A 57671-nucleotide genomic window follows, 5' to 3' on the forward strand; every position below is an offset into this window, starting at 1 on the left:
GCGGTCATGGCGAGAGGGAAACGCCCGGTCACATTCCGAACCCGGAAGCTAAGCCTCTCAGCGCCGATGGTACTGCCCTGGAGACGGGGTGGGAGAGTAGGACACCGCCGGACATACTTTCACCGAAGGGGCCCCAGCATCCGTGCTGGGGCCCCTTCGCCATTCCCGGACAATCCCCCCGGCAGAAAGTGCACGAACTGCCCGGGCAGCCTGCGGACGCGCGCGTTACTGGTGGCTGCCCATTGGCCTCGCGTCTCGCGCCACGTGACGAAAGTGCTGTCCAGGACTGTGGTGCAGCTACTGCCGCGGGGGCCACCGGACTGATCTGCCTCGGGTGGCGTCGCCTAGGGTCCGGTAGACCTACCGCCGTTCAGCGAGGAGTGCCCGTGGCCCGTCGTGCGCTGCTCGGCTTCGTCGCCGTGCTGTCCGCGGGCTCGACCGCCTGCGGCGCGGACCGGGTGCCGGCCGACGCCGTCGCCGCCGAAGCCGCGGCCGTGCTGGCGGAGCGGACCGGCGTCCGCAGCCAGGTCAGCTGTCCGGACGAGCTCGAGGTCGTCCCCGGCACCGCGCTGCGCTGCGAGCTCACGCCGGAGGGCGCCAGCGAGCGGTACGGGGTGACCGTGACGGTCACCTCGGTCGACGGCGATGACGTCGACGTCGCGGTCGAGGTGGACGACGCGCCGGCCGCCTGAGGTCCGGAGCAAGGCCTCAGAGCGCGGCGGCGAGCGCCTCCAGGTCGTCGACGGAGGCGTCCAGGTGCGGTGACACCCGCAGCACCGGGCCGGTCATCTCCCCCGGGGCACGCTCGGGGCCGAAGGCGCTCAGCACGATGCCGTGCTCGGTGAGCAGCCGAGCACGGGTCGCGACGACGTCGATCCCCTCGGGCGGCCGCAGCGTCGTCGTCGCCGTCGGTTCGTCGTGCGGCTCGACCACCTGCCACCCGCCCACGCCGTTGAGCAGCTCCCGGGTCGCCCGGCCGAGGGCGGCCAGCCGCTCCCGCACCGCGACCGGTCCGCCGGCCAGGTGCTCCCCCACCGCCACCACCAGGCCGATGCGCCCGGCGACGTGGGCCTCGCCCGACTCGAAGGCCCGCATGGGCGGGACGCCCTCCGGCTCGGGCAGCACGGGCACCAGCTGGGCGGCCACCGCCGGGCGCGCGAACAGCATGCCGACGCCGCGCGGGCCGGCCAGCCACTTGCGGGAGGTGCCGTAGACGACGTCGGCCCCCAGGTCGACGTCCACGTGCCCGAGGGACTGCGCGGCGTCCAGGACCAGCGGCACCCCCGCCTCCCGGCACAGGGCGATCACCTCGCGGGCCGGCTGCAGCAGGCCGCGGTGGCTCCCGATGTGCGTGAAGTGCACGAAGCTCGGCGGGTAGCCCGCCAGCAGCCTCTCGATCCCCTCCAGGTCGGCGCGGCCCAGGCCGTCGACCGGCAAGGGCTCGGGACGCAGCCCGGCCGCCCGCAGCTGGGCGACGTTGGGCGCGAACTCCCCCGGCAGGCACGCGACCCGGGAGCCGGCCGGCAGCCGCCAGCCGCTGAGCAGCGCCACCAGCGCCGCCTGCGCCGACTCGACGAACGCGACGTCGGCCGCCGCCATGCCGACCAGGCCGGCCAGCACCGACCGGCCCTGCTGGAGCAGGTCCTCCGCGGTGGCCTCGGCCACGTAGCCGCCCAGTTCCGCCTCGTGGCGCGCGTGGTGCGCGGCCGCCTCCAGGGCGCGGTGGGTCTGCCGGCTGGAGGCGGCGCTGTCCAGGTGGCGGCCGGCCGGCCGCGGGCGGACCGAGCGCCAGTGCGCGCCCAGTTCCTCGTGCGGCAGGCGGTCGTCGTTCGGGGCGGTCACGACTCCACGCTAGGCGACGGCGCGGACGGCCTAGCTCTCCAGCACCCCGCGGGCCACGGAGACCCCGGAGTGCGTCGGGTCGCCGTCCAGCGGCTCGACGGAGACGTCGACGATCGGGAACTCGCCGAGGTCCAGGCCCGTCGGCAGCTCGAAGGTCTGCGTGCCCGGCCGGACGACGCCGAGCGGCACCATGTCGACGACGCCGGGCTCGATCACCCACAGCTCGTAGTACTCGTCGTCCAGATCGGGCGCGTCCAGCACCACCCGCAGGGCGCGGGTGCCGTCGCCGCGGACGACCACCTCGGCCCGGCCGGACGTCGGCTCGTCGGTGAGCGCGTCGAGTGCCACCGCCGCGACCGGTTCGACGTCGTCGCCGCCGCGCACGAGACCCACCGCGCCGGCGCCCACCACGGCACCGGCGACCGCGGCGGCGGCCACCAGCAGCAGCTTCGGCCGGCGGGAGCGGAACGGCAGGACCTGGCCGCCGGCCGGGGACCCGGGCGGAGCGGGCGGGGGAGCGACGGGGGCCGTGGGGCGGGCGGTCACCGGCGACGGCGCCGCGACGGCGTGCGTCTCCGCGCGCGGAGCCGCGGACACCCCGGTGGCCGCGGCGATGCCGGCCCACACCGACGCCGGCGGCTGCACCGGCGCCGCGGGGGTCGCGAACTCGGGCACGGCGACGACGTCGACGGCCCGCTGCAGCGACCGGACCTCGGACCGGCAGTCGGCGCACGAGGCCAGGTGGGCGGCGTCGTCGGCCGGCAGGGGCTCTTTCAGCGCGGCCAGGGCGAGCTGTTCAGGCAGGCAGTGCGGCACCGTCCACCTCCAATCGGGTCCTCAGGCGTTCGAGAGTGCGGCGGATGTGGGATTTGACGGTGCCCAGCGGGATCCCGGTGCGTTCCGCGATCTGGGCGTGGGTCAGGTCGGCGAAGAAGGCCAGCTCGATGATCCCGCGCTGCGGCTGGCCCAGGCGCTCCAGCTCGTCGAGCACGAGCATGCGGTCGGCGACGGCGGTGTCGACACCGGGGGAGGACCCGCGGGACGGCGCGGCCTCCGCCTCCGAGACGGCCGCCTCGGCCTCCCGGCGCTGGCGGTCGCGCTTGGCCCAGGTGTCGGCGATCTTGTGCCGGCAGACCCCGGTCAGCCAGGCGGGCAGCGGACCCTGGTCGGGCCGGTAGCGCGCCCGCCCGGTCCACGCGGAGATGAAGGTCTGCTGGGTGACGTCCTCGGCGTCCGGGCCCGGGCCGAAGGCGCGCACCGCCATGCCGTGGACCTGGCCGGCCCATCGCTCGTAGGCCAGGGCCAGCGCCTGCTCGTCACCCGCGGCGAACCGGCGGTCCACCTCGGCGTCGTCCGGGTCCAGGACGCCCCGTGGCGCCGGTACCGGGTCGGAGGTCACCCCGGGAACGCTACCGAGGTGGGAAGGTCTGGCAAGCAGCCCGGTCATGGCGTGGCGCCCCCGAGCGGTTCGGCGACGACGACGACGTTGTCGCGGTAGCTCCGGTACTCGGGCAGGAACGGGCCGCCGCAGGTCAGCACGACCAGTCGGGGCGGCCCCTCACGCGCGAAGATCGCGTCCAGCGGCAGCACCTGCTTCTGCACCAGCTCGCGGGAGACCACCCGCCAGCGGGTGGTCCCGCCCGCCGCGTCCGTGACCGAGACCTCGTCGCCGGGCTCGGCCTCCCGCAGCGGGAAGAGCGCGCCGGGGCCCTGCTCGGCGTCGTCGACGTGCCCGGCGAGCACGGCGTTCCCGTCGTCCCCCGGAGCGGGGCCGAAGCGGTACCAGCCGACCCGGCCGACGTCCTCGGGGAGCTCCATCTGGCCGTCACCGGCGACCCCGACCGGGTCGACCGGCGCGGTCACGCCGAGGCCCGCCAGGTCCAGCCGCACCGGAGGAGGTGTGGCCGGGGCCTCGGCCGGGGCCGCCTCGCGGACGGTCACCGGGGGAAGGACGGAGGGCCCGGACGGCGCCGGGGGACGGCGTCCGGGCCCTCCAGGACCCGCTGGACCGAGGGACCCGCCGCCGCGTCCGGCCGGGACACGGCCCAGGCGGTCGGCGCACCGATCGCGAGGGCCAGGCCCAGCACGGCGGTGGCGGCGGCGGGTCGCACGGTCAGCTCCTCGGGGTGCGGACGATCAGCGCGAGGAGCGGGCGAGCCGGACGGCGCCGGCACCGGCCAGCGCGAGACCGGCCACGGCCGCGGCACCGACCGGCAGGGGCAGGCCCGAGTCGTCGGCCAGGCCGGCGCTGCCGCCGGGGACGCCCGACGGCGCGGAGTGCTGGGCGGTGACCTGCTGGACGGCCAGCTCGTAGCCGGCGTCCTCGGAGCCCCACGCGTAGACGATGGTCGAGGTGCCCTCGGTCAGCGTCAGGTCGGCCGGGCCGATGGCGACGGTGTCGGTGCCCGCGACGACGACGTCGGCCGAGATGGTGCCGGCCGGGACGGTGAGGGTCTCCTCGTTCGGGTTGCTCAGCCCGTCGATGACGACCTGGCCGCCCGCGCGGACGTCGACGGCCGGGGCGGCGGCGGTGTGCCGCACGGTGACCCGCGCCTGGCCGGCCTGCACCGCGCTGGTGTCGTTGACGAACGGCGTCAGCGCCGGCTGCCAGGCCTCGGTCAGGTGCGCCACGACGGTGGCGTTCGCGCCGGCGGGGACGGCCACGTCCGTCGCCGAGAGCAGCGGCTGCCCCGAGCCGTCGGCGGCGTCGGCGGGGAACACGGCCAGGTCGTAGGAACCGGCCGGCACCTTCAGCGGGTCGGTGAGCGTGCCCGGCTGGAAGTCGTCGATCAGCCGCTCGCCGTTGGCGTACACGTCGACGGGCAGGTCGGGCACGGCGTGCAGGACCGAGATCGTGGCGTCGTGGTCGTCGGCCAAGGCCGGCGTGGCGACCAGCGCCATGGCTCCGGCGGCGGTCAGGACACCAGCGGTGCGGCCGAGCGTGCGGACGGTGCTCATGTCTTTCCTCTCGACGGGGGGGTGACGTAACCCCTCTTCCGCAGCCGTCCGGCATCTGGATGCACGGGTCGTACCCCCCCGCGATCGGGTGGGAGCGATCAAGCTGTCCGAGGCATCTGCCGATCCCGGTACGAGGAGGCGTGACCGGCGCCCTCCGGAGAAGGAGTCCACGGTGTCGCGTCTGTTCACCTCGTGGCGCCTACTGGCAGCTGCTCTCGGCGTCGCCATGGTGGGCGTCGGGGTCCTGGCGGTCCAGTTGCAGCAGCAGGACCGGGAGCGTGCGCTCGCGGCCGTCGTCGCCGAGGCGGCGATCATCAACGAGCTCCTGGTCGAGGTCGAGCTCCCCGTCGACGCCGCGCGCATGTCCGCGCTGCCGGCATCGACCGTGGCCCGGATCGACCAGGGGGTCTCGTACCTGCAGGAGGACGGCCGCATCGTCGGCCTGCAGCTGTTCGCCCCCGACGGGCGGCTGCTGTACAGCGACACCGAGGACGCCGACCCGCTCAGCGACGACGAGACCGCGCTGCTGGGCAAGGTGCTCGCCGGTGAGCCGCAGGTCGAGTTCGAGCACGACGCCGGCCGTGCCCTGCCCACCGCCACGGTGCTCAGCGAGCCCAGCGGCGCCGACCACCGGCCCAGCGGTCTGGTCTCGGAGATCCTGCTGCCCCAGGCCCAGGTGGCCGAGGAGCTGGCGGCGACCTCGCAGCGCCTGTTCGTCACCGCCGGCGCACTGCTGATCTCGCTGTTCGCGGCCGTGCTGGGTGGCCGGCGGCGGCTGAAGCGCCGGGAGCACGAGGCCCTGCACGACTCCCTCACCGGCCTCGGCAACCGGGCGATGCTGCTGCAGGCGGACCGGGCCCTGACCGGCCGCGGACGGTCGTCGGACGCCGGATCCGCCCTGCTGCTGCTCGACCTCGACGGTTTCAAGGACGTCAACGACACCCTCGGCCACGCGGTCGGCGACCGGCTGCTGGTCGAGGTGGCTCACGCGCTGCGCGCCTCGATGCGGTCGGGGGACCTCGCGACCCGACTGGGTGGCGACGAGTTCGCAGTCCTGCTGCGCCACGTCACCGACCCGGAGACGGCGACGCAGCGGGCCCGGGAGGTGGCGAGCCGGCTGGAACGGCCCTTCGCCGTCGACGGGGTGACCCTCGAGGTGGGCGTCAGCATCGGGGTGGCGCTCCGCCCGTGGCACGGGGACGACATCGGGACGCTCCTCCAGCGCGCCGACGTGGCCATGTACCGGGCCAAGCGGGAGGGCAGCGGCGTCCGTCTCTACGAACCGGCCGACCAGCCCGGTGATGACATCCGGCTGGAGCTGCTCGCCGAGCTGCGCGGTGCGATCGAGAGGGGTGAGCTGCGACTGCACTTCCAGCCCAAGATCGCCCTGCGCACCGGCCGCACCATCGGCTTCGAGGCGCTGGTCCGCTGGCAGCACCCCGAGCGGGGGCTGCTGCTGCCCGCGGCGTTCCTGCCCGCTGCCGAGCGCACTGCCCTCATGCGCCCCCTGACCGACTGGGTCCTGCGGGAGGCCATCCGCAGCTGCGCCGGGTGGCGGGCGGCCGGCTGGGACGTCGACGTGGCCGTCAACGTCTCGCCGTCCACCCTTCTCGACGAGGACTTCCCGACGCTGGTGACCGGGCTGCTGGCCGCCGAGGCGCTGCCCGGGCACGCGCTGGAGCTCGAGATCACCGAGACCGCCGCCATGGTGGACCCGCAGCGCACGGCCGACACGCTGCTCCGGCTGCAGGCCATGGGCGTGCGCGTCTCGATCGACGACTTCGGTGCCGGCTACACCTCGCTGTCCTACCTGAAGAACCTGCCGATCAGCGCCCTCAAGGTCGATCGCGGCTTCGTCACCAACCTCCTCACCGACCGCGCGGACGAGGCGGTGACCCGCACCGTCGTCCAGCTGGCGCACGACCTCGGGCTGCTCGTCGTGGCCGAAGGGGTGGAGACGGCGGAGGTGCAGCAGCGCCTGGTCGAGCTGGGCTGCGACGAGGCGCAGGGGTACGTCATCGCCCGCCCCATGGAGCCCTCGTCGGTCCTCGACTGGCTGGCGGACGCGAGCCGGACGACGGCGCCCGTGGTCGGCGGGAGGTCGGCGCCCGCCGCGCTGCCCGGCTGAGGTCCGGGGCAGGATGGCCGCTGTGCCGGATCGTGATCGGAACGCCGAGGGCAGGGCGCGCAACGCCCGCCCCCGGGACGCGCTCGGCCGGCCGCTCCCGCACGACGCCGTCGGTGAGGAACGCGCTCCGGAAGGCGTGCTGCGGGCGCCGGAGGTCGCCCTGTCCGAGGCGCAGGCGCTGCTGGACGCCGGCCGGCCCTTCCACGCCCACGAGGTGCTCGAGGACGCGTGGAAGACCGCGCCCGAGGAGGAGCGGCAGCTGTGGCGCGGGCTGGCCCAGCTCGCCGTCGGGCTGACCCACGCCGCGCGCGGCAACGACCGCGGGGCCGCCGCGCTGCTGGAACGTGGCGCCGGGAACGTCGAGGGGTACGCCGACCGCCGCCCGCACGGCGTGGACGTGCCGGGGCTGCTGGCCTGGGCGCGAGCCCTGGCCGTCGACCCGGGCTCCGGGCGCGACCCGGTCCGCAGCGCCCCGTCTCTGCGGGCCTGAGCGGGGTCAGCCGGCGCGCACGCGGGCGTAGCGGTCCAGCGCCACTTGGCGCTCGTGCGCGTGGTCGACGATCGGTTCCGGGTAGCCGTCGGGGATGCCGCCGGGCGCCGTCCACGGCTCGTGGACGTGGCGCGGATCGAGGTCGCGCAGCTCGGGGACCCACCGCTTCACGTAGGCGCCGTCCGGGTCGAACTTCTTGCCCTGGGTCACCGGGTTGAAGACCCGGTAGTAGGGCGAGGCGTCGGTGCCCGTGCCCGCCACCCACTGCCAGCCGTGGTTGTTGCTGGCCAGGTCGCCGTCGACCAGGTGCCGCATGAAGTGCCGGGCGCCGAGCGTCCACTCCTGGTGCAGGTCTTTGACCAGGAAGGAGGCGACGATCATGCGCACCCGGTTGTGCACGTAGGCCTCACCCAGCAGCTGGCGCATGCCGGCGTCGACGATCGGGAACCCGGTGCGGCCCTGTTCCCAGGCGCGCACCAGCTCCTCGGCGTGCGGACCGCTGTCGTAGCCCAGGGCCCGCAGCTCGGGCTTGAGGTACTCGCGGGCCGACTCCGGGCGGTGCCAGAGGACGTCGGCGTAGAAGTCCCGCCAGGCCAGCTCGTCGGTGTAGCGCCGCGCCGACTCGGTCTGCTCCCCGGCCGCGAGGTCGGCCACCAGCGTGCGCGGGTGGATGCAGCCGTACTTCAGGTAGGCCGACAGCCGGCTGGTGCCGCTGGTGCCGGGGAGGTTGCGGCCCTCGGCGTAGCCGAGCAGGCGCTCGTCGCGGAAGAGGGCCCAGGCGTCGAGCGCGGCCTGCTCGCCGGCGGGCGGGAGGTCGGCGGTGGCCTCGGGCCTCGGGGGTGGGTCGTCGGAGCGGACGCCGGTCCGCCAGCGGACGGCACCGGGCGAGTGCGCCGGCGCGCGCCAGCCGTGCTCCCGCCAGGCCCGGGCGAAGGGGGAGAACACCTGGAACGGGGTGCCGTTCCGCTTGGTGATCCGGCCGGGGGTGACCAGGTAGGGCGAGCCGGTGCGTACGAAGGGGACGTCGCCGAGCGCCTGCTCCACCGCGTCGTCGCGGCGGCGGCCGTACGGTCCGGCGTCGGCGCTGACGTGGACCGACGTCGCCCCCACCTCGCGGACCAGCTCTGGCAGCACCCGGGCGGGGTCGCCGGACCGCAGCACCAGGGCGCCGCCCAGGTCGTCGTCGAGCGCGGTGAGGCAGTCGAGCAGGAAGCGCCGGCGGGGAGCGCCGGAGGGGCCCCAGAGCCGGTCGTCGAACACGAACACCGGCAGGACGTCGCCGTCCGGCCCGGCCGCGTCGGAGGCGGCCAGCAGCGCGGGGTGGTCGCCCAGTCGCAGGTCCCGCCGGAACCAGAGCAGAGCGGTGGGCACGAGGCCGAGCGTATGGACGCCGCCCGCCGCCCGCCTCTTCTGCTTTTCCGCGGAAACCCTCACCTGCTTTTGCGCGGAAAAGCACGTCCTCCGCGCGGTGAAGCACCCGATCGGGGACGGCGCAGCGCGGGGAACCGGGTGATCATGGGTCCGTGCCCGAGTTGCCCGAGGTGGAGGCCCTGGCCGCGTTTCTGCGCGAGAACGCCGTCGGCCACGTCCTGGCGCGCGCCGACCTGGCCGCCGTCCAGGCGATCAAGACCTTCGACCCGCCGCTGTCGGCGCTCGGCGGACTGGAGATCACCGGCGCCGGCCGGCACGGCAAGTTCCTGGACCTCGACGTGTCCGGGCTGCACCTGGTCGTGCACCTGGCGCGGGCCGGCTGGCTGCACTGGCGGGAGAACCTGCCCACCGCGCCACCCAAGCCGGGCAAGGGGCCGCTGGCGCTGCGGGTGCACCTGGACGACGGCAACGGCTTCGACCTCACCGAGCAGGGCACCCGCAAGGGCCTGGCGGTCTACGTCGTCCGGTCGCCGGCGGAGGTGCCGGGCATCGCCCGGCTGGGCCCCGACGCCCTGCAGATCGACCGCGAGGACTTCGCCCGGCTGATGGCCGGCCGCAGCGGCCAGCTCAAGGGCGCGCTCACCGACCAGACCCTGGTCTCGGGGATCGGCAACGCCTACTCCGACGAGATCCTGCACGCCGCGCGGCTGTCGCCGTTCAAGATGGCCGACAAGCTGACCGAAGATGAACTGGTCCGTCTCTTCGACGCCGTGCGCGCCACCCTCACCGACGCGCTGCAGCGGCAGGCCGGGCAGCGCGCGGCCACGATGAAGGGCGAGAAGCGCTCGGGCCTGCAGGTGCACGCCCGCACGGGCCTGCCGTGCCCGGTGTGCGGCGACACCGTCCGCGAGGTGAGCTTCGCCGACACCTCGCTGCAGTACTGCCCCACCTGCCAGACCGGCGGCAAGCCGCTGGCCGACCGCCGGATGTCCAAGCTCCTGCGCTGACTGCGGCACCGGCGATGATCAGGTGAGCTGATCATGGCGCGTCCGCCCTCGTGGTGGGCGCTGAGGGAGGACGCCGCGGGGTGAGGGAGGCCCGACCGGCCCGTCTCCGCTAGTCGGGGAGCAGCGCGACCAGACGGGAGAGCGCGCGCACCAGCACGCTGCTGCCGACCCCGGCACCGTCCTGCGTCCGCGGATCGCTCGCCGAGCCCACCGCCGTCCACCAGTCGTGCAGCGGCGGTCGGTCCAGCAGGTCGATCCGCTCGCCGGGCCGCGGGACGGCGACCTCCACGCCCCGGGACGCGGCCGCCGCGAGGAGCCGTTGCACCGGCTCCGCCCAGCGGTGGAACGCCAGGTTGAACGTCGCCCAGTGGATGGGGATCAGCACCGCGCCGCCGAGGTCCCCGTGTGCGCGCACCGCTTCCTCGGGATCCATGTGGATGGCGTGCCACGCGTCGTTGTAGGCGCCGACGGGCAGCAGCGTGACGTCGAAGGGGCCCAGCCGGGCGCCGATCGCGGCGAAGGCGGGGGTGTACCCGGTGTCGCCGCCGAAGAAGACCCGGTGCTCACGCCCGGCGACCACCCACGAGGCCCACAGCGTGGTGTTCCGGTGGAAGTAGCGGCCGGAGAAGTGCCGGGCCTCGGTGCAGGTGAGCGTCAGCGCCCCGACCCGGTGCTCCCCGTCCCAGTCCAGCTCGACGATCCGCTCGTCCGGCACGCCCCACGTGCGCAGGTGCTCGCCGATGCCGAGCGGCACCACCCAGGGGGCGGTCTGGGTGCGCAGCAGCGTCCGGACCGTGGGCAGGTCGAGGTGGTCGTAGTGGTCGTGGGAGATGACGACGGCGTCGACCGGCGGCAGGTCCTCCAGTGCGATGGGGGGCTCGTGCAGCCGGGTGGGCCCGACGAGGGGGGACGGCGAGACGCGGTGGCCCCACACCGGGTCGAGCAGCACCCGCTGCCCGTCGATCTCCAGCAGCGCGCTGGCGTGCCCGAACCAGGTGACCGCGAGCTCGGCCGGATCCGCGGGGAGCTGGGCCTGCGCCAACGGGATCGGGCCACCCGGCAGGCCGACGTGCCGCTCCTCGTGCCACTGTCGGAGCAGCCCGTCACGCGCGGTCGCGGGGGTGAGCGCCGGGGTGGGCAGCGTGTTGTGGAACGTGCCGTCGGAGAAGTGCGGGGAGCCCGCGACCACGCGCTGCAGCCGGCGGCGGGAGGCGCCCAGGGCGGTCGGCAGGCCCCAGGCTGCGGCGGTCACCCACCCCACCGGGCCGACGAGGACGGCGGCGGTCAGGGCGGCGCGGCGGGACACGTGGAACGGCACGGCTCCAGCATCCCAGCCGGAACCGTGCCGTCCCTGTGAAGCGGGCGACGTCCCTGTGATGATCAGGGGACCTGATCGTCAGGGGTCCTCCCTCACGGTCGACGGTGAGGGAGGACCCGGAACGATCAGGAGACCTGGTCACGATGGGTCAGGCAGCGATCGCGGCCACCGGCGGGGTGAGCGCCGCCCGCCGGGCGGGGAGCACCGAGGCCAGCAGTCCGGCCACCGTCGCGACGACGACGATCGCGCCGATCTGCAGCCACGGGACGTCGATCACCACCGTGCCCACCTCGCCGAGCGCCGAGGCGGCCCCGATCAGTCCGTACGCCCCACCGACCAGCACGCCGAGCACGGCCGCGACGCCCGCGACGAGCACCGCCTCCCAGGCCAGCAGGGCGCGCAGCTGGCCCCGGGTCAGGCCCAGCGCCCGCAGCAGCCCGTTCTCCTGCCGGCGCTCCACCACCGACAGGGCCAGCGTGTTCCCCACGCCGATCAGCGCGATGACCACGGCCACGCCGAGCAGCCCGGTGACGACCAGCAGCAGCACGTCGACCACCTCGTCGATGGCCGCCCGCTCGCTGGCCAGGCCGGTGACGAACGCGGTGGGCACCGCGGCGCCGACCAGGTCGGTGATCTCGTCGATCGCCGCGGTCTGGTCCGCGTCGTCGGCCAGCCGCAGCCAGACGGTGTCCTCCACCGCATCCGGCACCAGCGTGCGCAGGTCGGCGGCGTCGAGCAGCGGGGAGTCGCTGTCGCCGGCCACCACGGTCAGCGGTTGCGACCGCTCCCCGGCGGTCAGCGTCACGCTGTCGCCCACCGCGACGCCCCAGCTCTCCCGCGTCCACTTCGCCAGGGCGACCTGCCCCGGCTCGGGCAGGGTCGTGCCCGCGGCGGAGCGCAGCACCGGCAGCGCGGCCGCGGGGTCGACCCCGGAGGCCCAGGTCTCCCAGCCGTCCGGGCCGACGAGAGTTCCGCCGGCGATGGTGGTCGTGACCACCACGCCGGCCACCGCGTCCACCTGGTCCTGCAGCGACGCCGGCAGCGCGGTCCCGCTGCCGGTGACGATGACGTCGGTCGGGTACGCGGCGGCCAGGCCTTCCTGGGCCGTGGCCCGGGTGGAGGAGGCACCCACCACCATCGCGCTGGTCAGCGTGACGCCGATGAGCAGCGCGGTCGCGGTGGCCGCCGTCCGGCGCGGGTTGCGGGTGGCGTTCCCCGCCGCCAGCCGGGCCGGGATGCCGCCGAAGCGCCCGGCCACCCGGCCGGCCGCCGCGACCACCGGCGGAACCGCCCGCTGGGCCAGGAACAGGACGCCCAGGGCACTCAGCACCCCGCCGGGCAGGGTGATCAGCATGTCCGCGGAGACCACGCCCAGCACCATGAGCGCCACCCCCGGAACGGCGAGCAGCAGCCCGGCGACCAGGCGCTTGACCCCGCCGCGGGAGCGCAGCGGCGCCGGGTCGGTCGGCCGCATCGCTGCCAGCGGCGCCACCCGGGTGGCTGCCCGGGCCGGCGCGAGGGCGGCCAGCAGCGTCGTCAGGGTGCCGACGGCGAGACCGGCCAGCACCGCGACGAGCGGCACCGACACCCCCGACAGCGGGATCGGCGAGTCCGTCGAGCTGACGATCGCCGACACCAGCGCCGCGAGACCGACGCCCGCGAGCACCCCGAGCGCGGAGGCGGCCAGCCCGGTGACCGCGGCCTCGCCCAGCACGCTCCGCCGGATCTGCCGCGCGGTGGCGCCCACGCAGCGCAGCAGGGCGAGCTCACGGGTCCGCTGGGCCAGCAGCACGGCGAAGGTGTTGGCGATGACCAGCCCGGCCACGAGCACGGCGACCGTGCCGAAGACCAGCAGGACCGTGGTCAGGACGTCCGCGTCGCCCGTCAGGTCGAGGGCAGCCTGCTCGGCCGCCTCCGTGCCGGTGCGCACGGTGAGGTCCTCGCCGGTGAGCCCCGACCGGATCTCGTCGGCCAGGACGGCCGGTCCGGTGCCGGCGGTGCCCGTGATGCGGAGTTCGGTGGGCTCGGTGGCGCCCCAGGCCTGCGCCTGGTCCGCGGTGACCCAGAGCTTCCCGTGCAGCCCGGCGGTGGGGTCGCCGCGCAGGTCGACGACGCCGGTGACCATCGCGTCGACGGTGGTCTCGGTGCCCCCCTCGTCGTACGTGGTGACCGGGAGGACGTCGCCGACCCCGGCGCCGACGCGCTCGCTCACGGCGATCTCGCGCGGCAGCGTCGGCAGGGCGCCCGCGGCCAGGTTCTGCCAGTCCAGGGAAGGCTCCCCGGCGACCGACTCGACGACGGCCATCTGGGCGCCAGGGCGACCCGGCGGGACGATCTGCGCGTAGGTCTGCCAGGTGGGGGCGACGGCCGCCACTCCGTCGAGGGCGGCCACCCGGTCGGCGGCCGCGGCCAGGTCCGCGCCGTCGGAGGTGACGACGACGTCGGTGCCGACGTACCGGGCGCCGACGGCCTCCAGGACGGTCGAGCGGGTGGTCTCGTTGAGCACGAGGGTGGCGACGACGAAGCCGACGGCGATGACGATCGCCAGGGTGGAGGCGATCAGCCGGCCGGCGTGCGCGCGCAGCTGGGCGAGGAGGACGGTGCGCACGAGGCTCAGGCCCCCAGCCCGCGGAGCGCGTCCAGGACCGACTCGGCGGTCGGGTCGGCCAGCTCGCCGGCGAGCCGGCCGTCGGCCAGCAGCACCACGCGGTCGGCGTAGGCGGCGGCCGCCGGGTCGTGCGTGACCATGACGACGGTCTGGCCGGTCTCCTTGACGCTGGAGCGCAGCAGCCCCAGGACCTCGGCGCCGGAGCGGGAGTCCAGGTTGCCGGTCGGCTCGTCGGCGAACACGACGTCGGGCCGGGCGAGCAGCGCGCGGGCGATCGCAACCCGCTGCTGCTGCCCGCCGGAGAGCTCGTGCGGCCGGTGGCTCAGCCGCTCGCGCAGGCCCAGGCGGGCGACGACCTCGTCGAACCAGACCGGGTCGGGTCGCTGCCCGGCCAGGTGCATGGACAGCACGATGTTGTCGCGGGCGGGCAGCACCGGGAGCAGGTTGAACGCCTGGAAGACGAACCCGATCCGCTGGCGGCGCAGCGCCGTCAGGTCGTCGTCGCGCAGCGAGGTCAGCTCGGTGTCGCCGAGCCACACCTGCCCGGCGGTGGCGGTGTCCAGGCCGGCCAGGCAGTGCATCAACGTGGACTTGCCGGAGCCGGACGGGCCCATGATCGCGGTGAACTCGCCCCGGGCGAACGCGACGTCGACCCCGGCGAGGGCGTGCACGGCGGTCTCCCCGCCGCCGTAGGTCTTGCGCAGGCCGGCGGCGCGCACGGCCGAACCGGCCCGGGCGGCCGGCGACTCGCCGGGAACGGTCATGACGGGGACGGACACGTGGACCTCCGCAGAACAGCCGATCGGGACGGTGACCACGCTGCCGGTCCACTGCGTCCCCCCGCGTCGGAGCGAGGAGCGATCTCCGGGGCGCGGTTCCTGCCCCCGGGGGTGGACCCCGCCGTCCACCCCCGGTCGGAGGCGTCGGAACCACCACGATGCTTTTCCGCGGAAAAGCACCCACGCTTTTCCGCGGAAAAGCTGGTCAGGCGTTGCGGAGCAGGTCCGCGGGGGCGACGAGGCCGGTGCGGTAGGCGAGCACGACCGCCTGGACGCGGTCGCGGGAGCCGGTCTTGGCCAGCACCCGGCCCACGTGCGTCTTCACCGTCGCCTCGCTGACGACGAACCGGTCGGCGATCTCGGTGTTGCTGGCCCCGTAGGCCATCAGCTCGAGCACCTCCCGCTCGCGAGGGGTGAGGTCGGCCAGCGCCCGGGCGTCGGTGCCCCCGGCCGCGGCCGGCGCCGAGCCCCGGAGCATCGGGGCGACGTGCTGCAGCAGGCGGCGGGTGGAGCTGGCCGCGATCACCGAGTCCCCCGCGTGCACCGTGCGGACGGCGGCCAGCATGTCCTCGGGCGAGGCGTCCTTGAGCAGGAAGCCGCTGGCCCCGGCGCCGATGGCCGCCACCACGTACTCGTCGAGGTCGAAGGTGGTCAGGACGACGACCCGCGGCGGCTGCGGCAGCGCGGTGACCTGGCGGGTGGCCTCGATCCCGTCGGTGCCGGGCATGCGGATGTCCATCAGGACGACGTCGGCCCGGGTCCGCGCCAGCAGCTCCACCGCGGCGGCGCCGTCACCGGCCTCGCCGACCACGGTGAGGCCGGGCTGGGAGTCGATGACCATGCGAAAACCCGCGCGGACCATCTGCTGGTCGTCGACCAGGACCACCCGGATCGGCTCGCTCATCGACGGGAACCGTAGGGCAGGGCCGCGTGGACGCCGAAACCGCCGCCGTGCCGCGGCCCGGCCTCCAGCCGCCCGTCATGCAGCTGGGCCCGCTCCCGCATGCCGCGCACCCCCTGCCCGTTCCCGTCGGAGTCCACCATCGCCGCCGAGGCGCCGCGGCCGTCGTCGAGCACGGACAGCTCCAGGGCGTCGGGCCGCCACTGCAGGCGCACCCAGGCGCGCGAGGCAGGGCCGGCGTGCTTGAGCACGTTGGTCAGCGACTCCTGGACGATCCGGTAGGCGGCCAGCTGCGGCCCGGCCGGCATCTGCCGCGGTTCCCCCTCGACGATGAGGTCGACGTCCAGACCGCTGCTGCGCACGTCCTCGACCAGCGCGGGGATCGCCTTCACGTCGGGCTGCGGCGCGTACTCCTCGCCGCCGCCCTCCCGCAGGACGCCGAGCAGCGAGCGCATGTCGGCGAGCGCCTGCCGGCCGGTGGTGGAGATCGCCTCGAGGGCGCCGACGGCCGCCGCCGGATCGGTCCGGCCGGCGTACCGGCCGCCGTCGGCCTGCGCGATCACCACCGATAGGGAGTGCGCGACGACGTCGTGCATCTCGCGGGCGATCCGCGCCCGCTCGGTGCTCGCGGCCAGCCGCATCTCCTGGTCGCGCTCCAGCTCCAGCAGCTGCGCCCGCTCCTCGAGCGCAACCAGCCGCTGCAGCCGGGCCCGCCGCAGGTTGCCGAGCGACCACGCCGCGACCACGGAGAACCCGATGGCCAGGGACGTCGGGGCGATCGAGGAGGCCAGGTCGTATCCGAAGAAGCGCACGGCGGCCAGGACGGCACCCAGCAGCCCGATGGTGAGGCCGGCTTGCGCCGCCCACCGGGGCCCGTAGGCGGCCAGCGCGTAGATCGTCATGAGAACGGCGACGTTCGCGACGAGAGGGTCGGGGACGACGACCAGTTCGGAGAGCCCGACGGCCACCACCACCGCGGCGGCCGGGACGGGCGCGCGCCGGCGCCAGGCCAGCGGGGCGGTGAGCAGCGTGCCGACGACCAGGGCGGTGGTCTGGTCCTGCCAGTAGGTCTCCGAGGGCAGCAGCACGGTGACGACCCAGACAGCGCCGGCCAGCGCCGCGTCGACGGCGAACGGTCGGGTGCGCGTCCGTTCCGTCAGCCGGTCGAGGGGACGGTCCACGCCGTCGACCCTAGGGAACTCCGCGGCCGCAGTCGTCCGACCGGGGGAGGAGGCGCGCCTCCTCCCCCGGTCGGATCAGTTGTCCGGGGTCGGGTCCTCCGGCGCCTCGAAGTCGCCCTGGCCGGGGGGCTCGGAGACGACCGGGGCGTCGAGCGTCACCTCGCCGGCCTGCTCGAAGACGAAGGTGACCGGGATCGACTGCGACGAGCGCAGGTCCGTGGACAGGTCCGTCAGGAGCACCGACGGCGGACCCTCGGGCTCCAGGTAGACGTTGTCGTTCTCGGGGACCTCGATCGTCCCGCCGGGGCCGTCGAGCGGGATCAGCTCCGCCCCCGCGAAGTCCTGGCCGCGGATCTCGACCAGTTGGTCGCCGGTGGTCCCGGTGTTCGCGATCGCCGCGTACAACCGGACGTCCTCACCGACCTCCCACACGCCGTCCTCCGGGTAGGCGAGCCCCACCGCGGTGATCTTGATGTCTTCGGTCACCGCCTCGTCCGGGCCGGGGTTGCCGCCGATCACCTCGTCGCCGGGCACGTCGAGCGGGTTGTCGAGGTTGTCGGCCCCCGGGCTGTCGGCGCCCTCCTCCCCACCGCAGGCCGCCAGCGGCAGCGCGGCGGCGAGGAGCAGGGCGGCGAACGGGTGCCTGCGCGTGCGGCGGGTCATGCTGGTCCTCCCGGAGTGGTGTACGACCGTCGAGGACTACCCCGGCCGGTTCGCACGACCCCCGGGTGGACGAACCGCAACAGAGTTGTCGCATGGGGGTGGACGCGTGGAGGACGAGCGCCCGTACCGGTCCGACGACGACGGCGGTGACCCCGCCTGCCTGCTGCGCCGGGTGTGCCCGGCCTGCGGCCGGGTCGCCGACGAGGACCCACCGACCCGCTGCCCCGCGTGCGGGGAGGAGCTGCCGGCGGACTGACCGTCAGGCGGCCGCGTGCTGCCGCCGTCCGGCGGCCATGAATTCGCACAGCGCCTGCCGCAGCGCGACCCCCGACCGGTCGGCGGGCACGTGCACCTCGTCCCGCGGGTCCAAGGGCAGCCCGCTGATCGCCAGCGTCTCCTGGGAGCGGACGTCCTCGGCCAGCAGTCGCCGCTGCAGCGCCACCTGCTCGGCCATCCAGGCGGGGGTCGGCAACGGCTGCCCGGGGCCGGCGGACACCAGCAGGCAGGTGTAGACGCGCGTGGAGTCCAGGTCCTCGGGCTGCAGCAGGTAGAGCAGCGTCGTCGCCGCTCCCGTGTCGAGGAACTCCTGCCGCAACCGCAGCCGGAACGGCGCACGGAAGGTGTAGGTGGTCCGCCGCCGCTGCCGGAGCGGGCGGGCGCCGGTGGCCACCTCCGGGTCCAGCGGGTTGTCCACCCACTGCTCCTGCACGCTGCTGAAGCCGCCGGGCTCGGCGATCACGCGGGGCGGGGTCATCTCGGTGCGGTCCGGCGTGCCGATCGTGGCGGCGTGCACGAACGGGCCGTGCGTCGCGTCGAGGAAGGTGTCGGCCAGCGGGCCGGCCGGGCCGGGGGACCGTACGGGTGGCAGCCAGCCGGCGACGTACCGCCGGTCGGCCGCCTCGGGGACCTCGAAGGGGACGTCGACCGGCTCGGCCGGCGCCAGCCAGATCAGCCCCAGCCGCTCCCGGACGCCGGCCGCGGCGGGTTCGACGGTCACCGTGCCGTCGTGGTCGCGGGCGAGGTTGCACGTGCAACCGAGCAGCCGCACCTGCGACCAGCCGCCCGGCCGCAGCTCGCGGCTGAGCGCGACGGGGTGCCAGGCGTGCGCCAGGGCCGGCGCCAGGTTGTCGAACACCGGACCGTCCGGTGCGGGCAGCGGCGGGGCCGGCGCGACGGCGGGCTCCGCGCCGGGCCGCGGTGGGCCGGTCGGCGTCGGCTCCGGCGCCAGCCAGACCCAGCCGTGCCGCTCCTCCACCCCCCATGGCCCGCGCGGATCGGCCCGGGGCGGCGGACAGCCGTCCGGCCCCAGCGAGGGCACCTGCGTGCAGCGGCCGTCGCCGTCGAACCGCCACCCGTGCGCCGGGCAGACCAGCCGCCCGTCCTCGACGTGCCCGGCGGCCAGCGGGACCAGCCGGTGCGGGCAGCGGGCCGGGAACGCGACGACCTCGCCGTGCGGTCGCAGCCGGACGACGACGTACGCCGAGCCGCCGGCGCCCACCGGCACCGGCGTCGTCCCCACCTCCGCCGCGCGGGCCACCGGGTACCAGTCCCTCGTCCTGCCCTCGTCCATGCCGCAGTGCACCAGCCCGCGGTTTCCCCGGAGTTACGCCGGTGGCACAGATCGCGCACCATGGGCTCGGCGGACACGGCCGGCGTTCGGGTGGTCGGTGCTGACGGGCAGGCTCTACGGTGCGCAGGCCCACCTGTGCCGCTCCGCGGCGGGCACGGCGACGTGGGGAGGACGGGACCGGTCGATGCGCGATCTCTGGCGGTGGCTGCGACCCGGCCACCTGGGCACCGAGGCCGAGCTGGCGACCTTCCGCACCCTCCACTCGGCCTCCCGCACCGCGCCCGAGCTGCGCGAGGGCCTGACCACGGAGTCCGCCGAGCGCGCGGTCCGGCACCTGCGCGACCTGCTCGGGGTGCCGGCCGTCGCGCTCACCGACACCGTGTCCATGCTGGCCTGGGACGGCCGGTTCGGGCACCACGAGCGCGACACGGCGGCGCTCGCCGCGAACGTGTGCGAGTCCGGCAACACGGTGGTCCGCGATCGGAAGGACTTCTCCTGCGCGGACGCCGGGTGCGGTCTGCGACAGGTCGTGGTCAGCCCGCTCGTGGTGGAGGACCGGGTGGTCGGCACCCTGCAGGCGTTCACCTCCTCGGCGTCCGCCGCGCTGGTGCGGGCCGCGGACGAGGTCGCGCGCTGGGTCTCGGGGAACCTGGAGCTGGCCGAGCTCGACGCGTCCCGCACCCGCTTGATGGAGGCCGAGGTCCGGGCGCTGCGGGCGCAGATCAGCCCGCACTTCATCTACAACTCCCTGACCGCGATCGCGTCGTTCGTGCGGACGGATCCCGAGCGGGCGCGCGAGCTGCTGCTGGAGTTCGCCGACTTCACCCGGTACTCCTTCAGCCGGCACGGCGAGTACACGACGCTGGCCGAGGAGCTGCGGTCGATCGAGCGGTACCTCGTCCTGGAGAAGGCGCGGTTCGGCGACCGGCTGCAGGTCACACTGAGGGTGGCGCAGGAGGTCCTGCCGGTCGCCGTCCCGTTCCTCTGCCTCCAGCCGCTGGTGGAGAACGCGGTCCGGCACGGTCTGGAGCGCAAGCCGGGGACCGGGAGGGTGACGATCATCGCGGCGGACCAGGGTGGCGAATGCCTGATCTCGGTGGAGGACGACGGCGTGGGCGAGGACCCGGAGAAGGTGCGGCGGGCGCTGGCCGGTGATGCCTCCGTCGACTCGGTCGGCCTGGGCAACGTCGACGCCCGCCTGCGCACGGCGTTCGGGGACGACTACGGCCTGGTGGTCGAGACCGGGCCCGGCGCGGGCACCAAGGTCACCGTGCGGGTGCCGAAGTTCGCTGCCGGGGTGCACCCGTGACCGAGCTCGCGAGGTCACGCACGAGCACACCACCGTCGGTCACGACGCCGACGAGTTCCAGCGAGGAGGCCCCGTGACCGCCGACCGGCTGACCGTCCTCGTGGTGGACGACGAACGGCCGGCGCTCGAGGAGCTGCGCTGGCTGCTCGAGCGGGACGGCCGCATCGAGACCGTGCTGACCAGCGACTCGGCCACCGAGGCCCTGCGGCTGCTCCAGGAGCGGGGGGTGGACGCCGTCTTCCTCGACATCCGGATGCCCGGGCTCAGCGGCGTCGACCTGGCCCGTGTGCTGCACCGGTTCAAGGTGCCGCCCGCGGTCGTCTTCGTCACCGCCCACGACGACCACGCGGTGGACGCCTTCGAGCTGGGCGCGGTCGACTACGTGCTCAAGCCGGTGCGCGACGACCGGCTGGCCGAGGCGGTCCGCCGGGTGGTCGGGGCGCGGGCCGGCGGCTCGGCGCCCGCGGACGACGACATCGCCGTCGAGCTGGGTGGGGTGACGAGGTTCGTGCCCCGCTCCAGCGTGGGCTACGTCGAGGCGCAGGGCGACTACGCCCGGCTGCACACCCCGACGGGCAGCCACCTGGTCCGGGTGCCGCTGACCACCCTGGAGGAGGCCTGGAAGGACGCCGGCTTCGTGCGCATCCACCGGTCGCTGCTGGTCGCGCTGCAGCACGTCAAGGAGGTGCGCATGGACGCCGGCCGGTGCACGGTGGTCGTCGGCGGCGTGGAGCTCGGCGTCAGCCGTCGGCACACCCGGGAGCTGCGGGACCTGCTGGTGCGCCGGGCACGCCCGGGCACCCCGGGACGGGGGTGACCGGTGTCGGAGAGCCCACCCCGGCGGGTGCGCGTCACCAGCCCGCGCACCGGCGCCACCCGCGCCCAGCGGGTCCCGGCCGCCCGCGAGATCGACGCCCAGACCCTGCTCGGCGAGGTCTTCATGTCCTCGCTCCTGCGCTCGCAGCTGCGGCTGGCGCTGCTCGCGCTCACCGCCGTCGTGGTGTTCGTCGGCGGGATCCCGCTGGTGTTCTGGCTGTTCCCGGACCTGTCCGGGGTCGAGGTGCTCGCCGTGCCGCTCCCGTGGCTGCTCCTGGCGTTCGCGGTCTACCCGTTCCTGTTCGGGATCGGCTGGCTCTACGTGCGCGCCGCGGAGCGCAACGAGCGCAACTTCACCGACGTGCTGGAACGCTCGTGACGCGCTTCGTCGGCCGACCATGACCGCCGCCGGCTACAGCGTCCTCGGCGTGACGGCCGTCTTCGTGGCCACGCTGGCGGTCGGCGCCTACGGCTGGCGGTTCTCCCGCACCACCAGCGACTTCTTCGTCGCCTCGCGCACGGTGCGGCCGGGGCTCAACGCGTCGGCCATCGGCGGGGAGTACCTGTCCGCGGCGTCCTTCCTCGGCGTCGCCGGCCTGGTGTTGGCCTTCGGCACGGAGATGCTCTGGTACCCGGTGGGCTGGACCGCCGGCTACCTGGTGCTGCTGGTGTTCGTCGCCGCGCCGCTGCGCCGCTCGGGTGCCTACACGTTGCCCGACTTCGCCGAGAGCCGGCTGGAGTCACTGGGGGTGCGCCGGCTGTCCGCGCTGCTCGTCGTGGCCATCGGCTGGCTGTACCTCATGCCGCAGTTCCAGGGTGCCGGGATCGCGCTGGCCGCCACCACGGGGACCGGGCCCTGGCTCGGCGGGGTGCTGGTCGCGACGGTGGTGCTGGTCAACGTGCTGTTCGGCGGCATGCGGAGCATCACCTTCGTCCAGGCCTTCCAGTACTGGTTGAAGCTGACCGCGCTGCTGTTCCCGCTGCTGTTCATGGTGGGCATCTGGATGGACGACGGTGCGGTCTCCCCGGCCTCCGTCGACGTGGGGTCCGTGGGCGCGCCCGGCGACTCGTGGGCGTCGCCGCTGGCCGGGGCGGGCGACCACCAGCTCTACACGACGTACTCGATCATCGTCGCCACGTTCCTCGGGACGATGGGCCTGCCGCACGTGGTGGTGCGCTTCTACACCAACCCCGACGGGGCCGCGGCCCGCCGCACGACCCTCTTCGTGCTGGCCCTGCTGGGCGTCTTCTACCTCCTGCCGCCGGTGTACGGGGGGCTCGGCCGGCTGTACGCCCCGGACCTCATCGCCAGCGGTCGCACCGACTCGGTGGTGCTGGAGCTGCCGGCCCGCATGCTGGCCGGCACGCTCGGCGACCTGCTCTCCGCGCTGACCACGGCTGGGGCGTTCGCGGCGTTCCTCTCCACGTCGTCCGGGCTGACCGTGGCGGTGGCCGGCGTGATCAGCCAGGACGCGCTGGGGCGCCGGCTCGGCGGGGTGCGGGCCTTCCAGGCCGGTGCCGTCGTCGCCGTCCTCGTCCCGCTGGGGCTGGCCCTGGCGGCCGAGGGCGTGGGGGTCGCCCAGGCGGTCGGTCTCGCGTTCGCCTTCGCTGCCTCCACCTTCTGCCCGCTGCTGGTGCTGGGCATCTGGTGGCGCCGGCTCACCGACGCCGGCGCGATCGCCGGCATGGTCGTCGGCGGCGGGTGTGCCGGCGGGGCGGTGATCGCCACGCTGCTCGGGGTGGCGCCCACCGGCTGGCCCGGTGCCCTGCTCGGCCAGCCGGCGGCCTGGACCGTGCCGCTCGCGTTCCTCGTCATGGTGGGGGTCTCCCTCGCCACGCCCCGGCGGCTGCCACCGCACGCCGCCCGCACCATGGTCCGGCTGCACACGCCGGAGGCGGTGCAGCTGGACCGCGGCACCCCGCCGCGGTGAGCCGGCGGGCGCTCCGGCCCTCGCGGGGCCCGTCCCGGCGACCGCTCGTCCCGCCGTACCTGCCGTACGGCGACGCCCGGTCACCGCTCGGCGCAGCGGAGGCGTGACCCACTCCACTCGTCAGGTTCCCGCCCTAACGTGACACCGCTCACAGCTCTGCGCCATCGCAGTGAGCGACCACCCGGACCTGACCAGGAGGACGCACCTTGACCGAGCCAACGGAACGGCGCCTGCTGAGCCCGGAGGAGTACCGCGCTGCGCAGGACTCCCCCGAGTTCGTCGAGTTGAAGAAGCGGTTCCGGAGCTTCGCCTTCCCCATGACGGTGGCGTTCCTCGTCTGGTACCTGCTCTACGTCCTGCTCTCCACCTACGCCGTGGACTTCATGTCCACGCAGGTGTTCGGCAACGTCAACGTGGGGATCCTCTTCGGCCTCCTGCAGTTCGTGACCACGTTCGTGATCACCCACCTGTACGTCGCGCACGCCAACAAGCGGACCGACCCGATCGCCGACGAGATGCGCACCCGGCTCGAGGCCCACGAGTTCGCCTCCGACACCGTCGCCGGCACCGACCACACCCAGGGGAGCACCCGTGCCTGACGTCCTCGCCGCCGAGTCCACCATCGGCAACCCCGCGATCAACATCTCGATCTTCGGGGCGTTCGTCCTGGTCACCCTGGCCATCACCTTCAAGGCCAGCCGCAACAACAAGAGCGCGGCGGACTACTACGCCGCCGGGCGCACCATCACCGGGCAGCAGAACGGGCTGGCGATCGCGGGTGACTACCTGTCCGCGGCGTCGTTCCTGGGCATCGCCGGGGCCATCGCGGTCTATGGCTACGACGGCTTCCTGTACTCCATCGGCTTCCTCGTCGCGTGGCTGGTCGCGCTCCTCCTCGTCGCCGAGCTGATGCGCAACACCGCCCGGTTCACGATGGCCGACGTCCTGGCCTTCCGGATGCGGCAGGGGCCGGTCCGGACGGCGGCGGCGATCTCCACGCTGGCGGTGTCGCTGTTCTACCTGCTGGCGCAGATGGCCGGCGCCGGCGGTCTGGTCGCGCTGCTCCTCGGCGTGGAAGGCGACCTGGCGGAGGCGCTGGTCGTCACGCTGGTGGGCGCGCTGATGATCTTCTACGTCCTCGTCGGCGGCATGCGCGGCACGACGTGGGTGCAGATCATCAAGGCCTCGCTGCTCATCGCGGGCGCCCTGGTCATGACCGTCTGGGTGCTCGGCAAGTACGGCTTCAACCTCTCCGCCCTGCTCGGCGGTGCGATCGAGTCCGGCGGGCAGGCCGTGGCCGAGCCCGGTGCCCAGTACGGGCTGAACGACACGACCAAGCTCGACTTCGTCAGCCTCGGGCTCGCCCTCGTGCTCGGCACCGCGGGCCTGCCGCACGTGCTCATGCGCTTCTACACCGTGCCGACGTCGAAGGAAGCGCGGACGTCGGTGGTCTGGGCGATCTGGCTGATCGGCATCTTCTACCTGTTCAGCCTGGTCATCGGCTACGGCGCGGGCGCACTGGTCGGCGCGGAGCGGATCCTCGCCGCACCGGGTGCGGTCAACGCCGCGGCGCCGCTGCTCGCCTTCGAGCTCGGTGGGACGGTGCTGCTCGGCATCATCGCCGGCGTCGCCTTCGCGACGATCCTCGCGGTGGTCGCGGGCCTGACGATCACCGCCTCGGCGTCCTTCGCGCACGACGTCTACGCCTCGGTGATCAAGAAGGGGAACGTGCCGCCGAACGGCGAGGTCCGGGTCGCCCGGATCACCGCCGTCGTCGTCGGCGCGATCTCCATCGGGCTGGGCATCCTGGCGCTGCAGGCCGGGCTGAACATCGCCTTCCTGGTGGCGCTGGCGTTCGCCGTGGCCGCATCGGCGAACCTGCCGACGATCCTCTACACGCTGTTCTGGAAGAAGTTCACCACCCAGGGCGCGCTGTGGTCGATCTACGGCGGGCTGATCATCTGCATCGGCCTGATCATCTTCTCGCCGGTGGTCTCGGGTGCGGAGACCGCGATGTTCCCGACCGCGGACTTCGCGTGGTTCCCGCTGCGCAACCCCGGCCTGGTCTCGATCCCGGCCTCGTTCCTCCTCGGCTACCTGGGCACCGTGCTCACGAAGGAGAAGCCGAACGAGGCGAAGTGGGCCGAGCTCGAGGTGCGCGCCTTCACCGGCATCGGTGCGGAGAAGGCCGTCAACCACTGACCTGGTCGACCCGGTTCGCCGAGGCGCGCGTCCCCTCCCGCGGGGCGCGCGCCTCGTGCGTTCGTCGGGATGCCGGGGTCCGGGTCGTCACCGCCTCAGGCGGCGGTGGCCGGCGCGGGCGCGGGTGCGACGTTCGAGGTGAGCACGACGGCGGGCGCGGCGGCGCGCTGCCGGTGGCGCAGCCCCCAGCGGGCGGTCAGCCCCGCGAGGACGACGACGCCGGCGAGGGTCGGGCGACCGGGGTGGGCCAGGGCCACGGCGATGGCGGCGGTGTAGACGAACGAGAGCAGCACCGCGGGAAGCGGCAGGTGGGGCAGGCGCAGGTGCAGGTGGGGGTGCACAGCGGGTTCCTTCCACGGCATCGGGGCCCGCCGGGCCGGCAGCCGCACCCGTGAGGGGCGGCCGCCGGCACGGCGACGGCGCAACAGGGGGCGGGTCAGGGCCTAGGTCAGCAGGTCCTTGGCCTTCTGCAGCAGGTTCTTCGTGTCCGACTGCGGGGTCCCGAACAGCCGCGGGTCCCCGGGCGGCAGGATCGGCGCGTCGGCCGTCGCCTCGATCGGGCGGGCGGAGAACGTGCCCCTGCCGTCGCCGGCCGGTCCGGATGCCCAGCGGCCGGCGGCGGCGTCGGGGCCGTCGGAGGCGTCGATGAAGGCGTAGCCGTAGTCGGCCGGCTCCTCCTCGAGCGGGAACGCCTCGGGCACCGGGATGCCCTCCAGCCCGTCGGCCTTGAGCTCTTCGATGGCGGCCAGCCACTGCATCTGGTGCATGTGGTCGCGGGCGATGAGGAACTTGAACATCTCCTTGACGCCCGGGTCGTCGGTCATGTTGTAGAGCCGGGCGACCTGGAGGCGGCCCATCATCTCGGCGGTCGCGTTGTAGTGGAAGTCGGCCATCAGGTTGCCGCTGGCGGTCACGTACCCGCCGCTCCACGGCAGGCCCATCGAGTCCCGGTAGTAGGCGCCGCCGCCGTTGACGATGGCGTGCTGCGGATTCGTGGTGCCGAACCCGGCGGCCGCCTCCTTGCTGCGGTCGGCGGCGTCCGGCTTGAGCGGCTGGTGGTCCAGCAGCCGGTCGATCATCGTCACGATCATCTCGACGTGGGCCAGCTCCTCGGTGCCGATGGCCAGGAGCATGTCCTTGTACTTGCCGGGCAACCGGCAGTTCCAGCCCTGCAGCAGGTACTGGGTGGCGACGGTCATCTCGCCCCACTGGCCGCCGAGGATCTCCTGCATCCTGCGGGCGAAGGCGGCGTCGGGACCGTCGGGCTTCGCCTCGTACTGCAGGGCGTGGGTGTGCGTGAACATCTCTGCTCCCTGGTGCGTCGTCGCGCCGCCGCTGCTGCGGTGGCACCAGCTATCTGCCCCCGCCGGCTGGCCCGCCCGTGCCGACCGCTGGCCCGCCGGTGCCAACCTGGCGCTCAGCGGTCGGGAAGCGCCACGGTCAGCGTGAACTCCGCACCGTGCGCTGCCCAGATCAGGCGGCCGCCCAGCTCGCGGGTCTGCCGCTGCACCGACCGCAGCCCCAGCCCGGTGAGGTCCATGGGCGGCTGCGTGCGGCTCAGGTGCCCGATCACCTGCCGGGCCGGGACGCCGGCCTGGCTCAGCGAGAGGTGCACCCAGCCCGGCCGGCGCTCCACCCGCAGCCGCACGGGCCGGCCCGCGCCGTGGCGGTGCGCGTTCTCCAGCAGGTTGGTGAGGATGCGGCCCACCCGCGCATCGGCGACGGTCACCTCGCCGGCCCCGTCGCCGACCTGCACGGTCAGCTGTGCACGCGGCAGGCCCGAGGAGGCGAGCGCCGCCTGCAGGACGTCGCGCAGCAGCCGGGTGCCGGGGCGGCCCGCAGCCCCCGTGCTGGCGTCGGCCGTGCGCAGCATCGAGGACAGGTGCGCCGTCTGCGCCCGTGCCAGCTCCAGCAGCTCGCGGCCCCGCTCGGGTGTGCGGTCGAGGGTGCCCAGCACCGCCTCGAGCGAGGCGAGCGGGCTGCGCATGTCGTGGCAGAGCGCCCGCAGGACGGCGTCCTCGGCGGTGGGCGCCTCGGGGTCGGTCGGCCGGCGGGGGCGTGGAAGATGCGCGCGGAGCACGCGGGCGAGATCGTTGAGCAGTCCGTGGCGGGGCTTCGACGTCGAGACGTCGGGGGCGAGGGTCACGGGCACCTCCTCACGGGGAACCGGTCAGCAGCGCCGGGGAACGACGACCGACAGGGAATCGGTGACTGGGACGGACGACGCGCTCGCTGCTGAACGCGGGGCACCGGTGGACGTGGTGGTCGTGGACGACCACCCGCTGTTCACCCGGGGGCTGACCCTGCTGCTGCCGGGGCTGAGCGGCGGCAGGGTGCGGGTGGTGGGGACGACGGACGACGCGTCGGCCGCGGCCGCGCTGGTGCGCCGGCACCACGCGGACGTGGCGATCGTCGACCTGCACATGCCGCCGCCCGGGGGCACGAGGGCGATCGCGGCCATCCGGCGGGCCGACCCGATGGTGCGGGTCGTGGCGCTGTCCGGGCTGGCCGAGGCGGACGCGGCGATCGAGGCGCTCCGCGCCGGGGCCGCGGGGTTCCTGCCGAAGACGGCCGACCCGGAGCACCTGGTGCGCCCGCTGCTCGCCGTCCTCGACGGCTGGTCGGTGGTCCCGGAGGCGCTGCTGCGGCAGCTGCTGGCCGAGGCCACGCCCACCGGCGAGCAGAGCATCGCCGACCAGCTGACCGCCGACGAGCGGCGGCTCTGGCGGCTGATCGCCGACGGCACCAGCACCGTGGACATCGCCACGACGCTGCACGTCTCGGAGCGGACGACGAAGCGGCTGGTCGCGCACCTGCTGCGCCGGCTGGACGTGGCGACTCGGGTGGAGGCGGCGGCGCTGGCCGGGCGGGTGGGTCTGGGCAAGGGCACCGGCGGCCTCGGGCGGCAGACCGGTGGCCTGGCCGGGTGAGTGGCGCGCGATGACATCGCCGGGCCCGCTACCCGCCCGGGTGATCGTCACGCACCGGTTCAGGAAAGGTTCACCTTCCTGGCTCTACCGCCCGGCCGGGTGGTCAGTCCCGGGCGCCTGCAGGGGCCAGCGCGCCGGCCCACGGGCCGGAGGCGGCGGCCGTGAAGGCGGGCACCTCCGCCGCGTCCATGTCCACGGCGTCGTAGCCGCCGCTGCCGGCGCCCACGCAGGCGGTGACCGTGGCCAGGCCGGCGCGGCGCTGGAACCAGGACTGCCGCACCTGCCAGCCGATGACGGCGCGCTGCTCGAGCACCGCCTCGGTGCGCACCAGCCAGCCGCTGCGGACGCTGAACGAACGCGGCCCCACGGCGTGCCCCAGTCCCGCGTAGAGCCCTCGGGCCAGCGGCACGCCGAGGACGGTCAGCACGACGCCGGCGACCAGCAGGTCCCAGCGGCCCGTCGTCGCCAGCAGCAGGGCACCGCCGGCGGTCACCAGCACGCCGAGGACCAGCGCGCGGACGATCCGGCGGCGCAGGGCGGCCGGCGGGTGCGCGGTCAGGGGGCCGGGGTCCTCGACCAGCCGGTGCGCCAGCGCCCACCCCTCGCCCCTCGGGCCGAGGGGGAGCAGTTGCCCGCGACGTTCGGCGTCGGCCAGACCGGTGACCAGGGCCCCGGTCCGGGCGGCCCCGACCCAGCGCATGCCGAGGCCCTGGGAGACGCTGGCCCCGCGGATCCGGTCGATCTCCAGCTCGGTGTGCCTGCGGGTGAACAGCCCGCGGACGGCGACGAGCGTGCCGCCGCGGCGGACCAGCCGGAACTTCCAGTTCACGACGGCGGCGCCGATGATCGACCCGGCGATCAGGAGCAGCAGTCCGCCGGCGACGAGCAGCGCGATCACCCAGCCACCGGGCACCTCGACGTCCGGCAGCGGGTCGAGCAGGGGGTCGGGGAGTTCGTCGCCCAGCCGGAACAGGGCGGCGACACCGGCGGCGGGCAGGGCGAGGTAGCTGCCGACCAGCGGTGCGTACAGCAGCCACCGGTTGCGCCAGCGGAAGAGCTCCTCCTCCTCGGCCGGCGTCTCGACGTCGTCGGCCGACGGTTCGCCGGCCGGTGCGCGGTGGGTGAGGACGGCGACGCGCAGCCGGTCGCCCTCGGCGCGGGGGACGCCGTCGACCAGCACCTCCTCGTCCTGCCCGGCGGTGCCGGCGGCCGCGTCGATGCGCACCCGGACCAGCCCGAACAGCCGGTGGACCACCGGTTCCTCGACCTCGACGCCGCGGATCCGGTCGTTGGGCACGGTGCGCACCGAGCGGGACAGCAGCCCCCGGGTGACGACGACCGCCGCCGGCCCGTCGGCGTAGGAGAACCGCCACCAGGACAGCGCCGCGGCCGCCAGCGAGAGCAGCGTGATCCCGATGGCGAGCAGCACGACCGTCGTCATGCCACCGCCGAAGCCGGTGGCCGCGAGGATCGGGATGAGCACGGGCACCAGCTGGCGGGCCTGCTTGAACGTGACGGTGTGCACCAGCACGACCCGCGGCGAGGTCCGGCGGGCCGCCGGCAGGGGAGGTGGCATCACGTCGCCTGGTCGCGGACCATCTCGGCCCGGCGGGCGAGGTCGTCGGCCACCCGCTGGGCCATGCCGTGCTCCAGGTGCCAGATGCGCACGGTGCCCTGGCTGGAGGCGGTCAGGACAGCGACCGTGGCCAGCCCGAACATCTGCTGCAGGACGCCGCGGGTGACGTCGACGGTCTGGATGCGCGAGATCGGCACCAGCGTCCAGGTCTGGGTGAGCCAGCCGGTGCGCGTGTAAGCGGCCTCCGCGGTGATCTCCCAGCGGTGGATCCGGTGCTTGACCCAGGGGCTGATGCCCACGCTGACGATCAGCTGCGCCAGGCCCAGGGTGGGCAGCACCCAGCGGAGCACCGGGACGGGGCCGCCCGCCGAGGCCGGGACGAACAGCAGGAACGCCCCGATGCCCAGCCAGAGGAAGACGGCGCTGATCGCGCCCTCGGTGGTCCACAGGCCGATGGCCGCCCGAGGAAGCGACCAGGCCGGCTCGCGCACGGGTGACGGAGCGGTGGTCATCGCCCCCATCCTGCCAGCGGCGGCCGGGCGAATGGATCGTCGCGCCAGAGGGGCGTCCCGACGAGGCGGATGACGGAAGCCGCCGGGCGGTCCACCGTGCGGACGATTTGTCACAAAAAGTAATTGGTCCGTTGCGGTTCGTGATAACGATCGAACAACGGATCGCCACGACGTCATTGCGTTCACTGATCAAGAACTGCCGAGTTCCTGACCAGCCCCTGGTCCGTGACGTTCGTGAGGTGCGCCGTGATCCGTCCCGCAGGTTCGTCGACTCGCTGGTTCCTGCGCGGACGGGCACGGGCTCCTCTCGGTCGCGGACTCCTCGTCGGAGTGGTCACCTCAGCGGTGGTGGCCGGTTCGGCGACGGGGGTGCTGGCTGCGCCGGCGAGCGCGCCGTCGGCGAAGGTGGCGGTGTCGGAGCTGCTGGCGCCGGTGCTGCACGGCAAGGCCACGGCCGCCGGCTCGGGTAGCCAGTCGATCCGCTTCTCCGCGCGGACCGTGGGCGCGACCACCTGGAATCTGCTCGATGGGGTCAGTGTGGCCGGTACCGAGGCCTACCGGGCGCTGCCTGAGGGGCGGCTGTCGATCGGGCAGACTTTCGAGTACCAGATCGCGCACTGTGATGGCACCGGCTGCACCGCCGCCGAGGTCAAGACAGGTGTCGTTTCGCCGGCCCTGGGTGCGGGAGTGCGGCCGGGGGCGACCCGGGTGCCGGTCACCATCGGTGACCGGATCGGCGCACAGGTCGACGTCGGTACCGGCAATCTGCTGGTGACCGCCGACCTGTTCTCCCTGCCCCGGCGTTCGGGCTCCCCGTTGGAGGTGGGAATTGCCTACAACAGCACCACCCGCGCCCGCGGGGAGTCGCACTTCCTGAACTCGGTGGGCGCCTCCAGCTCGGGCTGGCGGCTGTCGACCGCCCGGGACGTGCGCCTGCGATCGGTCCCCGGAGCGGGGACGGTGACCTACTTCGGCCCGAACGGGCTGACCGGCACCTTCACCGCCGACGGCGCCGGCGGGTACAACTCCCCGGCAGGGTTCAAGATGACCTTGAGTGCGCTTTCGGGAGGGGGCTGGACGCTCAATGACCACGGCAGCGGTGACACCCGCCATTTCGCCGGGAACGGGCTGATGACCGAGCTGGTCGACCGCAACGGCAACGCCACCACCTTCAGCTACAACACCGACGGTGGGCTGACCTCGATCCGCTCGGACCAGGGCAGTGCGGGGGCCAGCAGGCTGGCGGTGACTCTCGGCGGGACCACCCCGCGGCAGATCGCCGCGTTGAGCCAGACCGCGGACGGTGCCGGTGGGGGGACCCGCTCGGTGACGTTCACCTACGACCCTGACCGCAACTACCTGACCGGGTTCACCGATGCCGAAGGTCGCACGACGGCGTTCTTCCACGGCTCCAGTGGCAACCTCAACCGGATCACCGCCCCCGGCGGAGCGGTCACCTCGTTCTCCTACGACGCCTACGGTCGGGTGGAGTCGATCACCCAGCCGACCGCCGGCGACCCGGCCGGGGCGGTCACCCGGCTGCTGTACCACGACGGGACGTTCACCGACGTCGCGGACCCCAACAGCGACCAGACCACGGCCGTGGACCACACCGCGCACACCCGGTACCACCTCACCGGCGACGGCTGGCAGCTGGTGCAGCGCGCGATCGACCCGGCCGGCCACCAGCGCTCGGCCACCTACACCCCGTTCCTGGACGTCGCCTCTGCGACCGACCCGGCCGGCACCGGAACCTTCGGCTACGACCCGGCGGTCAACGGCGGGCAGTCGCTGACCGCCACCACCGCACCGACCGGCGCCGGCTCCTCCTTCGCCTACGGCAACACCGCCCAGGCCACCCGCTTCCAGCCGACCTCGGGCACCGACGCCCAGGGCCGCGCCTCCACCTACACCTACAACGGTGCCGGCAACCGGCTCAGCGCCGCCAACGCCTCCTCCGCGCAGGCGTCGGTGACCTACAACGCCGATGGCACGGTCGCCACCGCCACCAGCCCGTCGGGTGGAGTCACCACCTACGGCTATGACACCGTCGGCCAGCTGACCTCGATCACCCCGCCGGCCGACTCCACCTTGGGAACGCGGTCCTACACCTACGACGGGTACGGCCGGGTGGCGACCTACACCTCCGGGCGGGGGATCACCGAGACCTACACCTACGACGCCCTGGACCGCGTCACCGCGGTCGACTACTCCGATCCCACCCCGACCGTCTCCTACACCTATGACACCGCCGGGCGCACCGATCTACGAACCGACGCCTCCGGCACCACCGACTACGGCTACGACCCGCTGGGCCGGCTCACGTCCCGCACCCACACCGCCACACCTGGCATCGCGGTCACCTACAGCTACGACAAGGCCGGCAACCTCGCCTCGGCGACCAACGCCGCCGGCACCACCACCTACGCCTACGACGCCCGTAACCTGGTCACCCGCGCAGTGAGCCCCGCGGGGCGGCCGATCGAGTTCACCCACGACGCCTCCGGGCGGCGCACCGACACCTGGTTCAACCGCACCACCGACGGCTACAACGGCACCACCACCTTCGCCGCGCACACCCACACCGACTACGACGCCTCCTCCCGGGTCGCCCGGGTGTGGACGGCCAGGGCCGGCAACGACGCCGACCGGGTCACCGACTTCACCTACTCCTACGCCTCCCCCGGAACCAGCGTCTGCGCCGGCGCCCCCGCCGCCGGCACCGACACCGGCATACGCTGGACCCAGACCGACAACCGCACCGGCGCGCAGACTGCCTACTGCTACGACACCGCCAACCGGCTGATCTCCGCCAGCACCCCCGGCGCCGACACCTGGGCCTACAGCTACGACGTCAACGGCAACCGCACCCAGGCGGTGAAGAACGGCACCGTGGTGCAGACCCTGTCGGTCAACGCCGCCGACCAGATCACCAGCACCGGTTACGGCTACGACGCCTCCGGCAACACCCTGACCGACAGCCACGGCGCGGCCACCTACAACGGGGCGGACCAGATGACTGCCCTGACCGACAACGCCGGCACCCACACCTACACCTACGCCGGGATCGATCAGACCGAGCTGATCGCCGAGGGCAACGGGCGCACCTACACCCACGGCCGGACCGACGAGGCCGGGGTGCCCCTGATCGAGTCCTTCGTCTCCAGCGGCACCACCTTCGCCTACCTCTACGACCCCGCCGGCACACCTCTGGCCATCCTCGCCGGGACCAACACCCACTACCTCGGCCTAGACGGGCTCGGCTCGGTGGTGGCCGCGGTCAACCACAGCGGCACCCACACCGCCGCCTGGAGCTATGACCCTTGGGGGCAGGCCACCGCGACCGCGATGAACGGCAGCGGCATCGCCAGCCGCCGGATCTACGGCTACGCCGGCGGCCTGCCCGACCGCAACACCGGCCTGGTGCACTTCGGTCAACGCTGGTACGACCCCGAAACCGGCCGCTTCACCCAACAGGACAGCCTCGAAACACTGGCCGACCCCACCCGCTCCAACCGCTACGAATACGCCGCAGGCAACCCAATCAACTACGTCGACCCGACGGGGCGGGACTTCAGCATCAGCGGCTGCGGCGCTGCAGGGCTCGCCATAGGAATTGGGCTCGGCTTCGCCTTTCCGATATTCGCCGGTGCGGCAACTTTGTTCGAAGCCTTCATCGCAGGCGCTTCGGGGTCGTTGTTGGGAACGGGTTTCGATGCGATCTGCTCGACTTTCTGACCCAATGATCTTAGGAAAGGTTCACATCCATGATAAACAAGGGTAGGCTCGAAAGTAGGAGAGAGCGTCTCATCGGGGCGCTGGCAGGCTACGGAACGGCGCTGGTTCTCCTAGGCCTTACTCTCGTGGTGGATGCTGGAGGAGACGCCCGGCGCTATCTCATTGTAAGCGCGTTGATTATCACTGTGGTCACGACGGCCGCCTTGTTGGCCTCCCTCAAGGCTCGGCGGAATTAGTCGTGGGGCGCCGAACCTGAGCCTCGATCACCGTCGATCTTGGTCGAGTCCGCCAGCCCCTGATCCGATCTTGGCTGGCGTGGCCGTGGGTGGGCCGCCGGTTTGTCCGGCTCTCCCACTGTCGGTCTCCGGTCGGGCCCGGTGGGGGTGGTCGGTCAGGCAGCTGCCGGTGGGCCTCAGGGAGTGCCGAACAGTTGGTTCCAGGCGGTCTGCCACGGCCAGTCGCGAGGCAGGTGTAGCCGCAACCGGCGGGCGGAGCAGGCGATCCGGGCTGGGACGGCGATCAACTGGGCGCGGATCGTGCCGCTGATCGCCCGGGCGTGAAAGGCCGAGGCCAGAGCGCCGGCGGCTCGGATGGCATTGAACGCCATCGCGGCGAACAACAGCCAGGCGGAGTTCGCCGCGAACGACTCCGACGGGAGTGTGCCAGTGGTCCGGCCTTGAGATTCGGCGTTGACCTGCTTGATGACGAAATTCAGCTACGCCGGCGGGTTCGACGACCCCCGCAGCGCCCTCGTCCACTTCGGCCAAGGCTGGTACGACCCCACCACCGGCCGCTTCACCCAGCAGGACAGCCTCGAAACACTGGCCGACCCCACCCGTGCCAACCGCTACGAATACGCCGCCGGAAAACCCATCAACTACATTTATCCGACAGGTCTTGAGCGGTGTTGGGTTAGTTCGAGTAATGACAGCTACTGGTGTCGCGACAAGGATGATCTTCTGACCGGGGAAGGTCTCGACCTCACCTGCCCCCTCATTGGTCTTCGCGTGGGCCTTGCCACGCTACCCTTCAGTGCAGGCTGGGGCCTAGGGCTCGGATTCACAGCGGATGTAGTCTGCGATGTCTATAACAAGTAGACCGGCGCTCCAGGGAGGGGTCTCGCAATGAATGATGTGACCGACCAGCCCCGCGGTAAGCCTCTTGACTGGCTAACGGTTGCGCTATATTACGTCGTCATCACCACTGCATATCTCCCGTGGTTTTTGATCGCCGACAGTGCTCTGATGGTCTTCGCCTTCTACTTGGCTACTATGATCGTGCTACTCTTGCCGTTTAAATACGTTTTGCGTAAGCGCGGATATGCGGTTGATCCCAGTAAATACCGCTGGTGGGATTACAAGGACAGATCGAGGCCTCGATGACGGAGAAAGCGGCTCTTCCCGGTTCCTGGTGAACGGTCCCACTGAAAAGGGGTGTTCACGCTGCCGTCCGGGCGGCTGGCGAGCAGGATGCGGGCGCGGTAGTTGTCAGGGTTGCGGTAGCCGCGACCGGTGCCCTTGATCTGCTGATACCGGAGTTCGCGGCTTCGGTGCGGGCGTTGGTGATCCCGGTGACGATGAGTACTTCGATGGCGTCCCACCAGGCGTCGATGGTGGCCCAGAGTCGGTCGGTCTCGGGTATGGTCGCGGCCAGCACGAACGCCCCGAGGCGCATCTCGTGCTCCTGCGCTTGGGTGAGTGAGCCGCTGGTCAGCAGCCCACGCAGGACCTCCTTGACCCCCAGGCGGCGCCGATCTCGTCGGTCGGGTCGTCGGCGCGCAGGGTGGCCTTCAGCCGGGCCAGTGCGCGGGGGCTGAGGGTGTTGCCGGCGCGGAGCAGCAGCCGTCGGTTGGCCTAGGCGGGGTCGATACCGCGACCGCGCCGGCCCTTGCGGTCGCGGACGACCCGCTGGCGGACGGCGGTGACCATGTCGTTGGCCAGCTTGACCAGGTGTAAGGGGTCGACGCTGACGGGCCTTGCCGCCTGATCTTGGACACGCGTGGGGTGTCTACGCCGCGGTTGGCAGCGTAGCCGGGGTCCGGTGGGCCCCGTAGTCGTTGGGGCTGATCTGGCCGCAGGCGGAGTGCCGGCGGCGGGTGTTGTAGCGGGTGGCCCAGGCGAACACCGCCCGGCGGGCCTCGGCCGGCGTGCTCCAGCCGGCTGCTCCAGCCGGCTGCGCCGGCCAGCGTCTCGCGCTTGAGGGTGGCGTTGAACGACTCCGCCAGCGCGTTGTCCGCACTCGAGCCGACCGCGCCCATCGACCGGATCACCCCGAGACGGTCACGCAGGGCGGCGTAGGCCCGAGAGGTGTACTGGTCGCCGTGGTCGCCGTGGAAGATCGCCCCGGCCAGGCTGCCGCGGGTCGCGCCGCGGCAAGCAGCGCGTCGGCGACGAGTTCGGTGCGCATGTGGTCGGCGATCGACCAGCCGGCCAGCCGGCGGGAGGAGCAGTCGATCACCGTCGCCAGGTACAGGGTGCTGCCGTCGACGCAGGGCAGGTAGGTGATGTCCCCGACGTAGTTGACGTTCGGCGCATCGGCGATGAAGTCGCGTTCCAGCCGGTCAGGAACCTGCTCGTCGGCCGGTTCCGGGATCGTCGTACGGACCCGTCGGCGCAGCCGGATCCCGGCGATCCTGTGCTCGGCCATCAGCCGCGCGACCCGCTTGTGGTTCACCCGGTCGGCGGGGTCGGCGCCGTCGTTGAGCTCGGCGGTCACCCGCGGCGCCCCGTAGGCGCGGTTCTCCGGCTCGGCGGCGTGCACCGCCCGGATCCGGTCGGCCAGCTGCTCATCGGCGGCTTGGCGGGCCGTACGGGCGTCGGCGGCGGCCGCCCACGCGTAGAGCGCCGACCGGCACACGTCGACCAGCTGGCACATCCGCTTCACCTCGAAGGCGTTTCGGTGGTCGGCGACGAACTGGAAGCGGGTCACCAGCGCGTCTCCCCGACGAAATACTTGGCCGCCGCACGGAGGATGTCGCGCTCGGTGTTCAGCTTCCGCGCATCGGCCTCCAGCTCCGCGACCCGGGACCGGAGCCGGGCCAGCTCCTGCTCGGGTGTCACACCGTCGGGTGGCGGGCCGGTCCGGCCTCCGGGCCGCGCGTGCAGCGACACTCCAGCAGCCTTCAGCCAGCCCGACAGTGTCGCATCCATGACCCCCAGGTCCGCGGCGATGCCCACTACCGTCGCCCCCGGCGTCGACCGGTAGAGCTCTACCGCGTCCCGGCGGAACTACTCCGAGTACGTCTTCCGTGCCACCGTCTGATCTTTTCGCTTCCTCCAGGCCCAGCCTGGGTTCAGCCTGTCCATGATCAGGGGTCAAGTCCCTCGACACGCCCCGGTGACGCCGAGCCGTGATCACCGGTGCGTTTGATTCGGCGTCGTCTCCCCTCTGCCTGTCGCATTCGTGTGCCACGATGGATGCCGTGATGCCGCAGCAGGTTCCGGCCGTCTCCGTCAGCGAGCTGCCCGAGGACGCCGTCGTGCTCGACGTCCGCGAGGACGACGAGTGGGTGCACGGGCACATCGAGGGCGCCACGCACATCCCGATGGGCGAGGTCCCGGCGAAGCTGGACGAGCTGCCCGAGGGCGACCCGCTCTACGTGACCTGCCGGGCCGGTGGCCGGTCGGCGCGTATGGTGGCCTGGCTGAACGAGAACGGCTTCGACGCGGTCAACGTCGCCGGCGGCATGGGCGACTGGGAGGCCGCCGGCAAGCCCATGGTCAGCGAGACCGGCCAACCGCCCTTCGTGCGCTGAGCGACGGCCCCCAGGGTAGCGAGGCTGCCTAGTTACTACGCATAGATGGAAGTACGCTCTCATCTATGCGTAGTGATGCTCCGTCGCTGCTTCCTCTCTTCCGATCGCAGCACCAGGCGGAGATGCTGACCCGCTTGTATCTCCATCCCGACGAGGAATTCACCGTCACCGACCTGGCGGTGGCCGCCCGGATACCGCTCAGCACCGCGCACCGGGAACTGCAGCGGCTGGTCGACGCCGGGCTCGTGCTGGCCCGGCGAGTGGGCCGCACGCGGCTCCACCGCGCCAACCCCCGTCATCGCGCTGCTGCTGCGCTCACGGAGCTGTTGCTGGTCAGTTTCGGGCCGGCCGTCGTGGTCGCCGAGGAGTTCGCGGACCTGGACGAGGCCACCGAGGTGGTGCTGTTCGGCTCGTGGGCCGCCCGTCACGCCCGGGTGAGTGGTGCCGAGCCCGCGGACGTCGACGTCCTGGTCGTGGGAAGTCCCCGCCGCGCGGACGTCTACGCCGCCGCCGAGCGGGCCCAGCGCCGACTCCGTTTCCCGGTCAACCCCGTGATTCGCACGGCCGATCAGTGGGCGAGCCCCGAGGCCGACATGCCGAGCCCCGGCAGTGCTGCAGCCGACAGGGCCGATGCTCTTGTCGTACAGGTCCGACAGTCTCCGCACATGACGCTGCTGCAGAACTCGCGCCGAACCGCGACACCCGTCGAGCACGCCGCCACACCAGCGGCCGGGCCCCCGCAGTGAGTGCATGGCAGACGGGCGCCGCGGACGTGGACGCCATGCTCGCCGAGCGAGCCCTGCACCGGGTGCCCGCAGCCGCGGGATCCGCAGCGGCGTCACTGGCCCGAGCCCGTCAGCTCCTGGCCTCCGCGGCCACCCTGCTCGACGCCGACCCCGACTCCGACTACGTGCTCGCATACGACGCCGCTCGCCACGCCGGCACCGCGCTCCTCGCGCGGCAAGGCCTCCGATCCACCGCGTCGGGCGGACACATCGCCGTCGAGCGCAGCCTGCGCGCGCAGTTCGCCCCTGGGTTCGCCGACTTCCACGTCCTCCGCCGGCGCCGCAACGAATTGGAGTACCCCAGCGCCCATGGTCCCGAGACCGTGAGCAGCGAAGAGGCAGCCGAGGCGCTGCAGGCCGCAACCGGGATCATCGCCCAGGCGCATGAGCTGCTGCCTCGGCTCGACCAGTACTGACGCGGTGCGTCAGCGCCAGGACGCGGCGGTGGCCTCGTCGTGGTACCGGGTGAACCCGCACGCCCAGCCGATCGGTTCCAGGGGTGGGCCCTCCCAGCGGTCCTCGCCGCTGACCAGCAGCCGCGACCCGATCCCGTACTCGGGGCCCTGCTCGGACGACGTCCACTGCTCTGCGCTGGTCGATGCCGGCAGATCGACGGTCACGCTCTCCCCGGACCCGCCGGAGAACCACTCCTGGACGGCGAACGTCACCCCGGCCAGCTCCGGACCAGGGATGTCGGACCGATCCGTCCCGCTCGGCCCGATGGCCACCACCACGCCGTCGAAGGCGAACGCCCGGCCGCGCACCGCCTCCGCGCTGTACTCCTCCACGCAGGACGCCGTCACCGAGCCGGCCAGCGGGCCGGTCCGGTCGGCCGTGGGGTTCTCCGGCTCCGCGGCCATGGCGCTGCCCACCCGGTCGTCGGTGGACTCGGGCCTCTCGGTCAGCGTCTCCTCCGCGACGACCAGCGGGGCCGGCTGCGCACCACCCAGGTCCAGGACGGTGGCTGTGCCGCCGACGAGCACGGCCGCCCCGGCCGCCACCGCCAGGGTCACGCCGGCCGCCCGCCGTCGCCGGGCCCGGCGCCCGGCGCGCAGCAGCTGCGCCGTGGGCGCGCGGCCCACCGGCACCTGGGCCGCCAGCCCGTCGAGCAGGACGGAGGTCTCCCGATCGGTCACGATGCCCTCCCGCCGCGCAGTTCGGAGACGTCGAGGTCGGTCGACAGCTGGGCGAACGCGCGCGAGAGCCGGCTCTTGACCGTGCCCGGGGCGATCCCCAGCGCCTCGGCGATCTGCTGCTCGCCGAGGTGCGCGTAGTAGCGCAGCACGACGACCTCCCGGTGCGCCGGGCTCAGCCGGCGCAGCGCGCGGCGGACGGCGTCGGCGTCGTCCACCTGGCCGGTGACGTCATCGGCGGACGTCTCGGGCAGGTGCTCCGTCGGGCGCTCCCGCCACCACCGCCGCCGGTAGCTGTCGTGGTGGCAGTTGACCAGCACCCGGTAGACGTAGCCGTCCCGGCTACCGGCGCGGCTGACCTTCTCCCAGTTGACGTAGCAGCGCACCAACGCCGTCTGCACCAGGTCCTCGGCCTCGGGCCGGGCGCAGCCGAGCAGCACGGCGGAGCGGACGAGCACCGGCCAGCGCTCGTCCACGAACCGCGCGAACTCCTCGTCCCGGTCCACTCACCCTCCCGTCGACCCGTCCTCCTCCTGGAGGACGGGTCGACGGGGGAGAAGGTTCCGTACGTCAGCTCGCGAGCTCGTGCTCGTCGATGCCCGCGACGTCGCCGGCTTTCATCCAGCCGTCGGGCGTGGGCGACTCCACGCCGGCCTGGGGAAGGTAGAGGTCCTGGGCGCACCCCAGCCCGATCGCGGACCGGGGCGATGAACGGGCCGGCTCGCGGAGCGGTCTGGGGCGGGGTCATCGAGGTCATCGTCGCAGTGCGGGCGGATGTGGCGGCGCGCGTGCGCCGGCCTCGCAACGGAACCAGGCAGCCATGCACGGTCGACCGTGTGGACCACGCTCTTGTGATCGTCACCTCCGTCGATGCCTCGCTGAACTCGGTCGGAGAGCACCCGTGCTCGACGGCTCGACGCCGCCAGCTGCCCGCGCCGCACCCTGCGCAGGCAGGTCGATAGGGCACCACTGGAACGCGCGAAACATTATCGGTCTGCCTGCCGGTGGTGACTGTGTGCAGCCGACAGGCCGCCGAGCCGAACAATTCCGTCACGTGAGGGTGTCCCTCGACGTCATCGCTGCTTCTCTGACCTGCGTCTGCAGAGGGGCGACGAGGTCGAGCGCGTGCGCGCGGGCTCGGGGGAGCGCTCGGGCGGCCGGTGAGACCTCCGGTCGGCTGTGACGTCATGTCGGTGATCGTCCGCCAGCGGGCGACGTGGGAAGGGCCCAGATGCTCAGTACGGAACGACTTCTTCGCGGACGACGCGGCCGAGCCACCGCGATGATCGCCGCCGGTGGTCTGCTCGCCGGCTCCACCGTCCTCGGACTCCTGCCCACGATGGCCGGCGCGTCCAGCCACCGCGAGGCGCCGCTCATCGCGTCCGACCCCGCGGTGGACAACACCGACGTCTACGCGTTCTCCAGCCCGGAGAACCCCGACAACGTCGCCTTCGTCGCCAACTGGATTCCCTTCGAGGAGCCCAACGGCGGGCCGAACTTCTACCCGTGGTCCGACGACGCCGAGTACCTGATCAACATCGACAACGACGGCGACGCCGTGGCCGACCTGATCTACCGCTGGCGGTTCACCACCGACGACCGGCGCGGCACGGACACTTTCCTCTACAACAACGGTCCGGTCACCTCGCTGGACGACGAGAACCTGCTGTTCCGGCAGAACTTCACCCTTGACGTAAGCACCGACGGTGGCGCCACCTACGGCAGCCCGGTCGCGGAGGGCCCCGTCGCGCCCTCGTTCACCGGGCCGGCCAGCATGGGCAGTTCCCAGGACTACGTCGACAACCTGCGGACCCCGGCCATCACCGAGGTGGGCGGAGGAGGTCGCACCCTGACCACCCAGGCCGAGGACTCCTTCTTCCTGGACCTCAGGATCTTCGACCTGCTCTACGGCGGGGACCTCTCCGAAAGAGGAGTGGACACCCTGGCCGGCTACAACGTGAACTCGATCGTGCTCGAGGTGCCGAAGACCGAGGTCGCCATCGACGGCAACGCGGCCGACAACCCGGTCATCGGCGTGTGGAGCACCACCACCCGGCCGACGCTGCGCGACGCCGACGGCACCGCCGCAGACGCCAACACCGGTTTCACCCAGGTCTCCCGGCTCGGCAATCCGCTGGTCAACGAGGTGGTCGTGCCGACCGGTCTCAAGGACGCCTTCAACGCGATCCCGCCCGCTCAGGACGCCGAGGCTGCCGACGGCGCGGTCGTCGACCGGGTGCTGAACCCTGAGGTTCCGGCGCTCATCGAGGCGATCTACGGCGTCCCGGCTCCGGCCACGCCGCGCTGGGACCTCTTCGAGGTGTTCCTGACCGGTGTGGTCAGCACCGAGACCTACGACATCGACCAGGACCCGGCCACGGCCAACCCGATCGACGTGGACCTCAACTCGCAGACGATCAACGCGGGTGGCGTCTCGAACGAGGAGTTCCAGCCCTCGGAGATGCTGCGGCTGAACATGTCGATCACCGGGCCGACCGGACTGGACATGAAGCCGCTGCACGAGGCCAGCCGGCTCGGCGTCATCGGTGGCGACATCCAGGGCTTCCCGAACGGTCGCCGGCTCGCCGACGACGTGGTCGACATCGAGCTCCTCGCACTCGAGGGCATCTACGACGCCAGCAACCCGGGCGATCGACAGGCCGCGTTCGACGCCCTGAAGGAAGGCGACAAGGTCAACTCGAACGACAACGCCTTCAGCGCCTCCTTCCCCTACATCGCCGGCCCGAACACCCAGGCCGTGAACAAGGGCGGCGGCACCGGCGCCGGCGGTACGGACATGCCGCCGGGCAACGGCACCCCCGGCAAGCCGATGGTGCCTGCGGCGTCCGGTGGCGGCAGTGACCAGGGCAGCACCGGCGGCAAGCCGGCCGCTCAGCCCCAGGTGGCCAAGCCGGCGGCCCAGCCGCAGGCCAACGGGTACCCGCGGGGCGGCGTCGAGACCGGCGCCGGCGGCATCGAGGACACCCTCCTCCCCGTGCTCACCGGGTCGGCCGCTCTCCTGCTGATCGGCGCCGGTGCCGGGTCCCTGATTCGGGGTCGGGCACTGCGTCGGGCGACCTCCGGCATGCCGGAGGCCTGACCGCTCGTCGGCTGTGGGGTGCGGCTCTGGCCGCACCCCACAGCCACGTCCCCAGGCGAACCCGTCACCAACGGCGGGTGCACCCCGTCGAAGGAGGCCCCGTGCCCGATATGACCCAGCCGACGTCGTCCTCGGACGACAGCTACGGCCACGAGCCGTCGCTGCTCGAGTCCGAGCTCCGGCAGGGCGACCCGCACTCCCATGCCCGTCGCAAGGGCGTGCCGGTGTGGCTGCTGCCCACTCTCGGCGCGCTCGCGGCCGGGCTGCTCCTGGGCTATCTCGTCTTCGGCGGCACCGAGGGAACGGCCTCCCGCCCGCCGGCGGCCCAGTCCGCGCCGGTCGACGCCTCGCAGCCGGCGTCGCCGGTCGTCACCTCCCTGGCCCGCGCGGAGCCGGTGCACATCGACATCCCGGCCATCGAGGTGAGCTCCTCGCTGGTCGACCTCGGCCTCAACGGTGACGGCACGCTCGAGGTTCCGGTCGACTTCGCGAAGGCCGGTTGGTTCACCGGCGGCAACTATCCCGGCGATCCGCAGGGACCGCCCGGGCTGATCGCGGGTCACGTGGACGACTTCACGGGTCCCGCCGTCTTCTTCCGGCTCACGGAGCTGTCGATCGGCGACGAGGTGCTGGTCACCCGGGCGGACAACACCGTCGCGGTGTTCACCGTCTCCGATGCGCAGCAGTACCCCAAGGACGCGCTGCCGACCGACGAGATCTACGCGCCGGTCGGAAACTCGGAGATCGTGCTCATCACCTGCACCGGTGACTTCGACCAGACCGCCCGGTCGTACCAGGACAACTTCGTCGTCCGGGCCACGCTGGACATGGAGCGCTCCCTGGAGGAGAGCGACAAGCGCGTCGCCGCCGGTATGACCGCGCCCGCCGGCAACCTGCCGAACGTCTGATCGTGCGTACCCGGACGGCAGTGAGCGCGGTGGTCGTCGGCGTCGTCTTCCTCGTCGCCGCGGTGGGCGCCTTCTACACCGCCACGGTCGACGACGGTGTCGCGGCCGAGCAGGCCCAGGGCCCAACAGTGGACCCGTTCACGGCGTCGATCGAGAACGCGCAGCAGCGCCTCAGGGAGGTCCCGGGCGACTACACGACGTGGGCGCAGCTGGGGACGGCCTACGTCGAGCAGGCCCGGGTGACAGCCGACCCCACGTACTACGACAAGGCGGACGGTGCCCTCCGGGAGTCGCTGACCCTGCGGCCGGAGGGCAACGACGCCGCGCTGACCGGACAGGGTGCGCTCGCCAACGCCAGGCACGACTTCGCCGCAGCGGCCGAGCTGGCCACCCAGGCCCTCGCCGTCAACGAGTACAACTCGACGGCGTGGGGCGTGCTCACCGACGCGCGAACCCAGCTCGGGGACTACGCGGGTGCGACCGAGGCGCTCGGCCGAATGCTCGAGCTGAAGCCCGGCCTCGCCTCGTTCACCCGGGCGTCGTACGACGCGGAGCTGCACGGTGACCTGGCCGGTGCCCGCTCCGCGCTCGAGCAGGCGCTCGAGACCACGCAGGGAGGCGCAGGCGAGGCCTTCTGCCGCACCTACCTGGGCGCACTGGCGTTCAGCACCGGCGACCTCGACGAGGCGGCTGCTCAGTACACGGCGGGCCTCGAGGCCGCACCGGGGGATCCAGCTCTGCTGCTGGGCCTGGCTCGAGTGGACGCCGCGCGAGGCGACGTGGACGCGGCGGTCGAAGGCTTCCGGACGGTCGTGAACGCGCAACCGCTGCCGGAGCACCTCGTCGAGTTCGGCGCGTACCTCGAGTCGCAGGGGCGGGCGGAGGAGGCGGAGCAGCAGTTCGCGCTGGTCGACACTGTGCGAGCCCTGTTCGCAGCGAACGGGGCCTCCGACGACCTGACCACCGCGCTGTTCGCCGCCGACCACGGCGACCCGGCCGAAGCGTTGGCTGCGGCGCAGGCGGAGTTCGACCGGCGGCAGAACATCGACTCCCACGATGCGTTGGCCTGGGCACTGCACGCTGCCGGGCGGGACACCGAGGCCCTGCCCCACGCGCAGCAGGCGACCGCACTCGGTGGCGCCAGTGCGCTGTTCCTCTACCACCGTGGGGTGATCGAGGCCGCGCTCGGCCAGGGCGACCAGGCACGCGCGACGCTGGTGAGCGCACTGGACGCCAATCCGTACTTCTCCCCCCTGCATGCCCCACGGGCCGAGGCGCTGCTGGAGTCGCTGGGCGGACGTCCGTGATCGGACGGCGTATCGCCGCCGTCGTCGTCGGTGCAGGCGCGCTCTGGAGCGTCTCCCTTGGCGGGATCGCGCAGGCCCATCCGCTCGGCAACTTCACGGTGAACCACTACGACCACGTCCAGCTCTTCCCTGACCGCGTCGAGGTCACCGCCGTCGTCGACCGGGCCGAGATCCCGGCCGCCCAGGCATTGCAGACGATCGCGCCGGACGGCTCGCCCGAGCCCGAGGAACTCGCCGCGGCGGCTACGACCGAGTGCGCGGACGTGGCTGATGCGGTGACCCTCGACGTCGACGGCCGGACGCTGACCTGGCAGGTCGCCGCCGCGGGATTGGACACCGTGCCGGGCGCGGCAGGGCTGCCCACCCTCCGGTTGACCTGCGACCTGCGGGCGGACGCCGAACTCGGTGCCCCGGCCGAGGTCACCTTCGAGGACGGCTACCTGGCCGATCGGGTGGGATGGCGGGAGGTGACAGCGGACGGCGACGGCGTCCGGCTGGTCGACTCCCCGGTCCCGGTCGAGAGCATCAGCGACGAACTGCGCGCCTACCCCGATGACCTGCTGGCGTCGCCGGTCGACGTCCGCTCGTTCAGCGTCGCCACCGAGCCCGGGTCCAACACCAGCAGCGGAGCCTCGATCACTCCGGCCTCGGGAGACCCGTTCAGCACTGCGATGGCCGCCCTCGACCGCCGGCTCGAGCGTCTGATCGGCGATCGCGGCCTCACTCCGCTGGTCGGCACCCTCGCCGTTCTCCTCGCTGTTCTGCTCGGCTGTGGGCACGCGCTGCTGCCCGGCCACGGCAAGACGGTGATGGCCGCCTACCTGGCCGGCCGCAACGGTCGCAGCCGGGATGCCATCACCGTCGGCGCGACCGTGACGGCGACGCACACCGTAGGGGTGCTCGTACTCGGGGCTGCAGTCTCCGTGTCGAGCGCGCTCGCGGGGGATCAGGTGATTCGCTGGCTCGGGGTGGTCAGCGGGCTGATCGTGGCGGGCATCGGGATGGCGATGCTGCGCGGGGCGCTGCCGCGTTGGCGCGCCGCGCGGGCGCAGGGGCTGCCGGCGATCGCGGCGCTGCCTGAGCCGGCGCTGGCCGCCGCGGTGAGCGGCACCGTCTCCGGAGCGGTGCACGACGAGATGACCGGAGACCACGACCACGGCCACGACCACGGCCACAACCACGGCCACGGCCACGGCCACGGCCACGGCCACGGCCACGGCCACGGCCACGACCACGGCCACGGCCACGACCACGGCCACGACCACGGCCACGGCCACGACCACGACCACGGAAGCTGGTGGGCGGGTGGACACAGTCACGGTCCGGGCGAGCACTCCCACGGCCCGGGCGCGGGCCGTGGCGGGCTGGTGGGCATGGGAATCGCGGGCGGGCTCGTGCCCAGCCCATCGGCCCTGATCGTCCTGCTCGCCTCGGTAGGGCTGGGACGCACGGTCTTCGGCGTCGTCCTGGTACTCGCCTACGGCCTCGGAATGGCGGCCACCCTGACCGCCGTCGGGCTGCTGCTCGTCAGGGTGCGCGGCCGTCTGGAGTCGCGCATGACGAACCGGTCCGGGCGTGGGTGGCTCGCCCGACTGGCGCTCGCCGCCCCGGTGGTGACGGCGAGCCTCGTCCTCGTCGTGGGTCTGGCACTCGTCACTCGCGGCGTCGTGCTGAGCGCCTGACCGGCGGTCAGCTCTTCAGCTGGTACTCCGCGAACTTCGAGCGCAGATCCTTCTTGGAGAACTTGCCGACGCTGGTCTTGGGCACCTCGTCGATGAACTCGACGGCGTCGGGCATCCACCACTTGGCCACCAGCGGCTTGAGGTGCTCGAGGATGTCCTCCTCGGTCGCGCTGGAGCCCTCGTTGAGGACGACGCAGGCCAGCGGGCGCTCGTCCCACTTCGGGTGCGGGATGCCGACGACCGCGGCCTCCTTGACCGCGGGGTGGCTCATGATCGCGTTCTCCAGGTCTACCGAGCTGATCCACTCGCCGCCGGACTTGATCAGGTCCTTGGTGCGGTCGGCGATCCGGATCGAGCCGTCGGTGTCCATGGCGGCGACGTCGCCGGTCCGCATCCAGCCGTCCGGCGTGGACAGCTCCACCCCGGCGTCGGGGGCGTAGTAGTCCTTGGCGCACCAGGGACCGCGCACCTGCAGCTCGCCGGTGGCCTGGTCGTCCCACGGCTGCGGCTCGAGGGTCTCGGAGTCGACGATGCGCGCCTCCACGCCGAACAGCGGGATGCCGGCCCGGGAGCGGCGCTCGGCCTGGGTCGCGTCGTCGGCGTCCTGGAACCGCTTCGGGAGCACGCCGGACGACGCCACCGGCGAGGTCTCGGTCATGCCCCACGCCTGCAGGATCGGGATGCCGACCTGCTCGCGGTAGGCCTCGCTCAGGGCCTTGGGCACCGCGGAACCACCGCAGCCGATGTCGCGTAGCTTGTGCGGCTTGCCGGCCAGGTGGGGGAGCACGCCCTGCCAGATGGTCGGGACGCCCGCGGTGAAGGTGACGCCCTCGTCGACGATCAGCTTCGCCAGCGCTTCGGGCTGCATCATCGGGCCGGGGAGGACCAGCGCGGAGCCCGCGGCCGGGGCGGCCTGGGCGATGCCCCACGCGTTGGCGTGGAACATCGGCACGACCGGCATCGCGACGTCGCGCACGCTCAGCCCGAACGCGTTGGGGGAGAGTGCGGCCATGGTGTGCAGCACCGTCGACCGGTGCGAGTAGACGACGCCCTTGGGGTTGCCCGTGGTGCCCGACGTGTAGCACATCGAGGCGGCCAGGCCCTCGTCGCGGACGTCGAACTCGACCGGCTCCGCCTGCGCCAGCAGGGTCTCGTAGTCGCTGATCCGCGGGTCGTCGGGGAGCTCGGCGTCCCCGCCGTCCTCCATGACGACGACGTGCCGAACCGTCTTCATCGTGTCGACCAGCGGCCAGAAGAGACCGAAGACCGAGCGGTCGACGAAGACGACCTCGTCCCCGGCGTGGTTGGCGATGTAGGTCAGCTGCTCCGGGAAGAGCCGGATGTTGAGCGTGTGCAGGACCCGGCCGGTGCACGGGGCGGCGAAGTAGAGCTCCAGGTGCCGCTGGCTGTTCCAGCCGAACGTGCCGACCCGGCCGTCGGCGCTGATGCCCAGGGTGTCCAGCACGCCGCCCAGCCGCCGGGTGCGCTGCGCCCACTCGGCGTACGTGCTGCGGGTGACGCCCTTGGGGGAGTTGGTCGCGATGGCGACGTCGCCGAAGTGCTGCTCGACGTGCCGGAAGATGGTGTCGATGGTCAGGGGGCTGTCCTGCATCAAGCCGCGCATGGCCGGATCCTGCCAGTGACCGCGCTCACGATCCAGCGGTGGCGACGGCCTACCGGCCGAGGACGACGGGCAGTGTCTCCAGGCCGCGGATGACGAACTCCGGACGGCGCACCGGCTCCGCGCCCAGCTCGAACGTCGTCGTCCGGTCCAGGAGCGCGCCGAACGAGGCCTGCAGCTCCACCCGCGCCAGCGGCGCCCCGATGCAGAAGTGGATGCCGGCGCCGAAGGTGATGTGGGGGTTCTCGGTGCGGCCGACGTCGAGGCGATCGGGCTCGGCGAACACCGCCGGGTCGCGGTTGGCCGCACCCAGCAGGGCGCCGATCTTCTGCCCCCGCTCGACGACGACGCCGCCGATCTCGACGTCCGTCGTCGCCGTCCGCTCGAACAGCTGGAGCGGCGAGTCGAAGCGGATCAGCTCCTCGATCGCGCCGGGCAGCAGCGAGCGGTCCGCGCGGAGGCGGGCGAGCTGGTCGGGGGTGCGCAGCAAGGCGAGCGTGCCGTTGCCGCTCACGTTCACCGTCGCCTCGTGGCCGGCGTTGAGCAGCAGGATGCAGGTGGTGACCAGCTCGTCCTCGGTGAGCGTGGCGCCGTCGGCGTCGCGGACGCTCACCAGGTGGCTGACCAGATCCTCGCCGGGGTTCGTCCGCCGCTCGGCAGCCAGCCCGCGCAGGTAGGCGACGAACTCCCCGGCCGCGCGCTCGGCGTCGTCCTCGACCGCCGTCGTCCGGCCGTACTCGTACATCTTCACGATCGCGTTGGACCACGGCCGCAGGAGGTGGCGGTCGGCCCCGGGCACCCCCAGCAGCTCGGCGATGACCGCGACCGGCAGCTGCTCGGCCATGCCGGACAGCAGGTCCACCGGCTCCGAGCCGGCCGAGCGCTCGACCAGCTCGTCGACCAGGGAGCGGGCCAGGTCCTCGACCCACGGGCGCAGCCGCTCGACGTGCCCGCGGGCGAAGGCGGAGCTGATCAGCCGCCGCAGCCGGGTGTGCTCGGGCGGCTCCATCTCCAGGATCGCGTTGCGGTGGATGAGGTTGAAGCTCTCGAACCCCTCGGCCGGCTGCTTGTCCGACCAGATCCGGCCCAGCCGCCGGTCGCGGAGCACCGCGTTGGACTCGGCGTGCGTGAAGGCCAGCCAGAGCCCCAGTCCCTCGTGCCACTGCACCGGCGCCGCGGCGCGGGCCCGGGCGAACGCCGGGTACGGGTCGGCGACGACGGCGGGGTCGTCGAGGTCCAGCGGTGCGGAGGCGGCCAGGGGCACGGCGACGAGCGTAGGACCGGCCCGCGCCTTCGCACTGGGCACGAGACGGCGCGTCCCCTGCTCGTCAGGGCGGCGACGGGCGCCGGAGGCTCGTGGCGGGACGGTGCGAGCGGGCCACCTACGCTGACGGGCATGGCTTCCCGCAAGCGCTCCTCCGCCCCCGCCGCCGCGCCCGAGGGCATCAACCCCAAGGCGCCGTGCCCGTGCGGATCCGGTCGCCGGTACAAGCACTGCCACGGCTCCGGCTACGCCCCGCCGGTCATCCGGCCGTTCGAGGGCCTGCCCGGCGAGGCGGACTGGGTCGCCCTCCGCGAACTGGTCCCGGCCGCGACGGCCAAGCTGCGGACGACGGACGGCCGCGACGTCACGCTGGCCAGCGTGCTGCCCGGTGGCGCGCCGGCGCTGGTGCGGGCCAACGGCGAGATCATGCTCGGCGCGCAGCTGCCGACCTCGTCCGACGACGTGAGCCGCGACCTGGGCACCGCGCTGGCCGCCGCGCTCGAGGCCCCCAAGGGCGCGCCGGTGGACCCGGGCCCGGTCGGCGGCGCCGGTTCGGCCGGCCCGCGGCTGCAGGAGCTGCTCGACCCGTCCGCTCCGCTCGACGTGACCGTGCACGACACCTTCGACTTCTGGCTGGAGGGCACCGAGCCGGGAGCCGCTGCGCGGGCGGGGCTGCAGCAGGCCAACGAGGCGATCCTGCCCACCGTGCGCCTGGAGGGGCTCGAGGCCGCCTACTGGGTGCGCCCGGGCAACGAGCGCGCCCACCTGCGCTGGGTCCGGCCGGAGAAGGAGGAGCAGCTGCTCGACGCGCTCGCCCGCCTCTCGGCCGCCGAGCGGATCCTGCTGGGCGAGGGCACCCGCTACGCCGGCGCCTTCCGCGCCCACGGCCTCGTCGTCCCGGTGTGGGACCTGCCGGCCGACACCCCGGCCGAGGACTGGACCGCCCCGGCGACGGAGTTCCAGGCCCGCCTGGAGAAGGCGCTGACCGTCACCACGCCGCTGGACGCCGACGAGCGGCGCGCCCGGGCGGGGCTGCTGTCCCGCCAGATCACCCTCCGTTGAGCCGGTCGTCCCCGCGCCGCACGCAGGTTGGGGCGCGGGGACGACGGCGAGGTGAGGGAGCGACCCGGCCCGGGTACGCCCAGCGCCATGGACGACCCACGACGCACTCCCGGCGTGGGGGACCGGGACCGGCGCCCCGACGCCACGACCGCCGACGCGTTCGCCCCGCCTCCGGGGACGCGGCGGACCGTGCTGACCTTCGTGGCCGCCCTCGTCTTCGTCGTCTGCGGCGTAGCAGGGGTGCTGTCGTTCTTCACCGAGTTCCCGGTCGGCTACCGGGTGCTCATCCTGGCGGTTGCGCTGGGCGCGGGTGCCGCCCTGGTCGCGCTGCGCCGCATGCGCTGAGAACGCGTCCGCCGGTGACGCCTGGGGAGGGCGTCACCGGCGGACGGTGTCAGGGGATCAGCTGCGGCGACGCGCGCCGGCCACGAGCAGGCCGCCCGCCGCCAGCATGGCGGCGCCGGCACCGGCGAACGGCCCGACGTCGAAGCCGGTGTAGGCCAGCTGTGCCTGCGGCTTCGGCGAGTGGGTCACGGCCACGGCGTCCTGCTCGCAGCCGACGCCGTCGTCGTCGCTGTCCAGGTGGGCCCCGTAGCCGGGCTGCCCGGCGTGCACGGGAGCGGCGCCCTTGGCGCGGGCGTCGTCACAGTTGGCGTAGTGCACCGCGTGCTGGGCGGGCTGGGCGGCCGGCTCGGGCGCCGGCGGCTCCTCCTCGGCCGGGGGCGAGGTCGGGACCGGCAGGCAGCCGGCGATCCCCTCGATCGCGGCGGGCAGCTCCTCGCCGAGCTCAGCAGCGAGATCCGGGACGCTCTGGACGCGCGCCGGCAGCGTTCCCACGAAGGTCGGCAGGGTGGTCGGGTCCGTCAGCGCGACCTGGATGTCCGCAGCGAGCTCCTCGGCGGCCCCGCCGAGCGACTCCTCGAGGAGGGCGAGCAGGTCCTCGATGTGGGTCGCGATGCACTCGCCCACGGCCGCCGGGTCCGGAGGCGAGTCACTGCTCGGGGCAGGCGTCTGCTCGCCGGACTCCTGCTCGCCGGTCTGCTGGCCCCCGGTCTCCTCGGTCGACGAGGTGCCGACGGGCTCCTGCGCGGGTAGCTCCTGGGGGCCGGTGTAGGCCGGTTCCGCGTCGCTGGGCCCGGTCAGCCCGTCCTGCGCCTGGTCGCCGGTGCCCGTCGGCTCGGCGGCAGGCGCCTGTGGTGCCGGCTCCTGCGTCTCGCACCCGGGGAGCGGGACGCCGAGCGGGCAGGCGGGCGGCGACGCACCCTCGGTCCCGCCCTCGGCGGAGGCGACGCCGGACCAGAGCAGCACCATGGCGAGTGCCGTGAGCAGGGCGAACGGCAACCTGAGCAGTGCGGACAAGGGGTCCCCCGGGAGTTCGCTGACGAATCCCGTGCAGTGCACCACCGGTTACAGGTATCTCGCAGGGCCCCGTGACAACGGAGCCGAAGAGTCCCGTGGGTCGTGACAGCATGTGACGGAGCGGTCCGCTCTGTGTGTAGAGGCTCCAGATGGGCTGCCGGAAGAAATGGGTGCCCTGGCGCAGGGTCGTCACCGAGATCCGCTCGTCATCGGCGTGCAGTGCGGCGAGCTCCTCGCGGCTGAGCTCGGTGCGCTCAGGCGCTGTCGGGGATCTGGCCGACGTGCCGCGAGTGGCCGGCCTGCACCCTCAGGTGCGGCACGCCCGCGGCGTCCGGGTAGGCGGTCCACTCCGCTGCGCTGATCAGGGCAGCGCCTCGTTGTCCGAGCGCGCACCGGCAACGGGCCGCTGCCCCACACGGTGCGCGCGGGCGATCCGGTGGCCACGCCGGCCACCGGATGTCCTCGTACGCGCCGCTCCCCGAGCGGGTGCGTCGACTCGACGCCCTGGTGAACCGGGCGTTACGGGAATGTGACGTGGGGAGAGGGACCCGAGGGGTTGACGGCGCCCGGTGTTAGCGCTCACATTTGCCTCGCTCGCGTTCGCGAGCTACGCCGCACCAGCGGCGGCGGACGTCTCAACGAGGAGAGCAACGTGAGCAGGAAGTTCGGCCTGACCGCCGTGAGCGCCGTTCTGGCGCTCACGCTGGCGGCATGTGGCGGCGAGGGTGCCGGGAGCACCTCGGACACCAGCAACGCCGACCCGGAAGACCTGTCGATCGGCGTCGCGATGCCGACCGAGACCTCCGAGCGCTGGATCGCCGACGGTGCCAACGTGGAGAGCCAGCTCGAGGAGGCCGGTTACACGGTCGACCTCCAGTTCGCCGGTGACGACATCCCCACCCAGTCCCGCCAGGTCGACCAGATGATCACCGATGGCGTCGATGCGCTGATCATCGCCGCCATCGACGGCACCGCGCTGGCCCCCCAGCTGGAGGCGGCCGCTGCGGAGGGCATCCCGGTCATCGCCTACGACCGGCTGATCCGGGACAGCGACAACGTCGACTTCTACGTCACGTTCGACAACTTCGAGGTGGGCGTGGCCCAGGCCAACGCGCTGCTCACCGGGTTGGGCCTGCTCACCGCGGACGGCTCCGAGGGCGAGGCCGCCGGCCCGTTCAACATCGAGCTGTTCGCCGGCTCCCTGGACGACAACAACGCCTTCTTCTTCTTCGACGGCGCCATGTCGGTCCTGCAGCCGCTGATCGACGACGGGACGCTGGTCGTCCCCTCGGGCCAGACCAAGATCGAGCAGGTCGCCACGCTGCGCTGGTCGCAGGAGGCCGCCCAGACCCGCATGGAGACGCTGCTGACCTCGGTCTACGACGACGGCACCGTGCTCAACGGTGTGCTGGCGCCGTACGACGGCATCTCCCGCGGCATCATCACCGCCCTGCAGAACGGCGGCTACGGCCCGGGCCTCGACGCCGCCCGGCCGCTGCCCGTGGTCACCGGTCAGGACGCCGAGATCGCCTCGGTGAAGCTGATCGCCGACGGCGTCCAGAGCTCGACCATCTTCAAGGACACCCGGCTCCTGGCCGAGCAGGCAGTCGCCGCCGCCGAGGCGTTCCTCGAGGGCAACGAGCCCGAGCCCAACAACACCGAGGACTACGACAACGGCGTCAAGATCGTCCCGTCCTACCTCCTCCCGGTCGAGACGGTCTTCGCGGACGACATCCAGTCCGTGCTGATCGACTCGGAGTACTACTCGGCCGCCGAGGTCGAGGCCGGCCAGGCCGACTGACCGCACCAGGACCGGCCGGGTCCGGTGGCGATACCGCTGCCGGGCCCGGCCGCACCACCCGCCGGGCCGCACCCCCGCCCCGGCAGGTCTGCGGCCGACGGACCTGCCGGTCGGCCTGACGGGCCCACATACTGCACATCGCGTGCACCCGTTACGGCCCCGTACGCGCAACCACGAGCTTGAGGACGACGGAGTCCATGGACGACAACATCCTGGAGATGCGCTCGATCACCAAGACGTTCCCCGGCGTGAAGGCCCTCGAGGACGTCACCCTCTCAGTCCGCCGGGGGGAGATCCACGCGATCTGCGGTGAGAACGGCGCGGGGAAGTCCACGCTGATGAAGGTGCTGTCCGGGGTCTACCCGGCCGGTCAGTACGACGGCGAGATCGTCCTCGACGGCCGGGTGAGCACCTTCGGCGGGATCCGCGACTCCGAGCACGCCGGCATCGTGATCATCCACCAGGAGCTGGCGCTGGTGCCCTACCTCTCGATCGCCGAGAACATCTTCCTCGGGAGCGAGAAGCGCGGGCGTTTCGGGCTCATCGACTGGAACCTGGCCAACGCCGAGGCGGGTCGGCTGCTGCGCGAGGTCGGGCTCGACGAGAGCCCGGTGACCCCGGTCGGCACGCTCGGTGTGGGCAAGCAGCAGCTGGTGGAGATCGCCAAGGCGCTCTCCAAGGACGTCAAGCTGCTCATCCTGGACGAGCCGACCGCGGCGCTGAACGACACCGACTCCGCACATCTGCTCGGGCTGATCCGGGGGCTCAGGGAACGTGGCATCACCTCGATCATCATCTCGCACAAGCTCAACGAGATCGTCTCCATCGCCGACCACACGACCGTGATCCGCGACGGGCGCACGGTCGAGACCCTGGACATGGCCGACCCCGCCGTCGACGTCGACCGCATCATCCGCGGCATGGTCGGCCGGGACCTGGAGTCCTACTACCCGGAGCGCGAGTCGCGCCCCGGTGAGGAGGTTCTCCGGGTCGAGGACTGGACGGTCCGGCACCCGACCCACGACCGGCTCGTGGTCGACTCCGCCGGCTTCGACGTGCGGGCCGGCGAGGTCGTCGGCATCGCCGGGCTGATGGGTGCCGGGCGCACCGAGCTGGCGATGAGCATCTTCGGCCGCTCCTACGGGAACTTCGTCCGTGGACGGATCTTCCTGCGCGGCGAGGAGATCCGGCTCCGCACCGTCGCCGAGGCCATCGACGCCGGCATCGCCTACGCCACCGAGGACCGCAAGCGGTACGGCCTCAACCTCATCGACGACATCTCCCGGAACGTCTCCGGCGCCGCCCTGGGCAAGCTGTCGAGCCGCGGTTTCGTGGACGCGAACGAGGAGGCCAAGGCGGCGGAGGAGTACCGCACCTCGATGAACATCAAGGCGCCGACGGTGAAGTCGATCGTCGGCAAGCTCTCCGGCGGCAACCAGCAGAAGGTCGTGCTGTCCAAGTGGCTGCTGACCGACCCCGACGTGCTGATCCTGGACGAGCCCACCCGCGGCATCGACGTCGGCGCGAAGTACGAGATCTACACGATCATCAACCGTCTCGTGGCCGCCGGGAAGGCCGTGGTGGTCATCTCCTCCGAGCTGCCCGAGCTGCTCGGCATCTGCGATCGCGTCTTCACCCTGTCGGCCGGCCGGATCACCGGTCAGCTACCCGTCCGCGAGGCCACCCAGGAGCGCCTCATGACCCTCATGACCCAGGAGAAGGAACTCGTCGGATGACTCGCACCGTGGGCCCCTCCTCGCAGCCGGAAGCCGAGAGCGCGACCTCGCCGAAGGACGTCGCCCCGGCGGTGGCGCTGCACACCGGCACCAGCGATCTGCGGGCGCTGTTCACCCGGAACCTCCGGACCAGCGGTATCTACATCGCGTTCGTCGCCATCGTCGCGCTCTTCGCGGTGCTGACCGACGGCCGGTCGCTCTCGCCGGGCAACATCACCAACGTCGTCCTGCAGTACAGCTACATCCTGATCCTGGCCATCGGCATGGTCATGATCATCGTGGCCGGGCACATCGACCTGTCGGTCGGCTCGGTCGTGGCGCTCACCGGCGCGGTGTCGGCGATCCTGGTGATCCAGCAGGGGCAGCCGTGGTGGGTCGGCATCGTCGCCGCCCTGGCGACCGGACTGCTGATCGGGGCGTGGCAGGGCTTCTGGGTGGCCTACGTCGGCATCCCGGCGTTCATCGTGACGTTGGCCGGCATGCTGCTGTTCCGCGGCCTCACCCTCGAGGTGCTGGGCAACATCTCGCTGTCGCCTTTCCCGTCCGAGTACGGACGGATCGCCTCGGGCTTCCTCAACGGCCTGATCGGCGGGAACGGCTACGACGCCTTCACGCTGCTGATCTTCGGCATCGCCGTCGTCGGCTACGCGGTCAGCCAGTACCGCACCCGCGTGGCCCGGCTGCGCTACCAGCAGCCGGTGGAGTCCTTCCCCCTGTTCGTGGCGAAGATCCTCGCCGTCGCCGCCGTGGTCATGGCTTTCGCGTGGCAGCTGGCCAACGCCCGCGGGCTCCCCATCGTGCTGATCATCCTCGCCGTCCTGATCATGGTGTACGGCGTGGTCACGCGGCGGACCGTGTTCGGCCGCCAGGTGTACGCCATCGGCGGCAACCTGGCCGCGGCGACCCTGTCCGGCGTGAAGGTGCGGGCGGTCAACTTCTGGCTCTTCGTCAACATGGGCTTGCTCGCAGCCATCGCCGGGATCGTCTTCTCGTCCCGGTCCAACGGTGCCCAGCCCTCGGCCGGCCAGATGTTCGAGCTCGACGCCATCGCCGCCGCCTTCATCGGCGGCGCGGCCGTGACCGGTGGTGTGGGCACCGTGGTCGGCGCCATGGTGGGTGGGCTGATCATGGCGGTGATGACCAACGGCATGACGATCATGGGCGTCGACCAGTCGGTGCAGTCCGTGGTCAAGGGGCTGGTGCTGCTGCTGGCGGTCGCCTTCGACGTGTACAACAAGCGGCGAGCCGGGGCCTCCCGCTGACCGCCGAGCCGGTCGCCGCGGTCGCGGGTCGCGGCGACCGGTCCAGGCGACGGGGAGCTGCGGCGGTCTCCGAGGGCACGGTGCGTGCCCTGGCGATGAGCGACGTCGCCGCGCTGGCCGGGGTGTCGCACCAGACCGTGTCGCGGGTGGTCAACGGCCACCCCAACGTCGCGCCGCACACCCGGGAGCGGGTCGAGCGGGCCATCGCGGAGCTGGGCTACCGACCCAACGCTTCCGCCCGTGCCCTGGTCGCCGGGTCGACACGCACGCTCGGCCTGGTCACCGTCAAGATCAACCAGTACGGGCCGGCGCAGACCATGCTCGGCCTGGAGAAGGCCGCCCGGGCGGCGGGCTACTCGCTGACCGTCTCCATCCTGGACGACGCGACGGCGGCGGCCATGCGCGCGGCCGTGGACACCTTCGTGGCCCAGCGCGTCGACGGCATCCTGGCGCTGTCCACCTACGACGACGCCGCCGCGGCGCTGGCCACCCTGGACCCGCCGGTGCCGCTGGTGGCCGTCCAGGTCGGCGGCGGCGAGGACCGGCCGGCGGTCGGCGTGGACCAGGAGACCGGCGCCCGGCTGGCTGTCCGCCACCTGCTGGCGCTCGGCCACCGAACGGTGCACCACGTGGCCGGGCCGGCCGACTCGCAGGAGGCGCGCGGCCGCATGGCCGGGTGGCGCTCGGAGCTGGAGTCGGCCGGCGCCCCGGTGCCCGAGGTGGTGCTGCGCGGGGACTGGACCCCCTCGTCGGGCTATCTGGCCGGGAAGGCGCTGGCCGCCCGCATCCGGGGCGGCGAGGAGGTCACCGCGATCTTCGCGGCGAACGACCAGATGGCCCTGGGCCTGCTCGCCGCGCTCCACGAGGGCGGGATCCGCGTCCCGGAGGACGTCAGCGTGGTCGGCTTCGACGACCTGCCCGAGGCGCCGTACTTCACCCCGCCGTTGACCACCGTGCGGCAGGACTTCGCCGAGCTCGGCCGGCGGGGGGTCCAGCTCGTCCTGTCCCGCATGAGGGGTGAGGACCAGCACCCCGAGCCCGTGGCGCCCGCCCTGCTGGTGCGGTCC

General features: G+C 73.0%; 54 protein-coding genes, 1 rRNA gene and 1 pseudogene (1 of these 56 running past the window's edge). 29 read left to right on the plus strand and 27 right to left on the minus strand.

Going from position 1 to position 57671, the window contains the following annotated elements:
• Together rrf and C5507_RS22350 are read left to right on the plus strand one after the other, a co-directional pair.
• Positions 1 to 113 (plus strand): 5S ribosomal RNA (gene rrf / locus C5507_RS14090); the annotation flags it as partial.
• Between the two features lie 273 nt (positions 114 to 386).
• A complete protein-coding gene (locus C5507_RS22350; RefSeq protein ID WP_158657607.1) occupies positions 387 to 692 on the plus strand; it encodes a DUF4333 domain-containing protein in 306 nt (101 codons plus the stop codon).
• 16 nt (positions 693 to 708) lie between these two features.
• On the opposite strand, the gene egtE is transcribed toward C5507_RS22350, so the two are convergent.
• The 6 genes from egtE to C5507_RS14120 are packed head-to-tail and all read right to left on the minus strand — an operon-like array spanning position 709 to position 4800.
• Positions 709 to 1842, minus strand: a complete 1134-nt coding sequence (egtE, locus tag C5507_RS14100; RefSeq protein WP_104529156.1) for an ergothioneine biosynthesis PLP-dependent enzyme EgtE — start codon at positions 1840 to 1842, stop codon at positions 709 to 711.
• A gap of 30 nt (positions 1843 to 1872) precedes the next feature.
• Complete coding sequence (locus C5507_RS14105) at positions 1873 to 2658, minus strand: anti-sigma factor (protein WP_104529157.1); 786 nt, start codon at positions 2656 to 2658, stop codon at positions 1873 to 1875.
• Positions 2639 to 3241, minus strand: coding sequence for an RNA polymerase sigma factor (locus tag C5507_RS14110; protein WP_242611260.1), 603 nt, complete (start codon positions 3239 to 3241; stop codon positions 2639 to 2641). The genes C5507_RS14105 and C5507_RS14110 overlap by 20 nt, the downstream gene beginning before the upstream one ends.
• 44 nt (positions 3242 to 3285) lie before the next feature.
• Positions 3286 to 3783, minus strand: coding sequence for a class F sortase (locus tag C5507_RS14115; RefSeq protein ID WP_242611261.1), 498 nt, complete (start codon positions 3781 to 3783; stop codon positions 3286 to 3288).
• Complete coding sequence (locus tag C5507_RS23160) at positions 3780 to 3953, minus strand: hypothetical protein (protein WP_242611263.1); 174 nt, start codon at positions 3951 to 3953, stop codon at positions 3780 to 3782. Before C5507_RS23160 ends, C5507_RS14115 begins: the two co-directional genes overlap by 4 nt.
• Positions 3954 to 3978: 25 nt before the next feature.
• The gene (locus C5507_RS14120; RefSeq protein ID WP_104529159.1) at positions 3979 to 4800 is read right to left on the minus strand and encodes a DUF4397 domain-containing protein; all 822 of its coding nucleotides are present in this window, start codon (positions 4798 to 4800) and stop codon (positions 3979 to 3981) included.
• A 172-nt stretch (positions 4801 to 4972) separates the two neighbouring features.
• On the opposite strand from C5507_RS14120, the gene C5507_RS14125 reads away from it, so the two are divergent.
• Together C5507_RS14125 and C5507_RS14130 are read left to right on the plus strand one after the other, a co-directional pair.
• On the plus strand, positions 4973 to 6928 hold the full coding sequence (locus tag C5507_RS14125; RefSeq protein WP_104529160.1) for a putative bifunctional diguanylate cyclase/phosphodiesterase: 1956 nt from the start codon (positions 4973 to 4975) through the stop codon (positions 6926 to 6928).
• Between the two features lie 22 nt (positions 6929 to 6950).
• Positions 6951 to 7418: a DUF309 domain-containing protein gene (locus C5507_RS14130; RefSeq protein WP_104529161.1), complete on the plus strand. Its 468-nt coding sequence runs from the start codon at positions 6951 to 6953 to the stop codon at positions 7416 to 7418.
• A gap of 6 nt (positions 7419 to 7424) precedes the next feature.
• Here the strand turns inward: C5507_RS14130 and C5507_RS14135 are convergent, their stop codons facing one another.
• Positions 7425 to 8789 (minus strand): cryptochrome/photolyase family protein, encoded by a 1365-nt coding sequence (locus C5507_RS14135; protein ID WP_104529162.1) that lies wholly within the window; start codon positions 8787 to 8789, stop codon positions 7425 to 7427.
• A 152-nt stretch (positions 8790 to 8941) separates the two neighbouring features.
• Here C5507_RS14135 and C5507_RS14140 point away from each other — a divergent pair, with 152 nt between their 5' ends.
• Positions 8942 to 9796: an Fpg/Nei family DNA glycosylase gene (locus C5507_RS14140; protein WP_104529163.1), complete on the plus strand. Its 855-nt coding sequence runs from the start codon at positions 8942 to 8944 to the stop codon at positions 9794 to 9796.
• A gap of 109 nt (positions 9797 to 9905) precedes the next feature.
• Here C5507_RS14140 and C5507_RS14145 read toward each other — a convergent pair whose 3' ends face one another.
• The 6 genes from C5507_RS14145 to C5507_RS14170 form a co-directional block, all read right to left on the minus strand.
• On the minus strand, positions 9906 to 11114 hold the full coding sequence (locus tag C5507_RS14145; protein WP_207225888.1) for an MBL fold metallo-hydrolase: 1209 nt from the start codon (positions 11112 to 11114) through the stop codon (positions 9906 to 9908).
• Between the two features lie 148 nt (positions 11115 to 11262).
• On the minus strand, positions 11263 to 13722 hold the full coding sequence (locus tag C5507_RS14150) for an ABC transporter permease (protein ID WP_104529164.1): 2460 nt from the start codon (positions 13720 to 13722) through the stop codon (positions 11263 to 11265).
• 5 nt (positions 13723 to 13727) lie between these two features.
• Positions 13728 to 14501, minus strand: coding sequence for an ABC transporter ATP-binding protein (locus C5507_RS14155; protein WP_211295524.1), 774 nt, complete (start codon positions 14499 to 14501; stop codon positions 13728 to 13730).
• A gap of 205 nt (positions 14502 to 14706) precedes the next feature.
• Positions 14707 to 15405, minus strand: coding sequence for a response regulator (locus C5507_RS14160; protein WP_104529165.1), 699 nt, complete (start codon positions 15403 to 15405; stop codon positions 14707 to 14709).
• The gene (locus tag C5507_RS14165; protein WP_104529166.1) at positions 15402 to 16583 is read right to left on the minus strand and encodes a sensor histidine kinase; all 1182 of its coding nucleotides are present in this window, start codon (positions 16581 to 16583) and stop codon (positions 15402 to 15404) included. Before C5507_RS14165 ends, C5507_RS14160 begins: the two co-directional genes overlap by 4 nt.
• A 75-nt stretch (positions 16584 to 16658) precedes the next feature.
• A complete protein-coding gene (locus C5507_RS14170; protein ID WP_104529167.1) occupies positions 16659 to 17246 on the minus strand; it encodes a copper chaperone PCu(A)C domain-containing protein in 588 nt (195 codons plus the stop codon).
• Between the two features lie 106 nt (positions 17247 to 17352).
• Between C5507_RS14170 and C5507_RS22355 the strand changes: the two genes are divergently transcribed.
• Positions 17353 to 17502, plus strand: a complete 150-nt coding sequence (locus C5507_RS22355) for a hypothetical protein (protein ID WP_158657608.1) — start codon at positions 17353 to 17355, stop codon at positions 17500 to 17502.
• A 3-nt stretch (positions 17503 to 17505) separates the two neighbouring features.
• On the opposite strand, the gene C5507_RS14175 is transcribed toward C5507_RS22355, so the two are convergent.
• Positions 17506 to 18816, minus strand: a complete 1311-nt coding sequence (locus C5507_RS14175) for a Rieske 2Fe-2S domain-containing protein (RefSeq protein ID WP_104529168.1) — start codon at positions 18814 to 18816, stop codon at positions 17506 to 17508.
• A gap of 184 nt (positions 18817 to 19000) precedes the next feature.
• Between C5507_RS14175 and C5507_RS14180 the strand changes: the two genes are divergently transcribed.
• From C5507_RS14180 to C5507_RS14205, 6 genes are all read left to right on the plus strand, one after another.
• Positions 19001 to 20125: a sensor histidine kinase gene (locus C5507_RS14180; protein ID WP_104529169.1), complete on the plus strand. Its 1125-nt coding sequence runs from the start codon at positions 19001 to 19003 to the stop codon at positions 20123 to 20125.
• Positions 20126 to 20198: 73 nt separating this feature from the next.
• The gene (locus C5507_RS14185) at positions 20199 to 20942 is read left to right on the plus strand and encodes a LytR/AlgR family response regulator transcription factor (RefSeq protein WP_104529170.1); all 744 of its coding nucleotides are present in this window, start codon (positions 20199 to 20201) and stop codon (positions 20940 to 20942) included.
• Between the two features lie 3 nt (positions 20943 to 20945).
• Entirely contained in the window at positions 20946 to 21320 is a 375-nt protein-coding gene (locus C5507_RS14190) for a hypothetical protein (protein WP_104529171.1), read from the plus strand.
• Positions 21321 to 21339: 19 nt separating this feature from the next.
• Positions 21340 to 22872, plus strand: a complete 1533-nt coding sequence (locus tag C5507_RS14195) for a sodium/solute symporter (RefSeq protein ID WP_104529172.1) — start codon at positions 21340 to 21342, stop codon at positions 22870 to 22872.
• Between the two features lie 206 nt (positions 22873 to 23078).
• Positions 23079 to 23471 carry a DUF485 domain-containing protein gene (locus C5507_RS14200; protein ID WP_104529173.1) on the plus strand — a complete coding sequence of 131 codons (393 nt, stop codon included), beginning with the start codon at positions 23079 to 23081 and terminating at the stop codon, positions 23469 to 23471.
• A complete protein-coding gene (locus C5507_RS14205) occupies positions 23464 to 25074 on the plus strand; it encodes a solute symporter family protein (protein ID WP_165400477.1) in 1611 nt (536 codons plus the stop codon). The genes C5507_RS14200 and C5507_RS14205 overlap by 8 nt, the downstream gene beginning before the upstream one ends.
• A 95-nt stretch (positions 25075 to 25169) precedes the next feature.
• On the opposite strand, the gene C5507_RS14210 is transcribed toward C5507_RS14205, so the two are convergent.
• The 3 genes from C5507_RS14210 to C5507_RS14220 form a co-directional block, all read right to left on the minus strand.
• A complete protein-coding gene (locus C5507_RS14210) occupies positions 25170 to 25415 on the minus strand; it encodes a hypothetical protein (RefSeq protein WP_242611264.1) in 246 nt (81 codons plus the stop codon).
• Positions 25416 to 25517: 102 nt separating this feature from the next.
• Entirely contained in the window at positions 25518 to 26378 is an 861-nt protein-coding gene (locus tag C5507_RS14215) for a manganese catalase (RefSeq protein ID WP_104529174.1), read from the minus strand.
• 113 nt (positions 26379 to 26491) lie between these two features.
• Entirely contained in the window at positions 26492 to 27220 is a 729-nt protein-coding gene (locus C5507_RS14220) for a sensor histidine kinase (protein ID WP_104529175.1), read from the minus strand.
• 61 nt (positions 27221 to 27281) lie between these two features.
• Between C5507_RS14220 and C5507_RS14225 the strand changes: the two genes are divergently transcribed.
• Positions 27282 to 28004 carry a response regulator gene (locus C5507_RS14225; RefSeq protein WP_242611265.1) on the plus strand — a complete coding sequence of 241 codons (723 nt, stop codon included), beginning with the start codon at positions 27282 to 27284 and terminating at the stop codon, positions 28002 to 28004.
• Positions 28005 to 28107: 103 nt separating this feature from the next.
• Here C5507_RS14225 and C5507_RS14230 read toward each other — a convergent pair whose 3' ends face one another.
• Complete coding sequence (locus tag C5507_RS14230) at positions 28108 to 29580, minus strand: PH domain-containing protein (protein WP_104529211.1); 1473 nt, start codon at positions 29578 to 29580, stop codon at positions 28108 to 28110.
• Positions 29580 to 30092 (minus strand): PH domain-containing protein, encoded by a 513-nt coding sequence (locus tag C5507_RS14235; protein ID WP_104529177.1) that lies wholly within the window; start codon positions 30090 to 30092, stop codon positions 29580 to 29582. Before C5507_RS14235 ends, C5507_RS14230 begins: the two co-directional genes overlap by 1 nt.
• Before the next feature lie 330 nt (positions 30093 to 30422).
• Between C5507_RS14235 and C5507_RS14240 the strand changes: the two genes are divergently transcribed.
• Positions 30423 to 33830, plus strand: coding sequence for an RHS repeat-associated core domain-containing protein (locus C5507_RS14240; RefSeq protein WP_104529178.1), 3408 nt, complete (start codon positions 30423 to 30425; stop codon positions 33828 to 33830).
• Between the two features lie 29 nt (positions 33831 to 33859).
• Complete coding sequence (locus C5507_RS22360; RefSeq protein WP_130504298.1) at positions 33860 to 34066, plus strand: hypothetical protein; 207 nt, start codon at positions 33860 to 33862, stop codon at positions 34064 to 34066.
• A 176-nt stretch (positions 34067 to 34242) separates the two neighbouring features.
• Here the strand turns inward: C5507_RS22360 and C5507_RS23525 are convergent, their stop codons facing one another.
• A complete protein-coding gene (locus C5507_RS23525; protein WP_249027827.1) occupies positions 34243 to 34437 on the minus strand; it encodes a hypothetical protein in 195 nt (64 codons plus the stop codon).
• A 94-nt stretch (positions 34438 to 34531) separates the two neighbouring features.
• Here C5507_RS23525 and C5507_RS14250 point away from each other — a divergent pair, with 94 nt between their 5' ends.
• Positions 34532 to 34927: an RHS repeat-associated core domain-containing protein gene (locus tag C5507_RS14250; RefSeq protein ID WP_104529212.1), complete on the plus strand. Its 396-nt coding sequence runs from the start codon at positions 34532 to 34534 to the stop codon at positions 34925 to 34927.
• 340 nt (positions 34928 to 35267) lie between these two features.
• On the opposite strand, the gene C5507_RS14255 is transcribed toward C5507_RS14250, so the two are convergent.
• Both C5507_RS14255 and C5507_RS22880 read right to left on the minus strand, forming a co-directional pair.
• Positions 35268 to 35504, minus strand: a complete 237-nt coding sequence (locus C5507_RS14255; RefSeq protein WP_104529180.1) for a transposase — start codon at positions 35502 to 35504, stop codon at positions 35268 to 35270.
• Between the two features lie 333 nt (positions 35505 to 35837).
• Positions 35838 to 37084, minus strand: a pseudogene (locus C5507_RS22880) (IS3 family transposase).
• A 170-nt stretch (positions 37085 to 37254) separates the two neighbouring features.
• Here C5507_RS22880 and C5507_RS14265 point away from each other — a divergent pair.
• From C5507_RS14265 to C5507_RS14275, 3 genes are all read left to right on the plus strand, one after another.
• On the plus strand, positions 37255 to 37584 hold the full coding sequence (locus C5507_RS14265; protein WP_242611266.1) for a rhodanese-like domain-containing protein: 330 nt from the start codon (positions 37255 to 37257) through the stop codon (positions 37582 to 37584).
• Between the two features lie 122 nt (positions 37585 to 37706).
• Positions 37707 to 38330, plus strand: a complete 624-nt coding sequence (locus C5507_RS14270; protein ID WP_207225889.1) for an ArsR family transcriptional regulator — start codon at positions 37707 to 37709, stop codon at positions 38328 to 38330.
• A gap of 26 nt (positions 38331 to 38356) precedes the next feature.
• On the plus strand, positions 38357 to 38785 hold the full coding sequence (locus tag C5507_RS14275; RefSeq protein ID WP_130504302.1) for a hypothetical protein: 429 nt from the start codon (positions 38357 to 38359) through the stop codon (positions 38783 to 38785).
• A gap of 9 nt (positions 38786 to 38794) precedes the next feature.
• Here C5507_RS14275 and C5507_RS14280 read toward each other — a convergent pair whose 3' ends face one another.
• Positions 38795 to 39505 (minus strand): hypothetical protein, encoded by a 711-nt coding sequence (locus C5507_RS14280; RefSeq protein WP_104529183.1) that lies wholly within the window; start codon positions 39503 to 39505, stop codon positions 38795 to 38797.
• The gene (locus C5507_RS14285; protein ID WP_104529184.1) at positions 39502 to 40008 is read right to left on the minus strand and encodes a SigE family RNA polymerase sigma factor; all 507 of its coding nucleotides are present in this window, start codon (positions 40006 to 40008) and stop codon (positions 39502 to 39504) included. Before C5507_RS14285 ends, C5507_RS14280 begins: the two co-directional genes overlap by 4 nt.
• A 776-nt stretch (positions 40009 to 40784) precedes the next feature.
• Here C5507_RS14285 and C5507_RS14290 point away from each other — a divergent pair.
• The 4 genes from C5507_RS14290 (at position 40785) to C5507_RS22380 (ending at position 46499) form a co-directional block, all read left to right on the plus strand.
• Positions 40785 to 42602 carry a DUF4331 domain-containing protein gene (locus tag C5507_RS14290; RefSeq protein ID WP_207225890.1) on the plus strand — a complete coding sequence of 606 codons (1818 nt, stop codon included), beginning with the start codon at positions 40785 to 40787 and terminating at the stop codon, positions 42600 to 42602.
• Between the two features lie 110 nt (positions 42603 to 42712).
• Complete coding sequence (locus C5507_RS14295) at positions 42713 to 43510, plus strand: class F sortase (RefSeq protein WP_104529185.1); 798 nt, start codon at positions 42713 to 42715, stop codon at positions 43508 to 43510.
• Between the two features lie 20 nt (positions 43511 to 43530).
• The gene (locus C5507_RS14300; RefSeq protein WP_104529186.1) at positions 43531 to 44817 is read left to right on the plus strand and encodes a tetratricopeptide repeat protein; all 1287 of its coding nucleotides are present in this window, start codon (positions 43531 to 43533) and stop codon (positions 44815 to 44817) included.
• Complete coding sequence (locus C5507_RS22380) at positions 44814 to 46499, plus strand: nickel/cobalt transporter (RefSeq protein WP_158657611.1); 1686 nt, start codon at positions 44814 to 44816, stop codon at positions 46497 to 46499. Before C5507_RS14300 ends, C5507_RS22380 begins: the two co-directional genes overlap by 4 nt.
• A 7-nt stretch (positions 46500 to 46506) precedes the next feature.
• On the opposite strand, the gene C5507_RS14310 is transcribed toward C5507_RS22380, so the two are convergent.
• On the minus strand, positions 46507 to 48123 hold the full coding sequence (locus tag C5507_RS14310) for a long-chain fatty acid--CoA ligase (protein ID WP_104529187.1): 1617 nt from the start codon (positions 48121 to 48123) through the stop codon (positions 46507 to 46509).
• 49 nt (positions 48124 to 48172) lie between these two features.
• Entirely contained in the window at positions 48173 to 49384 is a 1212-nt protein-coding gene (locus C5507_RS14315; protein ID WP_242611267.1) for a cytochrome P450, read from the minus strand.
• Positions 49385 to 49516: 132 nt separating this feature from the next.
• Between C5507_RS14315 and C5507_RS14320 the strand changes: the two genes are divergently transcribed.
• Positions 49517 to 50446, plus strand: a complete 930-nt coding sequence (locus C5507_RS14320) for a DUF5926 family protein (protein ID WP_104529188.1) — start codon at positions 49517 to 49519, stop codon at positions 50444 to 50446.
• A gap of 87 nt (positions 50447 to 50533) precedes the next feature.
• Positions 50534 to 50791 carry a hypothetical protein gene (locus C5507_RS14325; RefSeq protein ID WP_130504304.1) on the plus strand — a complete coding sequence of 86 codons (258 nt, stop codon included), beginning with the start codon at positions 50534 to 50536 and terminating at the stop codon, positions 50789 to 50791.
• A gap of 57 nt (positions 50792 to 50848) precedes the next feature.
• Here the strand turns inward: C5507_RS14325 and C5507_RS14330 are convergent, their stop codons facing one another.
• Positions 50849 to 51805, minus strand: a complete 957-nt coding sequence (locus C5507_RS14330; protein WP_211295525.1) for an excalibur calcium-binding domain-containing protein — start codon at positions 51803 to 51805, stop codon at positions 50849 to 50851.
• A gap of 652 nt (positions 51806 to 52457) precedes the next feature.
• Here C5507_RS14330 and chvE point away from each other — a divergent pair.
• The 4 genes from chvE to C5507_RS14350 all read left to right on the plus strand — a co-directional run.
• Positions 52458 to 53606 carry a multiple monosaccharide ABC transporter substrate-binding protein gene (gene chvE, locus C5507_RS14335; protein ID WP_104529190.1) on the plus strand — a complete coding sequence of 383 codons (1149 nt, stop codon included), beginning with the start codon at positions 52458 to 52460 and terminating at the stop codon, positions 53604 to 53606.
• Positions 53607 to 53803: 197 nt separating this feature from the next.
• Positions 53804 to 55342 (plus strand): multiple monosaccharide ABC transporter ATP-binding protein, encoded by a 1539-nt coding sequence (gene mmsA / locus C5507_RS14340; RefSeq protein ID WP_104529191.1) that lies wholly within the window; start codon positions 53804 to 53806, stop codon positions 55340 to 55342.
• Positions 55339 to 56604 carry a multiple monosaccharide ABC transporter permease gene (mmsB, locus tag C5507_RS14345; protein WP_104529192.1) on the plus strand — a complete coding sequence of 422 codons (1266 nt, stop codon included), beginning with the start codon at positions 55339 to 55341 and terminating at the stop codon, positions 56602 to 56604. Before mmsA ends, mmsB begins: the two co-directional genes overlap by 4 nt.
• A 95-nt stretch (positions 56605 to 56699) precedes the next feature.
• Positions 56700 to 57671, plus strand: partial view of a LacI family DNA-binding transcriptional regulator gene (locus C5507_RS14350; RefSeq protein WP_104529216.1) — the 5' portion only. 30 nt of this gene lie beyond the right edge of the window; only the first 972 of its 1002 coding nucleotides appear in the window; the start codon lies at positions 56700 to 56702; the stop codon falls past the right edge of the window.

The sequence above is a fragment of the Blastococcus saxobsidens genome (assembly GCF_002938435.1).
Lineage (GTDB): Bacteria > Actinomycetota > Actinomycetes > Mycobacteriales > Geodermatophilaceae > Blastococcus > Blastococcus saxobsidens.

Bases quoted from the DNA above. Each gene is read 5' to 3' on its own strand.
- C5507_RS14120 (WP_104529159.1), bottom strand. From the start codon at position 4,800: ATGAGCACCGTCCGCACGCTCGGCCGCACCGCTGGTGTCCTGACCGCC.
- C5507_RS14160 (WP_104529165.1), bottom strand. From the start codon at position 15,405: ATGAGCGAGCCGATCCGGGTGGTCCTGGTCGACGACCAGCAGATGGTC.
- C5507_RS14170 (WP_104529167.1), bottom strand. From the start codon at position 17,246: ATGACCCGCCGCACGCGCAGGCACCCGTTCGCCGCCCTGCTCCTCGCC.
- C5507_RS14175 (WP_104529168.1), bottom strand. From the start codon at position 18,816: ATGGACGAGGGCAGGACGAGGGACTGGTACCCGGTGGCCCGCGCGGCG.
- C5507_RS14180 (WP_104529169.1), top strand. From the start codon at position 19,001: ATGCGCGATCTCTGGCGGTGGCTGCGACCCGGCCACCTGGGCACCGAG.
- C5507_RS14195 (WP_104529172.1), top strand. From the start codon at position 21,340: ATGACCGCCGCCGGCTACAGCGTCCTCGGCGTGACGGCCGTCTTCGTG.
- C5507_RS14215 (WP_104529174.1), bottom strand. From the start codon at position 26,378: ATGTTCACGCACACCCACGCCCTGCAGTACGAGGCGAAGCCCGACGGT.
- C5507_RS14230 (WP_104529211.1), bottom strand. From the start codon at position 29,580: ATGCCACCTCCCCTGCCGGCGGCCCGCCGGACCTCGCCGCGGGTCGTG.
- C5507_RS14235 (WP_104529177.1), bottom strand. From the start codon at position 30,092: ATGACCACCGCTCCGTCACCCGTGCGCGAGCCGGCCTGGTCGCTTCCT.
- C5507_RS22360 (WP_130504298.1), top strand. From the start codon at position 33,860: ATGATAAACAAGGGTAGGCTCGAAAGTAGGAGAGAGCGTCTCATCGGG.
- C5507_RS23525 (WP_249027827.1), bottom strand. From the start codon at position 34,437: ATGGCGTTCAATGCCATCCGAGCCGCCGGCGCTCTGGCCTCGGCCTTT.
- C5507_RS14250 (WP_104529212.1), top strand. From the start codon at position 34,532: ATGACGAAATTCAGCTACGCCGGCGGGTTCGACGACCCCCGCAGCGCC.
- C5507_RS14255 (WP_104529180.1), bottom strand. From the start codon at position 35,504: ATGCGCCTCGGGGCGTTCGTGCTGGCCGCGACCATACCCGAGACCGAC.
- C5507_RS14265 (WP_242611266.1), top strand. From the start codon at position 37,255: ATGCCGCAGCAGGTTCCGGCCGTCTCCGTCAGCGAGCTGCCCGAGGAC.
- C5507_RS14270 (WP_207225889.1), top strand. From the start codon at position 37,707: ATGCTGACCCGCTTGTATCTCCATCCCGACGAGGAATTCACCGTCACC.
- C5507_RS14290 (WP_207225890.1), top strand. From the start codon at position 40,785: ATGATCGCCGCCGGTGGTCTGCTCGCCGGCTCCACCGTCCTCGGACTC.
- C5507_RS14295 (WP_104529185.1), top strand. From the start codon at position 42,713: ATGACCCAGCCGACGTCGTCCTCGGACGACAGCTACGGCCACGAGCCG.
- C5507_RS14310 (WP_104529187.1), bottom strand. From the start codon at position 48,123: ATGCGCGGCTTGATGCAGGACAGCCCCCTGACCATCGACACCATCTTC.
- C5507_RS14320 (WP_104529188.1), top strand. From the start codon at position 49,517: ATGGCTTCCCGCAAGCGCTCCTCCGCCCCCGCCGCCGCGCCCGAGGGC.
- C5507_RS14325 (WP_130504304.1), top strand. From the start codon at position 50,534: ATGGACGACCCACGACGCACTCCCGGCGTGGGGGACCGGGACCGGCGC.
- mmsA (WP_104529191.1), top strand. From the start codon at position 53,804: ATGGACGACAACATCCTGGAGATGCGCTCGATCACCAAGACGTTCCCC.
- mmsB (WP_104529192.1), top strand. From the start codon at position 55,339: ATGACTCGCACCGTGGGCCCCTCCTCGCAGCCGGAAGCCGAGAGCGCG.